The sequence below is a fragment of the Mesorhizobium sp. M1078 genome (assembly GCF_040318615.1).
Taxonomy (GTDB): domain Bacteria; phylum Pseudomonadota; class Alphaproteobacteria; order Rhizobiales; family Rhizobiaceae; genus Mesorhizobium.
In genome coordinates, this window is the sequence record NZ_JAMYMP010000017.1 from 56,456 (window position 1) to 106,639 (window position 50,184).

Genomic DNA, 50,184 nt, shown 5'->3' on the forward strand with positions numbered 1-50,184 from the left:
CACCCGCTGATCACCATCGAGCGCGAGGAAGTGCCGGGCCTGCCGCCGGCGGAGTGGGACCAGGCGATCATCGCCACGGGACCGCTGACCGCGCCGTCGCTCGCCCAGTCGATCGCCGAGGCAACCGGCGCCGATGCGCTGGCCTTCTTCGACGCGATTGCCCCGATCATCCATTTCGACACGATCGACATGGACATTTGCTGGTTCCAGTCGCGCTACGACAAGGTTGGGCCCGGCGGCACCGGCAAGGACTACATCAACTGCCCGATGGACAAGGACCAGTATCTCGCCTTCGTACAGGCGCTGGTCGACGGCCAGAAGACCGAATTCAAGCAGTGGGAAGGCACGCCCTATTTCGACGGCTGCTTGCCGATCGAGATCATGGCCGAGCGCGGCGTCGAGACGCTGCGCTACGGGCCGATGAAGCCGATGGGGCTGACCAATGCCCACAATCCGACGGTAAAAGCCTATGCCGTGGTGCAGCTGCGTCAGGACAATGCGCTGGGCACGCTCTACAACATGGTCGGTTTCCAGACCAAGCTGAAGCATGCCGAGCAGGTGCGCGTGTTCCGCACCATTCCGGGTCTGGAAAACGCCGAGTTCGCCCGTCTCGGCGGCCTGCACCGCAACACCTACATCAATTCGCCGACTTTGCTCGACGCCTCGCTGCAGCTGAAGTCGCGGCCGGGCCTGCGCTTTGCCGGCCAGATCACCGGCTGCGAGGGCTATGTCGAGAGCGCGGCGATCGGACTGCTCGCCGGCCGCTTCGCCGCCGCCGAGCGGCTCGGCCACGCGCCATCGCTGCCACCGCTCACCACCGCCTTCGGCGCCTTGCTCAACCACATCACCGGCGGCCACATCGTTTCCGACGACGAGCCGGGCAAACGCTCGTTCCAGCCGATGAACGTCAATTTCGGCCTGTTCCCGCCGGTGGAAGCACCGAAGACCGAAGGCAAACGCCTGCGCGGCAAGGACAAGACGGTGGCCAAGCGCCACGCGATCACCTCACGCGCGCGGGCAGATTGTCGGGAGTGGCTAGGGCTGCCGGCGCAAACATCGGAAGCTGCTGAATAGCCAAGTCTCAGACTCCTAACGCGATTGACGTTTACGTTAACTCGCTGGCCAACCCCGCGTTGCGCGCCTGAGCAACAGCCAATGCCGGCGCAGAGCCGAAAGCCGGGCTGCGCCACCAAGCGGCGAGCGGCCATTGGCCATCTTGCCGAGATAGGCGCTGGTCAGCGCCAGCGGCAGGAACGCCGGACGCAGCGTTTCCGGAAGTGCGGACGCCCCTTGCTCGAAAGCGCGGAGATGCTCCTGCGCCAATGCAATCATCGCAGCCACAGCGCGCTGAGCGCCGGGGCCGCCGTCGCCGCTGACGAACTCCTCCGGCGACGAGCCGGCCGCTGCAAGGATATCCGCCGGCACGAAGCATTGCCCGCGTCGGCGATGCAGCGGCAACAGCAGCAACAGGCCGGTCATCGCCTGGGCGCAGCCGGCCCTGCCCGCCAGTTCGGCAAAGCGCGGCGCCTGATTGGGATCGAGCACCATCGCCGCCAGCTGGATCAGCGCGGCCGCCGTCTCGCCGCAATATCCCTCGAGATCGGTGCGCGACGGCATCGGATCGTCATAGAGGTCGAAGATGCGGGCCTCGAGCATGTTGTCGAAGGCAGTTTTGGGCAGGCCATGGGCAGAAATCGTCGCCTTCAGCGCATCGGCGAGCGGGTTGCCTGTGGCTGCGGCTTCAGCAGCGATGACATCGCGCCACCATTGCAGCCTCACTTCGCCCGGCAATGCCTCGTGGATGCGGTCTCGGACAGACGCAATCTCGGCATTGAAGGCGTAAAGCGAAAACAGCGCCGCGCGCTTGTTGGCCGGTGCATAGAGTGCGCTGACATAGCGGTCATGGTCGCCGGCGCGCACCGTCTCCATGACGATGTCAGCTGTATCGGTCACGTCAGTCGACGGCGATCAGCGCCGCGGCCACGGCGCGGTCTTCGGCAAGCAGAACATTGTAGGTCCGCACCGCTGCCCCCGTCGACATCGGGTCGGAGCCAATGCCAGCCGCTTTCAGCGCCGCCCGAAGTGCTGTCGGCAAGGGCCGCAAATCCTTGCCTGTGCCAACCAGCAGGATCTCGACCTTGCCGGCCTCAGCCAGCAGCAGGTCGAAATCCGCCGCCGTCAGGACCAGCGGATCGGCCGGCTCCCAGCCATGGATGCCGGAGGGCAGGCAAAGAAGCGAGCCGCGATGCGACATGTCGGCGAAGCGGAAGCCGCCATTGCCGTAGGCTTCGATCGGCGCCCGTCCGGGGAAATGCGCCTCGCGGATGACGATGCCTTTTGCCACCAGCGCAGCCGTCAGGTCGCCACGGCCTTGCCGCCACCAACCGGCTTCTCCTCATCGGCGCTCGCTCCCTGCGGCCTGAGCCTGAACAGGATCAGCAAGGGTGCTGCGATGAAGATCGACGAATAGGTGCCGAAGACGACGCCGAACAGCATCGCCATGGTGAACGAGCGGATCACCTCGCCGCCGAACAACACCAGCGCCAGCAGCGCCAGGATGGTCGTCACCGAAGTCAGCGTCGTTCTCGACAGCGTCTCGTTGATGGCGTTGTTCAACAATTGCGGCAGCGGCATTCGTTTGTATTTTCGCAAATCTTCTCGAACACGGTCATAGACGACGATCGTATCGTTGAGCGAATAGCCGATAATGGTCAGGATCGCCGCTAGCGAAGACTGATTGAATTCGAGCCCGGTGATGACGAAGAAGCCCAGCGTCATCACCACATCGTGCACCGTCGCCACGATCGCGCCGACCGCGAACTGCCATTCGAAGCGGAACCAGACATAGACCAGGATGCCGATCAGCGCGATGATCATGGCAATCGTGCCTTGCTTGGCCAGCTCGCCCGAAACCGTCGGGCCCACCACCTCGACGCGGCGGAAATCGTAATTGTCCTGGAGCTCGCCGCGCACCTTGTCGATGACGGTCTGCTCGGCGTTCTCGCCGCCATCCTGGGTGCCGACGCGGATCAGCACGTCGTTCGGCGCGCCGAATTGCTGGACCTGCACTTCACCGATGTTTAGCTCCGACAGCCGGCTTCTGATATCGCCAATATCGGCGTCGCCTTGCTTGGACTGCACCTCGATGATCGAGCCGCCCTTGAAGTCGATGCCGTAGTTGATGTCGATGGTCAGGAATCCGATAACCGACGCGATCGACAGCAGGCTGGACAGTGCGAAGGTCCAGCGGCGGATGCCCATGAACGGGATTTTCGTGCCGGCCGGAACGAAGGTCACCGGCGCACGCGGCAATTCCTTCGGACGCGCACGGCGCAGCCAGATCGACACCAGCAGACGGGTGAAGGTGAAGGCGGTGAAGACCGTGGTCAAGATGCCGATGGCATAGGTGATGGCGAAGCCCTTGACCGGTCCGGTGCCGAGATAGAACAGCACGACCGTGGCAATCAGCGACGTCACGTTGGAATCCACGATGGTCGCCAACGCCTTGGTGAAACCTGTGTCGATCGATTGGATGACCGAACGGCCGGCCCGTCGCTCCTCGCGGATGCGCTCATAGATCAGCACGTTGGAATCGACCGCCATGCCGATGGTCAGCACGATACCGGCAATGCCGGGCAAGGTCAGCGTCGCGCCGAGCAGCGACAAGACCCCGACGATCATCGCCACGTGCACGGCGAGCGCAATGTTGGCGAGGAAGCCGAGAAGTCCGTACGCGACGAACATGAAGGCGACGACGAGAATGGAGCCGATGATGCCGGCGACCTTGCCGGCATGGATCGAATCCTGGCCGAGGCCCGGGCCCACCGTGCGTTCTTCGATCACGGTCAGCTTTGCCGGCAACGCACCGGCCCGCAGCAGCACGGCGAGGTCGTTGGCGCTTTCGGCGGTGAAATTGCCTGAAATCTGGCCGCTGCCGCCGAGGATCGGTTCGCGGATCACCGGCGCCGAAATCACCTGATTGTCGAGGATGATGGCGAACGGCTTGCCGACATTCTGCTGGGTCGCCTGGCCGAACCGTGTCGCACCGCGCGAGTTGAAGACGAACGAAACCACTGGCTCGTTGTTTCGGGAATCATAAGTTGCGGTGGCCTTGGCAAGATCCTCGCCGGACACGATGACGCGATTTTCCACCAGATACGGAACCGGCGGATCGTCCTGCGAATAAAGCACCGAGGAGCCTGCCGGCGGGCGGCCGTTCAGCGCATCCTGCACCGACATCGAGGTATCCACCATCTGGAAGGTCATCTTGGCGGTCTGGCCAATGATCTCCTTCAGCCTTTGCGGATCCTGCAGGCCCGGCACCTGGACGAGCACACGGTCGTCGCCCTGCCGCTGCACGATCGGCTCGGTGGTGCCGAGTTCGTTGACGCGACGCTCGACGACTTCGATCGACTGCGCCAATGCGGCTGAGGTGCGGTATTTGATGCCGGCGTCGGTGACGGTGAATTTGAGCAGCCCGGCTTCGGAATCATCCAGGGACATTTCCTGGATGGAGCCACCGGTGAACAGGCCGGCGGCGACCGGATCGGTCAGCGGCTTAAGCGCCGTCTTAGCGGCATCGATCTGGGTTGGATCGGTGATGCGCACTTGTACGGTCCTGCCGGTGCCGCCAAGGCCGGTATAGCCCACCTTGGCATCGCGCAGCAGCGTGCGGATCTCGTCGCGCGTCGTTTCCAGCTGCGCCTTGACGAGATCATTCTGGTCCATCTGCAAGAGGATGTGCGAACCGCCCTGCAGATCGAGACCAAGCGTCATCTGCCGCTTCGGCACCCAGTTGGGCAATTGCGCCAATGTGCTGGCCGGGAAGAGATTTGGCGCGGCAAGGATGAATGTGACGGCCACGGCGATCCAGATCAGGATCATCTTCAGGCGCGAAAAATACAGCATATGGCGTTGTCCGTCACGGCGTACTGGCGGATCGTTCCGCCGACAATTCGGTTATTTCTTGGCGTTCTTATTTGCCACCGGCTCGCCCTTAACCCGCACTTCGCCGATTGTCGAGCGCGCTGAGGTCAATTTGGCGCTGCCGCCGGCAGCGGTTTCGGCGTCAATCGCCTCTGTCGGTTCCCATTCTAATTCTGATCACCGCCGGGCGCTATCGTGCGCTACTCGACTATTTTCAATTGTGCAGGCATCGGTCCGGAACGCAAAAGCAAGGCCAGATCATCGGCGTTCTCCTTGGTGAGGTTGCCCGATATCTGGCCGCGGCCGTTAAGAATTGGCTCGCGGACGACTGGCACCGAAAGCACTTGGTTGTCGAGGATCATCGCAAATAGCTTGCCGACATTCTGCGAGGTCGCCTGCGCAACGCGTGCCGTTGCCCTGGAATCGAAGGTGAACGAAACCGCCGGCTCATTTGTGACGGAGTTGGGAGTCGCCTGAGCATTGACAATGTCGTCACTGGAAACGATCGTCCGGCTCTCAACCAGATAGGGAACCGGTGGATCGTCCTTCGAATAAACCACCACCGAGCCAGCGGGCGTCCGGCCATTGATCGCATCAGCGACCGGCATCGACTCATCAACCCACTGAAAAGTCAGCATTCCGGTTCGGGTGAGAATTCTCCTCAACCTTTGCAAATCCGCAACGCCCGAGGTCCGGACCAGCATACCGTCTTGGCCCTCTGGCTGAACTACTGGGTCGGCAACACCAAGATCACGCAGGCGATTCTTAATGACCACGATCGACTGCGCAAGCGCGATCGAAATCCGATACTTGATGCCTGTGTCTGTTACCGTGAACTTGAGCAACGCTGCTCCGGTATCATCCAGGATCATTTCCTGGACCGGACCCGCGCTGCCAAGGACAGGATCAGTCACCGCCTTCAATGCCATCTTGGCCGCGCCGACCTGAGCGGGGTCGGTGATATGCACCTGAACGGCCCGACCCGACTTAGCAAGAGCAGTATAGCCGATCCTTGCATCGCGCAACAGCGTCCTGATTTCGTCACGCGTCGCCTCCAACCGGCGATCGATCACATCGGTCGCGTCCAATCGAAGCAGCACGTCCGGGCCGGCAGCGTGAAGACTGGGCGCGTCGACGAGCATTGTGGCCATAGCAAGCCAGATCAGGATCATTTTCAGGCGCGAAAAATGGACCATACGCCGTCTTTTGTCAGAGCTCTGCCCGCGGATCGCTCCGCTTGGGAAACTGGCTTACTTCTTGGCGTTCTGGTTGGCCACCGGCTCGCCCTTGACCCGCACATCGGCGATCGTCGAGCGCAGCGCCGTCACCTTGGTGCCGCCGCCGAGGTCGATCTCAAGCTCATTGTCGTCGATCACCTTGGTCACCTTGCCGACGAAGCCGCCGCCGGTGATGACCGTGTCGCCCCGGCGCACAGCCGAGATCATCTCCTGGCGCTTCTTCAGCTGCGCGCGCTGCGGCCGGATGATGAGAAAATACATGATCACGAAGATCAGCACGAACGGCAGGATCATGCCGATGTCCCCGAACGGACCAAGTGGAGTTCCGGTAGCTTGGGCATATGCCGGTGTGACGAACATCAAGAACTCCTGGGATATGAACTGGGATACGAAAAAGGGCCACGAGACGGCCCCGCCAAATTTGGCCGGAATATAGTGGGTAAAGTTGCCAATGCAACTGCGAGGCCTGGCTTTCGGCTGCTTTTCCGGCCGGTTGACCCGTGTTAGAGCATGCTCCCGGAAAGCCGGCGTGGTTTTCGCAAAAGATCATGCTCAAACAAAAGCTTGGAAGCGGTTTTCATGCAGCTTCCACCAGGACGATTTCCGCCCCTACGCACGTTCGTGCAGAAACATAAAAGACGAGACATGACCGACAGCACCATCGAGGCCCTGAACCAAAAGCTCGACCGCCTGATCGAGGCGGTCACCCGCCTCGCCCCGCCGCCGGTGCCGCAGACCGATCTTGCCGTGGCCGATTGCTTCGTCTGGCAGGCCGACCCCGGCTATCTCGAGCCGGTGCGCAAGGTCAATCGCGTCGACATCGGCCTGATCCGCGGCGTCGACCGCGTGCGCGACATTCTGGTCGAAAACACCGAGCGCTTCGCCGCCGGCCACGCCGCCAACAACGTGTTGCTGTGGGGTGCGCGCGGCATGGGCAAATCCTCGCTGGTCAAGGCCGTGCATGCGCAGATCAACGCCCAGGCCAAATCCGACCTGCCGCTCAAACTGATCGAGATCCACCGCGAGGATATCGACACGCTGCCCAGGCTGATGGGCCTGCTGAAGGCGGCGCCGTTTCGCTTCATCCTGTTTTGCGACGACCTCTCCTTCGACCATGACGACACCTCCTACAAGTCGCTGAAGGCAGCCCTTGAAGGCGGCGTCGAGGGCCGCCCGGCCAATGTCATCTTCTACGCCACGTCGAACCGCCGGCACCTGTTGCCGCGCGACATGATCGACAATGAGCGCTCGACCGCCATCAACCCGTCCGAGGCGGTCGAGGAAAAGGTTTCGCTGTCCGACCGTTTCGGCCTGTGGCTCGGCTTCCACAAATGTTCGCAGGACGAATATCTCGACATGGTCAACAGCTATGCCAGCCATCACGGGCTCACTATCGACCCGGAGCAGCTGCGCGCCGACGCCCTGGAATGGGCAACGACGCGCGGCAGCCGCTCGGGCCGCGTCGCCTGGCAGTTCACCCAGGATCTGGCCGGCCGGCTCGGCAAGCCGCTGAACGACTGATTGATTTGCGTCAGGTCACTGAAAAAGCCCGCCCCTTGCGGAGCGGGCTGAGCCGGCGGGCCGGACTGGAGGTCAGACGGCCTGCAAAACGTTTATTGTTCTATTCGAGATAGCCAGAGGGGTCGACCGGGGCCGAGTTCTTGCGCACTTCGAAGTGCAGTTTCGGCGAGTCGGTGGTCCCGCTCATGCCCGACAGCGCGATTTCCTGGCCGCGCTTGACCTTCTGGCCGCGCTGCACCTCGATCGACCTGGCGTGACCATAGACGGTGACCAGCCCGTTTTCGTGGCGCACCAGAACCGTATTGCCGAATTCCTTGAGGCCGTCGCCGGCATAGATGACCACGCCGTTTTCGGCCGCCTTGACCGGCGTCCCCTCAGGCACGGCGATGTCGACACCATCCTTGCCGCCACCAAAATTGGAGATGACGCGGCCACGCACCGGCCAACGCATCTTGCCGATGCCGGTGGCATCGGGCGCAACAGCATCGTCGTCCTCGGCCTGCTGGATAACCTTGGCGTCCTTCTTCGGCGGCGTGTAGGTGGCGAGCGTCTCCGTCGGCTTTGCCGCCGGTTGGGTGGTCGCGGTCGTCACCGGATCAACTTTGGCCGGCTTGGCGCTGGCGACCGTTGCGGTGCCACCTGCCGGAACCTTCAGCGTCTGGCCGATCTTGAGCAGGCCGTCTTGCATGCCGTTCGCCTGCTTCAGCGCCACGATGCCAACGCCGGTCTTCCTGGCGATGGAGGACAGGCTGTCGCCCGACTGGACCGTGTAGGTGCCCGCGCCGGCTTTTGGCGCGGCCGAGGCAGTCTGCGCCGGCTTGTCGGTCTTCGGCTTGTTCGCTGCCGAAGCGTCAACCTGCGCGGCGGACTTGCCGTCCTTGAGTTTCGGCTGCTGCGGCAGTACGGCGATCTTCTCCGGCGCCGGCGCCTTGGGGCTGTTTGCCGGCTTGCCGTCGGCAACTTTCGGCTCGGTCCCCTTGCTCGAATAGGCATAGGCCGGGATGACCAGCTTCTGGCCGGTCTTCAGCCCCTTGGTGGCGCTCAAGCCGTTGACCTTCATGATGACGTCGGCCGGCACGTGATAGCGATGGGCGATGCCGGAAATGGTCTCGCCGTCCCTGACGACGATCTCCGTGGCGTGCGGCGTGCCGGCGGCAACTGGTTTCGGATCGGAGTCACCGGCATTCTTGAACGGCCTTGCCGGCTGCACGGTGCCGGTGGTCGTCCTGTCGACATGCGGTGCCGGCGCAAGTGCAGGCGCGGAAGCGGTGCGCATCGGAGCGGCTTTGGGCGCGCTTGGCGGCGGCAGCTGCTGGACGGTGACCGGCTCCAGGCTGGAGCGGCTGACCGACTGGTTATGGCTGCCATTGACAGGTGCTGCAGCGATCGGCTCGGGCGCCACATCGCCCGGATAGGGCTGCGCGGTGCTCTGCTTGTCGATGATGGCGCGCTGATTGTTGGTCGAGGAGGTGAAGACGTCGTCGACACCGTTGAACCGCGAGACCTGGGAGCTACACCCCGCTGCCATTCCGGCTAGCATGAGGACAGCGCAGCCCCGCGACAGAGTACGCCCGTTTGCCTTCATAACACTGAATTGCATCGCACTAACCCGCAGACCCGGTACACACTGGTCATGATTAAAGCGCGTTAATGTTACTGGCGGGTTAACCCCATAGAATCAGACGCGAATTTTCTTAAAACATTTTCGAATGCGCCGAAGCTGCGTTGATTCAGATCGGCCCGAGTCGAAAATGACAGGTTCTGAGAACCGGCCTACGCCGGCCGTAGCCTTCATAGAGCGGAGGCATTTATGACGGCTTCGGCCGGCGAAGGCCGGAGCGGAGCGTACTCAAACACGTGAGCACCGGAAGCGCAGGAAGCTGGCATTTGCAGGCCGGCCTCACCTGAATATCAGTTCACCTAAATAACCGCCGCGACGCTGCGCAGGATCGGCTGCAGGCGCACGGTGCCGATATCCTCGCGCTCGAAGCGGCTGCCGACCTTGGTCAGCTTGGCCAGCACCTGCTCGCCCTCCTCCGGCCCGATCGGGGCAATGACGATGCCGCCGCTCGACAATTGGTCGAGCAGGAAGCGCGGCAGGCTGTCGAAAGCCGCCCAGGCTACGATGCGGTCGAACGGCGCTTCGTTGGCAAGGCCGGTGGAACCATCGGCCTGGCGCACGATGACATTGCCGATGCCGAGCGCCTCGAAGCGTTGCCTGGCCTGCTCGGCCAGCGTCTTGTAGCGGTCGACGCTGACGATCCGAGCCGCGAGCCGCGACATCACCGCTGCCGTGTAGCCCGAGCCGGTGCCGATCTCGAGCACCCGGTTGCCGGGCTCTATTGCCAGGGCCGCAATCACCGCCGCCTGCAGATCGGCGCCCTCGATCGCCTCGCCGCATTCGATCGGCAGCATGCCGTCCGACCAGGCGATGGAATGGAACTGGCCGTTGAGGAAGCCGCGCCGCGGCGTCGCCTCGAAGGCTGCGATCAGCGCCTTCGGCACCGCGCCTTGGCCGCGCAGGCGCAGCAGGAAAGCGGCAAAACCCTCGCGATCGTCGAGCGGCAAGTTCATGCCAGAACCTTCTTCATGCGAACACCTTATTCAGACAGCGCCTTGGTCAGTTGGTCACGGATTTCATGCGCGGTGAGGTCAAGCTGCAGCGGCGTCACAGACACGAGCCGGTTGCGCAGAGCATGGAGATCGGTGCCCTGCTTGCCCTCGACCGGCTCGCGGCCGAAGCGCAGCCAGTAATAAGGCAGGCCGCGCCCGTCGCGGCGCTCGTCGACCCACAGGCTGTGCACCAGCTTGCCTTGCGACGTCACGACGGTGCCGGCGACCTCGTCAGGCAGACAGTTGGGAAAGTTGACGTTGAGCAGCACACCGTCCGGCAGCGGCATGGCGACGAGCTTTTTCAGCAGCGCCGGCGCCAGCGCTTCGGTGGTCTCGTAGGGAACGACGCGGTCCTCGCCGACATAGGAATAACCCTGGCTGAGTGCGATCGAGCGGATGCCGAGCAGCGCGCCTTCCATGGCGCCGGCGACGGTACCGGAATAGGTCACGTCGTCGGCGATGTTGGCGCCGGAATTGACGCCCGACAGGATCAGGTCCGGCGCGCCTGGCAGGATCTTCTTGACGCCCATGATGACGCAGTCGGTCGGCGTGCCGCGCACGGCGTAGTGTTTCTCGCCGATCTTGCGCAACCGGAGCGGCTCCGAGATCGACAGCGAATGCGCGTAGCCGGACTGGTCCTGCTCCGGCGCCACCACCCAGACATCGTCCGACAGCGTGCGGGCGATGCGTTCGAGCGACGCGAGGCCCTCCGCATGGATGCCGTCATCATTGGTCAGAAGAATGCGCATTATTTCGATTCGATCTTCGCCAGACCGCCCATATAAGGCCGCAGCACTTCAGGAATGGTTACGCTGCCATCCTCATTCTGGTAGTTTTCGATGACGGCAATCAGCGCACGGCCGACAGCGGTGCCCGAACCGTTCAGCGTGTGCACAAAGCGGTTGCCCTTGCCATCCCGGTCCTTGTAGCGGGCATCCATGCGCCTGGCCTGGAAGTCGCCGCACACTGAACAGGACGAGATCTCGCGATAGGCGTTCTGTCCCGGCAGCCAGACCTCGATGTCGTAGGTCTTGCGCGCGCCAAATCCCATGTCGCCCGTGCACAGGACCATGGTGCGGAACGGCAATTCCAGTCGCTTCAGCACCTCTTCGGCGCACTGCGTCATCCGCTCGTGCTCGGCGAGCGAAGACTCCTGGTCGGTGACCGAGACCAGCTCGACCTTGTAGAACTGGTGCTGGCGCAACATACCGCGCGTGTCGCGGCCGGCGGAGCCCGCTTCCGAGCGGAAGCACGGCGTCAGCGCCGTATAGCGCAGCGGCAGCTTTTCATGGGCCGTGATTTCTTCGCGCACCAGGTTGGTGAGCGGGACCTCGGCGGTTGGAATCAACCCGAGCCGGCCATCGCCATGCTGCACGAAGAACAGGTCGTCCTCGAATTTCGGCAGCTGGTTGGTCCCGAAAAGCACTTCGTCGCGCACCATCAGTGGCGGGATGACTTCTTCATAGCCATGCTCGGTCGTGTGCAGATCGAGCATGAACTGGCCGATGGCGCGCTCCATCCGCGCCAGCCCGCTCTTCAGCACGGTGAAGCGTGATCCCGACAGCTTTGCCGCCCGCTCGAAATCCATCATGCCGAGCGCTTCGCCGATCTCGAAATGCTCCTTCACCCAGTTCGGCCGAGTCGGCACCTCGCCGACGATATGCTTGACGACATTGTCGTGCTCGTCCTTGCCGACCGGCACGTCGTCGAGCGGCACATTCGGCAGCACCGCCAGCGCATCGTTCAGCGCCTTGTCGAGCTCGCGCTCGCGCGCCTCGCCATTCTGGATGAAGGTCTTGATATCGCCGACTTCGGCCTTGAGCTTTTCGGCAAGTGCCGTGTCGCCCGAACGCATGGCGTTGCCGATCTCCTTCGAGGCGGCGTTGCGGCGTTCCTGCTTGGTCTGCAGCTCGGTGACGTGCTCGCGCCGCGCTTCGTCCTTCTTGATCAGCTCATCGACCGTGGACTGCGCCTCGTCAGCCGACCACGAGCGCTTGGCCAGCGCCTCGACAAGGGCCTTCGGGTTGTCGCGAATCCATTTGATATCAAGCATGGTTGGTTCGTCCTCAGAATAAGGCTGAGGGGGTAAACCGCATCCTTCATCGATGCAAGATGAGGGTCAGCGGCTGTCGCGTTTTTCCGCTAACGCGGATACCCGAACGCGACAGCCTATGAACGAGCCTGCTTTGAGGACGCGTCCGCCGCCTTTTCGGCCACGGCTTCGGCGGCTTCCTGCTTCTCGCGCGCCAGCTTCTGCTTGACCTGATCGCGCTCGATCAGCCGGGCCGCCCAGATCGACACCTCGTAGAGCAGGATGGTCGGGATGGCCAAACCGATCTGGCTCATCGGATCAGGCGGCGTCAGCACCGCCGCGACGACGAAGGCGATGACGATCGCCCATTTGCGCTTCTCGGCCAGCGCCTTCGACGACAGCATGCCGACGCGCGTCATCAGGCTGGTCACCACCGGCAGCTGGAACACCAGGCCGAAGGAGAAGATCAGCGTCATGATCAGGCTGAGATATTCCGACACTTTCGGCAGCAGCGAAATCTGCACCTGGTCGTCGGTGCCGGCCTGCTGCATGGCGAGGAAGAACCACATCACCATCGGCGTGAAGAAGAAATAGACCAGCGACGCTCCCATCAGGAACAGGATCGGCGATGCGATAAGGAACGGCAGGAACGCGTTGCGTTCGTTCTTGTAGAGGCCTGGCGCGATGAATTTGTAGATCTGCGTGGCGATCAGCGGAAAGGCGATGACCATGCCGCCGAACATGGCGAGCTTGACCTGGGTGAAGAAGAATTCCTGCGGCGCCGTATAGATCAGCTCGACCTTGTGCGGATCGAGCCCGGCCCACTGCGTGGCCCACTTGAACGGAACGACCAAAAGATTGAACAGCTTCTTGGCAAAGAAGAAGCAGACGAGGAAGGCGACGAAGAAACCGCCGATCGACCAGATCAGCCGCCGGCGCAGTTCGATCAGATGCTCCATCAGCGGAGCCGACGACTTCTCGATCTCGTCCTTTTCGCTGTCCGTAATGCTCACTTGGCGGCCCCCGCCGTCTTCTTGGACGCGGGCTTCGTGGCCGGCGCAGGCTTCGGCTCAGCCTTTGCGACTGCCTTCGGTGCCGCAGCGGGCTTGGTGGCGGCTTTTCCGGGTGCAGCCTTGGCGGGCGCCGCTGACGGCTTGGCCGCAACCTTCGCCGCAGGCGCCGGCTTTGCCGGTGCTGCCTTGGCTGCCGTTGTTTTGGTTGCCGGGGCCTTTGATATCGCAGCCCCCTTGGCGCGCGCGTTTCGTGGCGCTGCTGTTGCTGCAGCCGGTGTCACCACGGCCTCGTCGGTCATCGCCGGAAGGATCGGCGCCGCCGGCGCTGTTTCCGGTCCGTTGAGACCCGGCATCACCGTCGCGCCGTTCTTGAGCGGCTCGGCCGCCTGTGGTGTTTCTGCCGCGGGCGTTGCGGGATCGACGGCGGGCTTCGGCTTCATCACCGCATCGACGCCGGAGCGAACCTCTGCTGCCGCCTGTTCGAACGGATTGAGCTGCTTGCGGATCTCGGCCGCCGGATTGAGGCCGCGCAGCGTATCGACCGACTTCTTGACGTCGTCGAGCTCGGCTTCCTTCAGCGCCTCGTTGAACTGCTTCTGGAAGTCGGAGGCCATGGCACGCAGCTTCGCCGTCGTGCGGCCGAAGGTGCGCAGCATATTGGGCAAATCCTTGGGTCCGACGACCACGATCATGACGATCGCGATCACCAGCATTTCGGTCCAGCCGACTTCAAACATGGCAATCAGTTCCGACTAGTGCTTGTCGCCCAAGAGTGCGAAGCGGCTTTTGGACACGACTTGCTCAAAAGCAACAACCTCGGGCTCAGCTCTTGCTGGCCTTTTCCTTCACTGCCGAAACGGTCTCGTCCGGGCGGTGCTCGACGGTGCGCTTGTCTTCGGCGGTATCGTCGTCGGCCATGCCCTTCTTGAAGCTCTTGATGCCCTTCGCCATGTCGCCCATCAGCTCGGGTATCTTGCCGCGGCCGAACACCAGCAGCACGATCACCAGCACGATCATCCAGTGCCAAATCGAAAATGAACCCATTGTAACTCTCTCTCGAATGTTTTCCCTGGCGATGATCTATGCGTTTTCGCGTTGGGATTCAAACACAACAGCGACAAAGTTTATGAAGGCGCGGCTTATGTCACGCATTTTCGGCAAAGCTGCCCGCTACCAATCGGCGCATCTACCGCAGCAATGCAGCTTTTTGACAGCGGCTTGCGGTCAATCTTCCGTGACGCGCGGCGTCAGCAGGCCGAGTTCCTCGAGATCGATGTCGGTCAACGCATCCTCGTCCTCGGTCAGCGCGTCCGGATCGGCCGGCGGCAACGGGATGGCGAAATTCGACGGCATGCGGCCGGAGAGCAGCCCTGCCCCCTTCAGTTCGTCCATCCCGGGAAGATCGCGGATCTCCTCCAGTGCGAAATGGTCGAGGAAAGTGTCTGTCGTGCCGTAGGTGACGGGACGGCCGGGCGTGCGGCGGCGGCCGCGCATGCGCACCCATTCCGTTTCGAGCAGCGTATCCAGCGTGCCCTTCGAGGTCTCGACGCCTCTGATGTCCTCGATCTCGGCGCGCGTCACCGGCTGGTGGTAGGCGATGATCGCCAGCACTTCGAGCGCGGCGCGCGACAGCTTGCGCTGCTGCACCGTGTCGCGGCTCATCAGGAAGGCGAGATCGCCGGCGGTACGGAACGCCCAGGCATCGCCGACCCGAACCAGATTGACGCCGCGCCGCGCATAGATCTGCTGCAGCTCAGCCATGGCAGCGGCAATGCTGATGCCATCGGGCAATCTGGCTGCGAGCTGCTTTTCGCTGACCGGCTCGGCGCTGGCGAACACGATCGCCTCGGCCATGCGTATGGCTTCGGCCATATGCAGCCGTTCGCCAGGATTCAGAAGCAGGGTATCAGTCGGGTCCTGGGCGATAATGCCCTCCTCGGTCTCTTCTTCGACCTTGAACGGAATGACCGAAGCGTTGGCGCGTTCGCTCATGATGCCACCTCGACTGCCTTGATTGGTTGCGCGCGGCCGCGCAGATAGAGCGGCGCGAACACCTGGTCCTGTCGCATCTCGATGCTGCCTTCGCGCACCAGTTCCAGCGACGCCGCGAACGAGCTGGCAATCGCGGTACGCCGTTCGTCCGGGCTGGTCAGGTAATTGATCAGATAGCTGTCCAGCGCCGTCCAGTCGCGCAGCGAGCCGATCAGCCGGGTCAGGATATCGCGCGCATCCTTGAGCGACCACACGCCACGCCGGGCAATTGTCACATTGGTGATCGCCTGTTTCTGGCGCTGCTGCGCATAGGCGGTGAGCAAATCGTAGAGCGAGGCCGAATAGGCGTTACGCTTCTCGACGATGACCATTTCAGGCATGCCGCGTGCAAACACGTCGCGGCCGAGCCGGTTGCGGTTGACCAGCCTTGCCGAGGCGTCGCGCATGGCCTCCAGACGCTTCAGCCGGAACTGCAGCACCGCGGCCAGTTCCTCGCCGCTTTCGCCTTCCTCGCCGGGCTGCTTGGGGATGAGGAGCTTCGACTTGAGGAAGGCCAGCCACGCCGCCATCACCAGGTAGTCGGCGGCAAGCTCAAGCCTTAGCGCCCTCGCCGTCTCGACGAAGGTCAGATATTGCTCGACCAGCGCCAAGATGGAAATCCGCGACAGATCGACCTTTTGGTTGCGGGCGAGATGCAGCAAGAGGTCGAGCGGACCTTCGAACCCGGCGACGTCGACGACCAGCGACGGGTCGCCGGTGACCCGTGAATCGTCGTTCTCGGCCCACAGACGGTCCATCGGTGCGGCCTTCGCAGCCTTGCTGTCCAATGTCTCCGCCACTTGTTCCTTTACCTCTGGTTAAAGCATGATGCCGAAAAGTGTGAAGCGGTTTTCGGACGACATCATGCTCTCTCTATCTAATTTAGAGACGGATTCAGATTTCAGGTCGAACAGACCTGAAATCATCCGTCTCTAGGCCACCGCATCGAAATAGGTGGCAAACTCGGCGCGTATCTCGGTTTCGTCGGCCCGGTCGCGATCCCTTATATAGGTCAGCGCCCGCTTGGCGCGCTCCAGCGACGTCCCTTCAAGTCCCGTGGTTCGCGATGCGATGCCCGCCATCTCCTCGAAAACGCCATTGCAGTGAAGGACCAGATCGCAGCCCGCCGCAAGGATCGAGGCCGCCTTTGTCGGGAAATCCCCAGAAAGTGCCTTCATCGAGGTGTCGTCGCTCATCAACAGCCCGTCGAAGCCGATCTCGCGGCGGATGATCTCGTCGATGACCTTGCCTGAGGTGGTCGCTGGGTTGTTCGGATCGATGGCGCTGTAGACGACATGCGCCGTCATCGCCATCGGCAGATGGCTAAGCTCGCGGAAAGGGGCGAAATCATGCCGCTGCAGGTCGCTCAGGGAGGCATCGACCACAGGCAGTTCGAAGTGCGTGTCGGCAAAGGCGCGTCCATGGCCCGGAATGTGCTTCATGACCGGCAGCACGCCGCCCGACATCAGCCCTTCCGCTGCCGCCCGGCCGAGTTCGATGACCGGGCGCGGTTCCTTGCCATAGGCGCGCGCGCCGATGACGTCGCTGGCGCCCTCGATCGGCACGTCCAGCACCGGCAGGCAATCGGCAGAGATACCGTAGCGCAACAGGTCGAAGGCGTGCAGCCGTGCCATCAGCCAGGCAGCCCGGGTGCCGGCATCATGGTCCTTGCGCCACAATGCGCCGAGCGCGCCGCCGGCGGGATAGTTCGGCGCCAGCGGCGGCCGCAGGCGCTGCACCCGGCCACCTTCCTGATCGATGAACACCAGCGCATCGGGGCGCCCGATACAGTCGCGCATTTCGGCGACCAGATCGCGGATCTGCTCCGTTTCGCCGATATTGCGCGCAAACAGGATGAAGCCCCACGGGCATTCATTGCGATAGAAACGGATTTCTTCGCGGGTCAGCGATTTCCCGGCACAGCCGAGGATCATGGATTTTGATTCGGTCATTCCGCCAGTTTAGGGCTTCGCGCCGGCAAAGGGAATCTCCCCGGACGGCAAGCGCCTCAACCTCTCGCCCATCCACATGAAAAAGCCGGCGCGACCCTTGGGAACGCGCCGGCTCTGATAATTGGATCCGGCCTTACCGCGACACGAAGCAGTTGCCGCCGGCAGCCTTGTAGCTGGTGCACAGATTGATCGCATCGTTGCGCGATTGCGCAGGCACCCGAACACGGTAGAAGGTGCCCTTGCCGGCGATCTCCGCCTTGACGATGTTGGCGGTGCGACCGGCGAGCACATTTCCATAGCGGCGCTGCAGGTCGGCGTAGTTGGCCTGGGCGCTTTCGACCGTCGGCTGCGAAGCGATCTGCATCGACCACGAACCGCCCGATGTCGAAGCCGTCGCCGGGATGGAGGCAACCTGGTCGGGCTTGACCTCGCCGACCACGTCGACCGGCTGGTCGGACGGGCGCTGCGGCGCCACGGCAACCGTCTGCGGCGTGTTGGCGGACTGGGTCTCAGCCTTCGGCGCAGCCGCCGGCTTCACCGGCTTGACCGGCTTGGCGGTCTCGGCACTTGCCTGGTCGCTATTTGCCTGATCGGCAGGCGCCACGGTGCCGGTCTGCTCGGCATCGGCCGAAGGGGCGACGTGCTGCGGCGCCGGGTCAAGCGGCTCAGTCGCCGCAACCTGCGGCGCGGCCGGCGTCGAGTCCTCGCGTGCCACCAACGAGCCGTCGGGCTTGACCACCATGGTCCGCACCTTGCGCGGGGCAACGGCGACCGTATCGGGGTTCTTCTCGGCTTCCTGCAGCACCTGAGCGATGCGGTCCTCGGATTTTGGCGCCGGCGCGACAGCCGCGTCGGGGTTGCCGGCAGCGTCGGGGTTGACGGCAGCTTCGGGGTTGCCGGCAGCGTCGGGGCCTGGGGCAGTGTCGTCGGGCGACAGATCGACGACGCGGCTTTCAGGCTCCTGCGCCTTCACATCGACCGGCTCTTCGGTGTTGGTGACCAGCTTCTCCTGAACCGGCTCGGCCGGCTTGGTGCCCTTGGCGACCGCATCATAAACCTTGTTGTCCTGGTTCGGCACCACGGCGCCGCCCGGATTTTCGGGCTTGACCTTGATCGGCCTGTTGTCGGCCTTGACAATGACCGGCGCATCGCTGCCGCCCTTGCCGCCGAACGACAAGGCGAAGGCGCCAAGGCCGCCGGCAATCGCAACCGCAGCAACGACCCCCGCGACCAGCAGCCCGCTCCTGCGCGGCCGTGCGGCTTCCTGCTCGGCGAGGCCCGGCACCGCCATTGCCTCGTCCAGATCCGGATCGTAGTCGAGTTCGTCGACCGCGAAATCGTCGGCCTGCGAAACCGGCTGGCTGCCGGGCAGATCGTCCATGTCGAAGCCGCCGGCGGCATCGGCGTGGTGAGCTTGCGTGGCTGCAAGCACTTCGGCTGGCCGCGCCGCATAGGCGCGCTGGTCGAGCTCGTGGCCCGAACTGAAGCTGGAACTGTAGGAATCGTCATCATAGCCGGCACTGCGTGCGGCAGTGGGCGGCGCCACTTCCACCGCGTTCATGTCGTTGAGCATGCCGGCGAATTCGGCGTCGATGTCGTCATAGGCGGCCGGCTCGTCTTGCTCGAAGCTGAGTTCTGGAATGTCGAGGTCGTCGGCAATCGCCACCACACGCTCCGGCACATCGACCGTCTCGACATCCGGCATCTCGTCATAGGCCTGAGGCGGCGCCTGGCGCGATGGCGTCGGCGCCACATAGGCAGCAGCGGCAACCGGCTGGTCGCGATAGCTTGGCGCTGCCGCCGGCGGCATGGACGGCTTTTCTGCAAAAGAAGCTTGCGGCTGCGCTGCAAAAGAAGGTTGCGGCTGCGCTGCAAAGGAAGGCTGGGCCGGGGTGGGAGTCACGCGGCTCCACGAACGCGCCGGCTCCGGCGGCGTCGAGCGCCAATCGCCAGCGACCGGTGCTGCCGTATCGTCATGACCGAGATCGATGCCCTTGGCCAGCGCCGCGTCGAAGGCGTGATCATCGAACTCGATCTCGGGCACATGGCCTTCAAGTTCGCCGGCAAGCAGATCGTCGAAATCGGCATCGTCCCCCTGGGCCTCCTGAGGAGCCGGCGCGTGTTCGTCCAGGTCCCAGTCGAGATTATCGACCGGAGCGACCGGCGTCGCGACGGACCGCTGCACCGGGGCAACCGGCTCATAAGTCCTGGCGGGCTCGATGGCGGCAGCCCTGGTGGGCTCGGTGACGACCGGAATCGGCGCGACTGGCGCCGGGCGTGGTGTGGTCATGGCGCCAAGCAGCGCGTTGAGTTCATCTTCCAACGTTCGTTCGTCAGCGACCGGAGCGGCCGGGGTCGCCATATTGGTAGGCGCCACATAGGCGGGTGCGACCTGAGCTGTCTGAACCGGAGCGGGTGCGGTCTCGGCCACCGGCTCGTGATCGGCAAGCGCATCATCGATGCTCAGATCGAAATCGTAGAATGCTTCGTGCGCAGTCTCATGAGAGGGGCTGGCCTCCACAGTCCAGGCCGGCGTCTCGTCCACTTCCGGCGCATCCATCTCAACCGGCGCGCTGACCTGCAGATCGCTCTCTTCCGGATCCTCGGCCTCAACAGGCTGAGCCTCGAAAGCCTGCGGCTCGAAATCCTCGGCCGCAAAATCCTGGGCCGCAAAGTCCATGTCGACATCGGCCATCGCGTCATCGAAATGACCCGCAAAATCCTCGTCGGCAACAGTGTGGTCGGCGACTCCGACGACCGGCGCCTCGGCTACTGGCGCGGCATACTGGTCCTGCGCCGGCGCAGGACCGTCCAGCGTCAGCTCGTCTTCCAGCGACATCGAGACGGCATTGTCGAAATCATCGTCGAACGCGACATCGTCGGCGGGCGCAGCAGCAACCTGGGCGACATCTGCGGCATGGGCGACGGTCGCATCGTCATCGAGCAGCAACCCCTGCTCGAGCGAAGCGGCAAGGTCGTCGTCCATCGGCAGGTCGTCTTCGAGCGGCGATACGTTTTCCAGCGAGCTGGCCACGGCATTGTCGAAATCATCGTCGAATGCAGCTTCGTCGAATGCGGGCTCGGCAAACGAAGGTTCGGCAAACGAGGGTTCAACGGGAGCAGCCGCAGCCTGCGGGGCAGCGCCGAAATCCAGATCGGCGGCATCGTCGAAGACGAAATCATATTCCAGCGAAGCAGCCAGCGCATCGTCCATCGCGGCATCGGTGGTTTCGAAAGCCGGCTCGCGAATCTCGGCAGCAGGTTCGTAGGGCTCAGCGGCAGGCTGGTGAACCTCGGGAGCTGGCTGGCTGGCCTCCATGGAACCGACTTCATCGCCGAATTCGCCCATCAACTCCTTCTCGAGGTCGATGTCGAAATCGCCCTCGTCCGCAGCCGTCTCGACGGCTGGCGCCTGCGGCTTGACCGGCTGGCGCGGATCGAAACCCATGATCCTGGTCAGTTCAGCGAACGGATCATCTTCGGCGATGTCGTTGTTGTCGGCTACTCTCAGCTGGGTTCTGTCTGCCATTATTGTTCCCGAACTCGCACTCATTCGGACGCCATGGACGTCGCGTAGGGTTGGCCCTTACCAGCGCAATGTGGGCAAATGGTGACAGGTGTTTTAGTTAAACCTAACGCATCTCAGTGGGCGCATCAGCCCCAATCAGCGTCAGGCCGGAGGTCAAAACATCCGAAACAGCCTGCACCAGCCCTAGTCTGGCATGAGTCAATTGTCGGTCGTTAACCTTAACAAAACGTAAGTCGGCATTCTCGGTGCCCCGATTCCAGTGTCCATGGAAGCTGGAAGCCAGATCGTAGAGGTAGAATGCCAGCCGGTGCGGCTCCAGCGCAAGGGCCGCAGATTCGACCAGCCGGGGATATTCAGCCAGCTTCCGGATCAGGCCGATCTCGCCCTCATCGGTGAGCGACGCCGAGGCCGCGGCCAGGCTGTTGCGGTCGAAATTGGCCTCGCCCAGTTGCTCGCTCGCCTGCCGGAACACCGAATGACAGCGCGCCGAAGCGTACTGCACGTAGAACACGGGATTGTCCTTGGACTGTTCGGTGACCTTGGCGAAATCGAAGTCGAGCGGCGCATCGCTCTTGCGGTAGAGCATCATGAAGCGGATCGCATCGCGGCCCACCTCCTCCACCGCTTCGCGCAAGGTCACGAAGTCGCCCGACCGCTTCGACATCCGAATCGGTTCGCCATCGCGAAACAGCTTCACCAGATTGCACAGCAGCACCGTGAGTTGCAGCTTCAGATCATCGCCTGCAATCGCCCGCGCCAGCGCTTCCAGCCGCTTGACGTAGCCGCCATGGTCGGCGCCCAGCACATAGATCAGGCCGACGAAACCGCGGTCGACCTTGTCCTTGAGATAGGCGACGTCGGCGGCGAAATAGGTGAACGAGCCGTCGGACTTGACCAGCGCCCGGTCCATGTCGTCGCCGACCGCCGTCGAGCGAAACAGCGTCTGCTCGCGGTCTTCCCAGTCGTCCGGCTTCTCGCCCTTGGGCGGCGGTAGCTTGCCCTTGTAGATATGGCCTTTCAGCGTCAGATCGTTGATCGCCGAGCGGATTTTTTTGGCATTGTCGGCATGCAGCGTGCGCTCGGAGAAGAAAACGTCGTGATGCACATTGAGCAACGCCAGATCCTCGCGGATCATCACCATCATGGCGTCGATCGTGCGGTCCTTGACGATTGCCAGCGACTCATCGTCGGGCATCTGCAAGAGCTTGCGGCCAAATTCGGCAGCCAGCGCCTGACCGACCGGCACAAGGTAATCGCCGGGATAGAGGCCGGCCGGTATCTCGCCAATGTCGTCGCCCAGCGCTTCGCGGTAGCGCAGGAAGGCCGAACGCCCGAGCACGTCGATCTGCGCGCCGGCGTCGTTGATGATGTATTCCTTGGTGACGTCATAGCCGGCGAAGGCCATCAGATTGGCGAGCGTGTCGCCGACAACCGCGCCCCGGCAATGGCCGACATGCATCGGCCCGGTCGGATTGGCCGAGACATATTCGACATTGGTCTTCTTGCCGCCACCAATGGTCGAGCGGCCGTAGTTTTGCCCCTCGCCGAGCACCGCGGTCAGATGTGCCTGCCAGAAAGCGTCCTTGAGCCGGAGATTGACGAAGCCGGGACCGGCGACGTCGGCTTCGGCAACATCGGCGTCGCTGCGCAGCACTTCCACCAGCCGCTCGGCCAGCGCCCGCGGGTTGTGCCCTGTCGGCTTGGCCAGTACCATCGCCGCATTGGTGGCGAGATCGCCATAGCTGGCGTCGCGCGGCGGCTCGACGGCGATGCGCGACAGGTCGGGCGAAACGCCATTACTGTCTTTCAAATCAAGCGCTTCGACGGCTTTTGTGATTCGCGCGCTGAAATCGGCGAAGATGTTCATGGGTCTTGCTCTGGCGGACTGTGCAGGGGAACCGGCTCATTGGCCGGCAAATCGCGCCCGCCCTAGCTTAAATCGGGCGTATGGTCAAACAGACGGCGGTGTTCCTTCAAGGCGTAGGTATCCGTCATCCCCGCCAGGAAATCGGCGACGCTGCGCGCCTTGATGCGGTCCTCCGCCCGGTCGAGCCCCTCCCGCCAGCCGTCCGGCATGGCGCGCGGATCGGCGAAATAGACATCGAACAGGTCGCGCACGATCTGCTCGGCCTGAGTGCGAACGCGCATCACCTCGTCATGCCGGTAGAGATGCTTGTAGAGAAAGGTCTTCAATTCCTTCTCGGTCGCCGCCACGTCAGCGGAAAAGGTCACCATCGTTTCGCCCGCCGCCCGCACCGCTTCGGCGCTGTCAGGCTTGATGCGCTCAAGATTGGCGGTGGTGGAAACAATGACATCCTCGACCATCATCGTGATCTGCCGGCGCATCAGCTCATGGCCGGTGCGCACATCGTCCAGGCCCGGATAGCGCGCGCGCACGCTTGCCAGGATCAATCCCGGCAGCGCCACCGTTTCCAGCATGTCCAAGGTCAGGAAGCCGGAGCGCAGGCCGTCGTCGATGTCATGGGTGTTGTAGGCGATATCGTCGGCGATCGCAGCACATTGCGCCTCGATGCCGGCGAAATGGTCGAGTTCGAGGTCGTGCAGCTCGGAATAGTCGCGGATCGCCTGCGGCACCGGGCCTTTGAGCCCTTTTCCCTTGGCATCTGTCAGCGGCCCATTGTGCTTGACCAGCCCTTCCAGCGTTTCCCAGGTCAGGTTTAGCCCGTCGAACTCGGCATAGCGCCGCTCCAGCCGCGTCACCACGCGCAGCGACTGCGCATTGTGGTCGAAGCCGCCCCATTGGGCCATCCGCTCTTTCAGCGCGTCCTCGCCGGTATGGCCGAACGGCGTGTGACCGAAATCGTGCACCAAGGCGACCGCCTCGGCCAGATCCTCGTCGCCGCGCAGCGCTCGCGCCAGAGCCCGCGCAATCTGCGCGACCTCGATCGAATGCGTCAGCCGGGTGCGATAGTGGTCGCCTTCATGGGCAACGAACACCTGCGTCTTGTGCTTCAGGCGGCGGAAGGCAGTCGAATGAATGATACGGTCGCGGTCGCGCTGGAATGGCGTGCGAGTCGGGCTCTCGACCTCGTCATAGAGCCGCCCGCGCGACCTGGCTGGGTCGCTGGCATAGGCCGCGCGCGGCCGATAGCCGAACCCAATGTCGCCAAGCTCATTTGTCATGGCTGATGCCGCCGCAGTTGACTTGCCCCTTCCCGCTTCATACCTATCATGTGAAACCGAAAGCAAGGTGACGCCCATGGGCGCTGATGCCAAGACTGCCATGAAAGTCGAGATGACCGAGTCCGCCGCCAGGCGGATCGCGAAAATCGTCTCTGGCGAGGCCGGCAAGACGGCGCTGCGCGTCTCCGTAGAGGGCGGCGGCTGCTCCGGCTTTTCCTACAAGTTCGACCTGGTCGATACGCGCAACGACGACGACGTCGCCATCGAAAAGGACGGCGCCACCGTGCTGATCGACGATTTGTCGCTGGTCTATATGGGCGGCTCGGTGATCGACTTCGTCGACGATCTGATGGGCCAATCGTTCCAGATCCGCAACCCCAATGCAGTCGCCTCCTGCGGCTGCGGCACCAGTTTCTCCATCTAGGCAGATGTCCGGCGTCGGCCCGGTCCGTCAGGTCGCACTGTCGGCCGGGCGCGATCTCGACGTGACGCTGGCCTTCTGGCGCGATGTGCTCGGCCTCAACGTTCACGCCCGCTACGATCCGCCGGGCATCGCCTTCATCATGGCCGGTGATATCAGGTTGCTGTTCACCGATGGCGTTCCGGCCGGCACCGTCTATCTCGATATAGCCGGGCTCGAAGCCTTCCACGCCGAGGCGAAAGCGTCCGGCGTTCCCTTCACCGCACCGCCGGCGCTCGTCCACAACGACACCGAAGGCACGTTCGGAACGGCGGGGGAAAGCGAGTGGATGGCCTTTCTAAAGGACCCGGCAGGCAATACGATCGGGCTTGTCGAACGTCTTTCGCCCGAACATCCCTGAGGCCGCCCATGAAAATCGTCACCTGGAACATAAACGGCATTCGCGCCCGCATCGGCAACCTCACCCACTGGCTGAGCGAAAGCCAGCCCGACATCGTCTGCCTGCAGGAGATCAAGTCGGTCGACGAGCAGTTCCCGCGCGCCGAGATCGAGGCGCTTGGCTACAACGTGGAAACCCATGGCCAGAAGGGCTTTAACGGCGTCGCCCTGCTGTCGAAGCTTCCCTTCGACGAGGTTATCAGGGGCCTGCCCGGTGATGACACCGACGAGCAGGCGCGCTTCATCGAGGGCGTGATCTCGACCGACCAGGGCGCGCTGCGCGTCGCCTCGCTCTATCTGCCCAACGGCAATCCCATCGATGACGAGAAGAAATTTCCCTACAAGCTGGCCTGGATGGAGCGGCTGCATCGCTGGGCCGAGCAGCGGCTGCTTCTGGAGGAGGCGCTGGTGCTGGCCGGCGACTACAATGTCATCCCCGAGCCGGTCGATGCGCGCTTCCCCGAGAACTGGCTTGGCGATGCGCTGTTCCAGCCGCAGACCCGGCAAGCCTTCCGGCGACTGAAGAATCTCGGCTTTACCGAGGCGGTGCGCGCCGTCACCGATGCGGCCGACGTCTACACCTTCTGGGACTACCAGGCCGGCGCCTGGCAGAAGAACAACGGCATCCGCATCGACCATCTGCTGTTGTCGCCCGAAGCGGCCAACCGCTTTTCCTCGGCCTCGATCGAAAAGCATGTGCGCGCCTGGGAAAAGCCTTCCGATCATGTGCCGGTGGCGATTGATCTGGCGCTGCTGCCGGCCTGATATCAGCCGAAACCCTGATATCGCCACAATCGCGCCATTCAGTCAGAGATCAGCATGGCGGCTGGGGTTCCATGGCACTACGATTCCTCCTTTGCCCGATCGGCCTAGCATTTGCCATAGCCTCCCCTGCAGCGGCACTTGCCGACCAGCAGTGCCTGGCCAATGGCAAGTCCTACCAGGTCGGCCAGGTCACCTGCCTGACGGTTTCAGACAAGAGCCATATGGCCCGCTGCGACCTGGTGCTCAACAACACCTCATGGACCAAGATCGGCGATACCTGTCCCGACAGCACGATTAAGCCGCATCTGCACGTCACGCCGATCTCGATGCCGGTGCACAGAGCGGTGCCGGCGGAACTCACCGAGAACTGATGGATGTGAGCTAATTTCCCCCTTGAGGGGGAGATTGGCAATTTCACTGGTCGCCGCCGCCCTTGGTCAGGATGTCGTCGGCAAGCGAAATCGCCGTGCGGCGGTCGGCTTCGCCGGCGGCGGCAAATGCCTCTTCCTGCATGCCGCGGATCCATGGCTGGTCGCTCGGCGAGGCGCGTTCGAGCGCGGCGGTCATCATGGCCAGCCCGCGCACGATCTTGCCGCTCTGGAACAGAAGATTGCCAAGAGTCGCCTGGGCGCCGGCATGGCCTTTTTCGGCGGCGAGCTGGAACCAGCGGCCGGCCTGCTTGACGCTGGCCTTGACGCCGCCCTCGCCCTTCAGGAACATCTGGCCCATCTCGAACTGGGCGTTCGGGTTGCGGTAATTGGCGGCCGCGCGCATGTAATATTCCTGCGCCGCGACCTCGTTTTCCTCGACCGGGCTGCCGGGGATGCCTGTCCGGAGATAGTCGCCCAGCGCCACCAGCGCGTCGGAGACATAGCTTTCCTCCGGCGATCCCGGCTCGACATCCTGATCGACGATCTCGGAGAAGAATTTGAAGGCCGCATAGTCGTCGCGCGTCACGCCGTCGCCTTCGGCGTACATGCGCGCGAGCTTCCAGGTGGCGCCGATCTGGCCGTTCTCGGCGGCGTATTTATAGGCCTCGACCGCCTGTTCCTTATGGCCGCTCTTGTAGGCGGAGAAGCCGAACTGGAACACGGCCCATGGGCTCGATTGCGGCTTCACGCCGGTCTTGTCGTCGAACACCTTGTCGTCGAAGGCCATGGCCTGGCCCACGGCGCCAAAGATCGCAACAGCGACCAGTGCCGGAAGGACAGACGACCTCAACAACTCAGATATCCGCATAGCAATGTGTTTCTTTGGCACCGCCCGGATGGGTGACCGCGCCGTGGCGGGCAGGCCCTACCGTCTGTGCGTATTTCCAGATCGCGCCCGACTGATAGTCGGTCGTGCGCGCCTTCCAGGCCTTCGCCCGCGTTGCCAGTTCGGCCTCGGACAGGTCGACCGCGATCGTGCCTTTGGTTGCATCGATCGAGATCACATCGCCGTCTTTCAAGAGCCCGATCGGGCCGCCAACGGCAGCTTCGGGCCCGACATGGCCGATGCAGAAACCGCGCGTTGCGCCCGAAAAGCGGCCGTCGGTGATGAGGGCTACCTTGCCGCCCATGCCCTGGCCGTAGAGAGCCGCCGTCGTCGACAGCATCTCGCGCATGCCCGGGCCGCCACGCGGACCTTCATAGCGGATGACGAGAACCTCGCCTTCCCGGTAGTTGCGGTGCGTGACCGCCTCGAAACATTCCTCTTCCGAATCGAAACAGCGTGCCGGGCCTGAGAATTTCAGCTCCGTCATGCCCGCGACCTTTACGATCGCACCTTCGGGGGCAAGGTTGCCCTTCAAGCCCACGACACCGCCGGTTTGGGTGATTGGTCGGTTGGCGGGACGGACCACATCCTGGCTATCATTCCAGACAACGTGCTCCATGTTTTCGGCCAAAGTGCGGCCAGTCACGGTCAGGCAGTCGCCATGCAGATAGCCATGGTCGAGCAGCGTCTTCATCAAGAGCGGAATGCCGCCGGCCTCGAACATGTCCTTGGCGACATATTTGCCGCCGGGCTTCAGGTCGGCGATGTAAGGCGTCTTCTCGAAAATCGCGGCGACGTCGAAAAGGTCGAACTTTATCCCGGCCTCGTGCGCAATGGCCGGCAGATGCAGCGCCGCATTGGTCGAGCCGCCGGTTGCCGAAACCACGGTCGCGGCATTCTCCAGCGCCTTCAGGGTGACGATGTCGCGCGGCCGGATGTTCTTGGCGATCAGCTCCATGATCTTTTCGCCGGAAGCGAAATTGAAGCGGTCGCGCATCTCGTAAGGCGCCGGCGCGCCGCAGGAGTACGGCAGCGCCAGGCCGATCGCCTCGGCGACGGTGGCCATGGTGTTGGCTGTGAACTGGGCCCCGCAGGAGCCGGCGGACGGACACGCCGCCTGCTCGATCTCGAGCAGTTCGGCATCGCTGACCGTGCCGACCGAATGCTGGCCGACTGCTTCGAACACGTCCTGCACAGTGATCTGGCGGCCGCGATAGGAGCCCGGCAGGATCGAGCCGCCATAGATGAAGATCGACGGCACGTTGAGCCGCACCATGGCCATCATCATACCGGGCAGCGACTTGTCGCAGCCGGCAAGGCCGACCAGCGCATCGTAGCAATGGCCCCGCATGGTGAGTTCGACCGAATCGGCAATGACATCGCGCGACACCAGCGACGACTTCATGCCCTGGTGCCCCATGGCGATGCCGTCGGTGACGGTGATGGTGCAGAATTCGCGCGGCGTGCCGTTTGCGGCCGCCACACCTTTCTTGACCACTTGCGCCTGGCGCATCAGCGAGATGTTGCAAGGCGCCGCCTCGTTCCAGCAGGAGGCAACGCCGACCAGCGGCTGCGCGATCTCGGCCGCAGACAGGCCCATGGCATAGAGATACGAACGGTGCGGCGCACGCGCCGGACCGACGGTCACATGGCGGCTAGGGAGCTTGGCCTTGGAAATGACTCTGGCGTCCATACTCTTCCTTGCCGCGGGCGGTGCGGCCTGCCCCATCGCCGAGCCTTCTGGCGCGTGTCCCGAGACAAATTCGAGGTGCGCCGGGTTTATGGCGGGAAATGGGCAATTTCTTCGGCCGGGGCCGCAGCGCGGGGGTTGGCCGGGAACTGTTGCCAAAACGTCACAATCGCGAGAGGCGAAAGTGATGAGACGGATTTGCAACGCCGGCGCGTGGCGGCACGGCTCAACACCGTGCCTCAAACGAAAAAGGCCGGGCAAGTGCCCGGCCTTTGTGTGAATTTTCAGAGGCTTAGAAGTTGATCTTGAGGCCGCCAGAAATGGCCGTGACCAGATCGTTGCCGAAATCATAGCTGACGTCAGTGCCGGCTTGGTAGCCGTTGTCGCCATTCACGACCCCTGAATGGCCGCTGGTCAGCACGCCGACCGCGCCGGCCAGACGCACTTCGATATTGCGCGAAGGCGTGTAGGCGACGCCGCCGCCCAACGTCCAGGTGTCGGTCTGCGAGCCGTAGCCGTGTGATGTGCCGCGATCCCAGGAAAGCTGGCCGGCCGCGCTCCACTCATCGTTGAACTTGTGGCCGATGCCGCCCGTAACCGTCCAGCCATCGCGATACATCAGGTCCAGCGAGGTAATCTGGCCTGAATGCAGAGCATCACCCGTAACGCATGCCGCAGCGGGAGTACCTACGACGCAAATCGGAACACTCTGCAGCAGGCTCCAGTTGACCCATTTGAGCGAACCGAAGGCGAGCCAGCCGGGCGCAATGCCTGACTGCAACTTCAATTCCACCGTATCCGGCATGTACTGCGTCGCACCATAGATCGGCAGCACGACAAGGCCAACATGCGTCAAGTCCAGCGTGCCTGAGATGTTGTCGAGCTTGACCCGCGAATTGTAGACGAGGCTGGCGCGCAGCGCGATTTCTGGGATTTCATAGGCAAGGCCGGCGCGCCAGCCCCAGCCCGTGCCCTTGAGATCAACACGGCCGGTTCCCTGGAAACCCGGTACCAGCGGCGACACCAGGTCTTCCTTGAAGCCATAGACTTCCTGGTAATAAACGCCGCCGATGAAGCGAACCTGGCCTTTGCCGGCATCCATCTTGTAAGAACAAGTGCCGGCGTAGTTGTTGCTCTTGATGTCGGTTTCCATGTTGGACTCGGCACCGGCCCACAGACCCGGATTTGTGTGCGCGCCCCACGGCTGCGAGTAGTCGAACATGCAGTCGACGCCCTTGACGACCTCGGCCTTGACGCCGATGCGCGGCACCCAGTAGCTCTTGCTGTCTTTCGCCGTGCTGCCCAGGAATGTAAGATCGCCGTCACTCGGATCGGTATCGACCGCGTTCTTGAGCTTGCGCTGTGGCATCACATAAGTCGCCTCGGCTTCCGTGGCGAACGGAGCTGGGTCAAACAGAAGGTCGATGTCGTAGCCACCGCGCTCGATGCCGCCGGCATGCGCGGAACCGATCAGGCCCAGCGAAAAACACCCCGCCCCCAGCAGTGTTTTCAAACGCAAATTGTTCATGGATGTCCTCCCCGAAATTCCAGTAGAACCAATTCGGGTTAACGGTGCAACAATGAATTGAAATAGCGTACATGTACGCACTTGCGGAACGCATTTCGGACAAAGTGGCGCGCCGCGCAAGCATGCCGGAAAATGGCCATTTGAGCGGCAATCGGCGCAAAAAATCATGAAAAACCGCTCTAAACAGTATAAAACCCGGCTGTTTTACCGGCATTAGGCCCCATTGTTACATTATGGCAACAATGGGGCGCAAACTTTCCGTTTACGTCAACATTAACGTTACGGAATGCCTGTTTTTCTGGCACAAGACCTGCCTTGACGCTGTTCCCAGGCACCGCGAATCCGGCGCTCAGCCGGCGTCGCGCACCCGGGTCAACGCCACCGAAAGCTTCTCCTGCTGATCACGGTATTCCGCGAGTTTTTCGCGCTCGGCCGCGACGATCTCTTCCGGCGCGCTGGCGACGAACCGTTCGTTCGACAGCTTCTTGTGCAGCCGCGCGATTTCCTCGGTCACCTTGGCCAGTTCCTTCTGCAGCCGCGCCGCCTCGGCGGACAGATCGATCAGGCTGCCGAGCGGCAGGCAGATCGTCGCCTCGTTGAGCACGATCTGGGCCGAGCCCTTGGGTGCGGCGTCCTGCAGCGAGATGTCGCCGACCCGCGCCAGCCGCTTGATGGCGGACGCATGGCGTTCCAGCCTCTGGTGAGTCTCGGCGCTGGCGCCGACCACCACCAGCGGCGCGATCGCCGCCGGCGGCACGTTCATTTCAGAGCGCACGGAGCGAATACCGGACACCAGATCGACCAGCCAGTTGATGTCGGCGGCTGCATCGGCGTCCTCGAAGTCGGGCGACGGCCAGGCGGCGTGGCACAGCAGCGTTGCGCGCGTCCTGCCCTCACCTGCCGTCTGCGCCCACAGCTCCTCCGTCATGAACGGCATCATGGGGTGAAGCAGCTTGTAGATCTCGTCGAGCACGAAGGCGACGCAGGCGCGGCTTTCGGCTTTGGCCGCCTCGTCAGTGCCCATGAACACCGGCTTGAGCAGTTCGAGATACCAGTCGCAAAACAGGTTCCAGACGAAGCGGTAGGCAGCCCCTGCCGCCTCGTTGAAGCGGTATGAGGTGATGCCCTCGGTGATCGCGTGCGACGCCCGGGTCAATTCGGTCAGAATCCAGCGGTTGACCGGCAACTTGGCGTCGTTCAGCCAAAAATCGTCATTGCGCGCGACCTCGTTCATCTCGGCAAAGCGTGTCGCGTTCCACAGCTTGGTACCGAAATTGCGGTAGCCGGCGATGCGCGCCGGATCGAGTTTCACGTCGCGCCCCTGCGCCGCCATCACCGTCAGCGTGAAGCGCAGTGCATCGGCGCCAAACTCGTCGATGAGGTCGAGCGGATCGATGACGTTGCCTTTCGACTTCGACATCTTCTGCCCGTTCTTATCGCGCACCAGCGCATGCACATAGACGGTGTGGAACGGCTCCTCGTGCATGAAATGCAGGCCCATCATCATCATCCGGGCGACCCAGAAGAAGATGATGTCGAAACCGGTCACCAGCACGTCGGTCTGGTAATAGGTCTTCAGCTCCGGCGTGTGATCCGGCCAGCCCAGTGTCGAGAACGGCCACAGTGCGGACGAGAACCAGGTGTCGAGCACATCCTCGTCGCGGCTCAGGATTTCGCCCGGCTTGAAGGTCTCGAGCTTGTCCTCGACCCAGGCCTTCCACGGGCCTTCCAGCGCCAGATAATATTCAATCGCGGCGCCCAGCGCCTCTTCGTCGGTCTTCTCGACGAAGACGCGGCCGTCCGGCCCGTACCAGGCCGGGATCTGATGACCCCACCACAGCTGGCGTGAAATACACCAGGGCTGAATGTTCTCCATCCAGTCAAAATAGGTCTTTTCCCAGTTCTTCGGCACGAAGTTGGTACGGCCTTCACGCACCGATGCGATCGCCGGCTTGGCGAGCTCGGCGGCGTTTGCATACCACTGCTCGGTCAGAAACGGCTCGATCGGCACGCCGCCGCGGTCGCCATGCGGCACGGTGTGGCGGTGCGGCTCGATCTTGTCGAGGAAGCCGCCGGTCTCCATCAGCTCGACGATTTTCTTGCGCGCGACGAAACGGTCGAGACCGTCGAGCTCGTCCCAGACGGCCTGACGCTCCGGCGTCACGTCGAGCCCGGCGAGAAAATCCTCATTATTCCTGAGCGTTATTGCCGCCTCGATGGTCAGGATGTTGATCGCCGGCAGCTTGTGGCGCTTGCCGACCTCGAAATCGTTGAAGTCGTGCGCCGGCGTGATCTTGACCGCGCCGGAACCCTTTTCCGGGTCGGAATACTCGTCAGCCACAACCGGGATTTTCCGGCCGACGATCGGCAGCACGACATTTTTCCCGACCAGATGCCGGTAGCGCTCGTCGTCCGGGTGCACGGCGACCGCCGTATCGCCAAGCATCGTCTCGGGCCGTGTCGTCGCCACGGTAATGAAGGTCGCCGAATTTTCCGGATCGAAAGTCTCGCCTTCGATTGGATAGCGGAAGTGCCAGAGATTGCCGTTAATCTCCTGGGGCTCGACCTCCAGGTCGGAGATCGCCGTCAACAGCTTCGGGTCCCAGTTCACAAGGCGCTTGTCCTTGTAGATCAGCCCTTCCTTGTAGAGGCTGACGAATACTTCGAGCACGGCCTTGGACAGGCCTTCATCCATGGTAAAACGTTCACGCGACCAGTCGGCCGAGGCGCCGAGCCGCTTCAGCTGGTTGAAGATGGCGCCGCCGGACTCGGCCTTCCACTCCCAGACCTTCTCGATGAACTGCTCGCGGGTGAGATCGCGGCGATGGATCTGTTTCTCCATCAGCTGGCGCTCGACCACCATCTGCGTGGCGATGCCGGCATGGTCCATGCCCGGCTGCCACAGCACGTTCTTGCCGCGCATGCGCTCAAAGCGCACGAGTATGTCCTGCAGCGTGTTGTTGAGTGCGTGGCCCATATGCAGCGAGCCGGTGACGTTGGGCGGCGGGATGACGATGGTAAAGGCCTCGGCCCCCTCTTCCGCACCTGCGCCGGCGCGAAATGCGTCCGCCTCTTCCCATATTTTGGCGATCTTGGGTTCGACGGTCTTGGCGTCGTAGGTCTTTTCAAGCATGGGAAAGTGGTCCGCGCGGTCGGGAGTTTTGCTGACCCGGTGTAAATCGGAAGGTTTTGGCCAAGTCAACCGCGAGGGCTGCCTCAGTCCTTCAACGCAGATAGGCGGGGCCCTGGTCATTTCAACGGGAAGGCCATGCCCGCACCTTCATCGTCAGCGATCCCGACGGTAACCTGATCGTGTTCGCGACATCGGCCGGAAGCTGACCTGCAGCGAAAGCTCCGCCCGAAGGCGGCGCTTTAATCCGGAACGGGCTGTGGTAATGCCTACTGCGCGCCGCGCGCGACGCGCTCGATTTCTTCGCGTACCAGGCGCTCGACCAGCGTCGGAAGGTTGTTGTCCAGCCAGTCCTGCAACATCGGCCGCAGCATCTCCTCGGCCATCTCGTCGAAGGTCTTCTTGCTGCGGCTGGCAAAGGCGTCGGAGAGCTCGCCGAAGGCCGCAGCGACCTGCCGTCCCGTATGTTCCGAAACGATCGCCGGCCGAACCGGAGTTGTATCGGCCGGGCGCGCGTGCTCGCTGCGCGAAGGATGAGGCTCGAAAGCCGGCTCGGCAGCGAGATCGTCTTCGAAAGCCTCGACCTCCGCGATTGCTGCCTGCCGATTTTCAGTCTCTGGCTGCCTGATCTCCGGCTGCCGTACTGTCTCAGCCGGTTTTGTCTGATTGCCAACGGCCGCGATTTCGCGGCGCCAATCGGTGACGATCGAGTCGGTGGTTTCCGCCTTTGCCCGCACTGCAGCTTCTGCCCTGACGGCGGGAGCTGGCTCACTGGCTATCTTGGCGCTTACTTCCGCCAATGTCATCGGAGCATGCGCGGGTGGCGCGGCGGTCGTGGCATTTGCCGCAATGGCAGGCTTCACTGGCGACGGCTCGGGGCGCGGCTCCAGCCGCGCAACCACCGGCTCGGCCAGTTGGGCCTGCACCTCGGCCAGCGTCACCGGCTTCTTGCTTTCGGTCGAGCTGTGCAATTCGCTGCGGAAGGCCTCGACATCCGAAACAGGCCCGGCGGCCGGCACAAGGTCCTGGCGCAACTCATCGGCGTCGCCCGGCAGCTTGCGGCCGGTGTCGCTGTCTTCGATGATCCTCCTGATGGAAGCCAGTATTTCTTCCATGGAAGGTTCGCGCTGTGCGCTGCTTGCCGTCGCCATCGTCACACCCGCCGCCGCCGCGCATGATCCCGAAAATCGATCTTCGATTTTCGAAGAGGATCAGGCGCAAAATCAAAGTTCTACAGCCTCCTTTGCGCATCCATCGGACGCGTGGCGCTGTAGTGACCCGTTCCTGGATTCCTGTCCGGCAAAGCCGGATACGAATCATGGCGACAGCGTAGCCGACGGATCGCCATCCGAGAATCCCCAATCTCGGAAGACGCCGGATTTCAACAATTTAGGCTACAAAAGACAAACGCCGCGCATCCTTGGGAAGCGCGGCGCTACGATACTTTCAATCTTGGCGGGATTTGAACCGCTCAGTCGCGATCAACGACCGTCCGGCGTACGCAGCCCGATCCATTTGTCCTTGACGGCTCTGTAGTGCTCTTCAGGCTTGTACTTCACCACATTCAACGCCAGGCGATCGGCCGACAGGCGGCCCATGGCCGACAGGATGGCGTAGCTCGCTACAACCACATCGCGCTCGGAGCTGGCGAGGTCGATCTTTGCCGAGATGACGGCGTTCTGGGCATTCAACACGTCGAGCGTGGTGCGCTGTCCGACATTGCGCTCCTCGATGACGCCGTTGAGCGCCAACTGTGCGGCCGCGATCACCTGCCGATTAGCGTCGACGCTTTCACGCGCTGCGATGTATTGCGTCCATGCCGAGGTCACGGCCTGGCGCACCGAGTCACGGCTGACATCCACCTCGATGCGAGCTTGGCTGAGCGATTCCTTCGACTGACGAACGAGTGCGGAGGTACGGCCGCCCGAATAGATCGGAACGGTCAGCGTCGCGCCAACGGTGGCGGCATTGGAATCGCCGTCCGAATCCCCCGCGCTAGGTACGGTATTTTGATAGACATGGGAAAGGCCGGCACTGGCAGTCAACTGCGGCAGCAACGCACCCTCCTGCGTCTTTACATCAAATCCGGCTGCATCGACGGAATGTAGGGCGGCCAGGATGGCCGGATGCTCGTTCGATGCAATGCCGATCGCCGCCTCGAGACTCCTCGGCAACAGCTTCGCCAACGGCGACGCGGCCTTGAGCTTGCCCGGCTCGTCACCGACGATCTGATGATAGGTTGCCGCACTGGCCAGAGCCTGCGCACGGGCGGCACTCAATTGCGCCACCGCGGCCGAACGCGACGCGTCGGCCTGCGCCACATCGGTGCGCGTGCCCTCGCCGACCTCGAAGCGCGAGCGTGCCGCGCGCGCCTGCTCGGTCAGGAACTGCAGATTCTGTTCGGTCAGCACCGCCACCTGGCGGTCGCGAATCACGTCCATATAGGCGCTCGCCGCGTTGAACAGCGTGTTCTCTTCGGTGTTGCGCAGGCCCTCGACCGAGGCCCTCACCTGTGCAGCGGCCGACGCGACCCTGTTCTTGGTCTGGAAGCCGTCGAACAGCGTCTGATCAATCCGAACGCCGAAGCTGCCGGTGGTCAATGCCAGGCTCGCGTTCCTGCCGTTCAGGTGCCTGGAGGTGTAATCGATATCAGCCGAACCAGTGATCACCGGGCGATAGCCCGACTTGGCGATCGCCACGCCCTCATCGGTGACGCGCACGCCGGCACGGGCCCAATTCAGCGAGGAATTGTTCTGGTAGGCCTTGGAAAGCGCGCCGAGAATGGTTTCCGCCGAGGCGGCTATCGGCGAAAGCGCTGTCGCGGAAATGAGGACAGTAACAAACAAACTCTTGGCTAAGGACGGCACTTTATATCCCTCATTCGTTTTGCACGGGAACCACGCCACGCCAGCCCATCCCTAGGGATCGGCCAGCGCCGCGTCGATGTATCGTTCCCCCGCTGACAGCCTCCCGAAACCCCGGTTAACTAATCAGCAACGATTGTTCAATCGCAAGCCAACATGACAGAGTCTTTGCTGCAAGGCAAAATCACTTAGAACTCGAAGGCATGAATGCGTTCAAATCCGGGTAGTGGCTTAATTGCCGCATTAAATGCCCGTCTTCCGGTTACAACCCCCCCTGCATTGAAAAAGAGCCGGGCTACGCCCGCATTGCCCTGCCCTTCCACAGCCACCAGCCGGCCGCCTTCGGCAAGCTGGTCAAGCAGCGCCGCAGGCACTTTCTCGACGCTGCCGCCGATGAGAATCACATTGTAGGGCGCCTTGGCGGCATGACCTTGCGGCAGTGGGCCGGTGACCACGGTGACGTTATCGCAGCCCTGCGCCGAAAGCGCCGCTTTGGCTGCTTCCGCCAGTGTGGTATCGCTTTCCAGCGCCACGACGGATTTGGCCAGCCTGGACAGCAGCGCCGCGGAATAACCGGTGCCGCAGCCGACATCGAGCACCGAATCGCCGGCGTCGATCTCGGCCAACTGCAAAAGCTTGGCCAGTGGCGACGGCTCCATGAGGTAGCGCGCACCGCTGCCATCGGGGCCGTCGGAGATGCGGATATCCTCGTCGATATAGGCGAGAGCCTGTTGGCCGGCCCCGACAAAGGCCTCGCGCGGCACGGCAAGCATGGCATCGAGCAATGCTGCGTCGGTCACATCGGTGGTGCGGACCTGGCCGTCGACCATCTTGACGCGAAGTTCGGAGAAATCAGCGCTCATGTCCCAACCAATCCGTCAAAAGCCAATGCGCTGAAATGCGCTTGTCGCGCCGACACTGCGGCGCATTCGACCGGAACTCAAGCCCCCGGCATGCGGGAGCTGAAGCGACTGGAGGCCTCGCCCGGAATCGAACCGGGGTGCAAGGATTTGCAGTCCTCTGTCCGGTGTTGATATCCAACGATCTTTTGCCTTCATGTCGCAGTTATGTCGCAGTCATGCCAGCAGCGCCGCCGCCACGTCGAGCTCTTTACCGTCATCCCCGCGCGGGAACAAGTGGCCGTAAACGTCCGCCGTCATCATCACCGACGAGTGCCCCATGCGCTCTTGCACCGCTTTCAGCGGCAGACCCAACCCGCCACTTTCTTTAGGATTTATACACCATGATGCATAAAAATGTCTTAATGCGTGAAGGCCTGTATATTTCGCCGACCCGTCCGCCGTCACCACGCCTGCCCGCTTCATTGCCGGAATCAAGCCCTTGTTGATGATGTTGGTATGCGAGCGCGGCTTGCCGTCCGGGTTCACAAAGACCAGACCGAGCGGATTTTCCTTCGGGCTGCGGCTGTAGGTTTTCAATCGCCATTCCTTGAGTCCGGTGTTCAGGATTGACGGGATAGGAATGGTGCGCGTGCCTGCCGCCGATTTCGGCGCACCTATCACCCCGAACTCGTCAGCCCGTTGGTGCACGGTGATTGTGGAGGCCTGTGGATCATAGTCCTGCCAGCGCAGCCCCCGGATCTCCGACGATCTCAAGCCTGTGAATATGGCCGTCAGCAGCAAGGGGCGCCAATGGTCGGTCAGCTCGGCAATCATGCGCTTGATTTCCTCTGGCGCCGGAACATCGACTCCAACCCGAATTTTGCCTTTCTGCCGCTTCTCTGTCCTGGCCTCCCTGCCCTTATGCGCCCGCCGCATGTCCCGAACCGGATTTCTAGTGGCCAGCTTGCGTTCGATGGCGTCGGTAAGGATGGAGGACAGGCTTGTGAGAACCTTCTTGACCATTGCAGTCGATCGGCCTTCGGCGCGCAGCGTATCCTGAAAGGCGCGTGGATCGACCTTCGACAACAACGTATCGCCGATAAAGGGTTCAATGTGGTGCTTCATGTGATGGCGGCGTTGGTTGATGGTGCTGCGCTCCAGCCCTTCGCCCTCGCCCGTGGCGATCCATAGCCCGCCCGCCTTCTTGATGCTCACCGTGTCGCGGTCCGCGACGTGGACGCCTTCGCGGACCTCGACGTCAGTCTTGCTGGCAAACGCATCGGCATCCTTCTTTTTCGCGAAGGTCTTTAGGCGCCGGACCCCCTTCGCGTCGAAATAGTCGGCGACCCAGGCCTCCTGCTCGACGCCCTTTGCATTTGTCCACTTCCGCTTGCGAATAGACATGCCCGAACCTCCTGCAAATTCCCGCCAACACCTTGACGTAGGGCGGAACGTATGTGAAGAACGTAGAACGTACTTGGTTGGAGTTACCGAATCGTGACGAACACTTTCTCTCTGGCAGACCTGACTGACATGACACACTCGAAGCGCCGGTCGGTCCAGCTTTGGGCCGAGGCCGGCGTTATCCTTGCGGATGAATCCACCGAACGCGCGGGCACTGGAACGCATCGGCGTTTCTCCAGAGACGAGGCGATCATCGCTTGTTTGGTCGCGGGCCTCACCCGCCACTTCCACATGCCCATAGGCGTCCTGCTGCAAGTTTCGGATGGCATTCGCCGAGAGCAGTTTCAATCGATGATCGATGGCGCGATGAAAAACGGGCGCCCCTGCTTTCTCGTAATTCGTCCGGAAGAAGTTGGGATCGGCCATTTTCAAATCAGCATAGTCTCTGGCGCTGACGATAAGAATGCCTTTGATGCGCTCACGAAGACACTGATACGCGCGCGCTCTGCCGCCCTGGCCGTGCTTCGCGTTAACGATCACCTAGCTCAACTCTGGAGTAAGTAGCCGCGTTTTTTGCGGCAATAAGTACGTAAAACGTACTTGGTTATCTCAACAGAAGGAACTAAAGCATGACGGTAAACTCGGAAAAGACAATGGCGCTCATTTGGGGCGCAGAGGCTATTGCCCGCGAACTCGGCACTAATCGCAGGCGTGCATTTCACTTGCTGGAAACAGACCAGATCCCGGCGAAAAAAAGTCGGCGGACGGTGGGTCGCAGAGCGCGGCGTGCTGATGGCGTTTTTCCAAAAGGAGAGGCAGCCTGATGACGAGCGGCATCGATCACGAGAACACGGCATTGATCGGCGAGGCCGCTCTATGGCTCGCCACCACGCCGAAGCAGAGCCGCCCACGTCCCGCAATCGTCGACGTGAAAGAGCGGCTCGGTTTGACCGCGCTGGAGGCAATCCAGGCCATCCGTGAGGCCGACCTCATCAAAGCGAGGGCGAGCTAATGGACCAGAAAATCGAAAAACCGGCGGCGTGTGCAACCACGCTCACCGGCTTCGAAGTCTCAAGCTTGGCAGCTTCTGAGAATTCGGATAGTGCCACACCGTCGTCTAAACGGCAAGCTCCAGCTACCAGCCAAGCTCGCTGGAAGGAAGCAAACCAAAAGGCTGTGTGGGCGCACTCCTGCCTCGCTGCTGCGATCCGGCGCGGCCTGGTGAAGCGACAGCCGTGCAAAGTCTGCGGCGATCCCAAGTCAGACGGGCATCACCCCGACTATGAGAAGCCAGCCGCTGTGATCTGGCTGTGTCGGTTGCATCATAAGCGAGCCCATCGGCGCGCGTTGCATCCGAAGAAGCAAGGCGGTGCCAAATGAGCGGGCGCCAGTTCACTAAGTTGGCGCCGGCCGTTTGGCGATCCCGTCGCTTCATCGGACTGCCGGACGAGGCAAAGGTCGGCTTCCTCTACTTGCTGCAATGCACACGTGACCAGCGCAGGGGTTTACGAACTCCCGCGCGGTTACGCCTGTGCCGATCTGTGCTGGACAGATGCAGCATACGAGAGCGTTCTCCGGGAGCTCTTGGAGGTGGGGTTGATCGATCATGATCCCGATGGCGACGTGATCTTGATCGAGCGCTGGTTCCGCCACAACCCGCCGACAAACGATGACCATGCCCTCGGCACGCGCCGACGGCTCCAGGCGATCGAAAGCGAAAAGCTGCGAGAGAAGGCGGTGGCAGCGTTCGATGAGGCCAACGAGGTCAGAATCCAGCGTGAGGCGCAGAAGGCAGCGGAGAAGGCAGCGAAGGCCGCAGGCAACTCGAAATCGGTCTCCCAGATGCTCGGCGACACGTCGCGGCTGATGGGCACCAGGATCGTGCGGGGGGCCAATGACACCCTGTCCTGACCCTGCCCACACCCTGTGTAGGGGTACTTTCACACCCTGTGACACCCTGTCCACACACCAAGACCAAGACCTTAGACCTAGACCAAGACCTTAGACCGGAGGAAATCGCGAAAGCCGAAACCGTCACGAAACGTCGCAAGGGGCTTTGGAGGGAAGAGGCGCCAAGACCGGATGTCGGCGCTCTTCCCATCAAGGCCAACGTCGCGGCGCTACAGCTGGGACTCGGGAAGCCTGTGGTCGGGAGGTTCGGAACGCACCGGCCCACCATATCGCATCGGCGGCGCCGCACCTATCAGATCGCTTATGGGTGGCTGCTGCTCAACAGGGCGAACGTCCGCATCGACCGCCTTCCGCATGAGCCAGGCAGGACACAGTTCGTTCAGTACAATTTTGAGATAGTCGACCATGCAACGGCAACGCGCGTTGCCGCCTGCCGGTTCCGCTGCCCGACTTGGCGCTCACATCCCGAGCGTTTGAGTGCTTCCGGCAGGTCGAGCCGCCTCAGCGAACAGCTCGGCCGCTGCCTGGACCTTGTCCGCTGCGTCTTCGACCCTGTCAAAGCGCATCAGCACACGACACTGGAGCATCGCCAGACGCGCCGCATGGTAAAGCTCGCTGCGCCTGTGACCGTCCGAGTCCAAGGGTTGAAACAGCATCGTCACGGCGAAACTCCTCCCTCCGATGCCCGGCTCCCGTCGAAGTCGAGAGGCCGGGCCGTCAGACTGCGATCAATAGTCGGTGTCATAATCGCTGTTGTCGTCCTGCTGGATGACGACGTGACGGCGGTGATGCATCGGACGGTTGATCGATCCGGTGACCACAACGTCGCTGGACCGGTGATGATGCCGGCGCCAAGCGCGCTCGCCATTGTCGTAAAACGCCTGCTCGCCATGATGGCGGCGATGGAGACGATGCCCGTTCCGATAGATGACCACACGGTCGTTATTGTTTTCGTCCCAATAATGGCGGTGGTGATGCCGCTGGGTCTGGATGACGATGCCTTCTTCTGCGGACGCGACCGCAGGGGCAGCCAAGCAAAGCGCCAATGCGCCCAAGATGATCGTCTTCATTTCGAGTTCTCCAAAAACCTAAAACGCCCTTCGATAAGGAAACTTTGCTTAACGACTTTGGTTCCGACAGCCATCGGGGCGTGCCCATGAGCGGTACGTCAGACGATCGTCTTGGAAGACGCCGAAAGCTCGGTCGTGAGCGCCAAGCCCGCCACAAGGAACGCAAGGAGTTGGGCGGCATCATTTTGCCTATCCAAGTCGATTTCCCGCTGATCAACCTGATGCTGGAGGCGGGCGCAGTAGACGAGGCAGGTAGCCGCAATCGAAAGCGGATCGGCAGAGTGATCATTCGAATAGCCGCTGACGCGTTATCATCAGCCGTTGCTTCCGGGCGTAGAGTCCCAATCGACAAGGAGTGACAGCATGCTCGCCAGAACGCCAAAAACATCTGAGACCGACTTCGCTAGTATTCTGAAGATTCCAGCTAAGCCAGCAGCTATTTCAGAAGCTGATGCAGCCTGGCAGCATGCCGTCTCCCAGCGAGAGGCAGGTCAGGCCCGACACATCGAAGCCACACGCCAACTCTATGCCCAGGTGCCAGGCCAACCGCCCGTGATCACCCTGCGTGAGGTGGAAGAGATCGGCTTGACCCTGGAGCCGCTCTTCAAAGCCGAGAAAGACGCAGCAGAAAAGCGTTCGTCACTTCGTGAGCGCTACGACCAGGATACGCATGCCTTCCTAGCCTCGGCATTGGACAGATTTTCCGATGCGGTGTCCGACAAGCTGGGTGAACTCGAAACCCTTCTCGGACTGGGAAGCGCTCTCCATGCCGCTTCTGTTGCCGCCGGTGTGAAGTTGCCTCGCCGGCTTCCGTCAGTTTGCGGAAACATCATCAACAGCTCGATCTATACGGCTCGCAACCTCGTCAGACACGCCGCGCTGGCGCCCGCACCTGTATGGACTCGGCAGGAGGCAAGCAAATGAACGCAGGATCGAGCAAAGCCATTCACGCGTTCGACGGCGCCATGACCTCGATCAATGCACCAGACGCGACTCGTTATGTCCCGCAGGAAGAAATGCGCAGGATGGAAGCCCGCGCCTTGATCGGCCGACATCAGCGCGGCGAGCGCCTCACACCAGACCAGGCAACGAAGGTGAATCGCGAGCAGGCACTTCAGTCTCTAGATGACCTACTCAAGAAGATCGACGAAGAGGCGAGCAACCCGATCATCGCTCTCAAAACTGCAGTTGCGCATATTCTTGGAGAGATGGCAGCCGAGGAAGCGGCCAGTATCTCAAGCGCTATGAGCTAGAGGAGCGCCTCAGCCTCGTTGAAGCCCGCGCGCTATCGACTGCGAAGATCATGTCGAAAGCGCGCGTGCGGGTGCCGGCCGGCAGACGACCTGCGAAGCCTTGATCATGGTCGTGTCCGACGCCACCAAGACGCTAATGGTCCGGGTGATGCTTCGGGTGGAGACGAGATCTGCCGCAAGCTTTCGAACAACGAGATGGACCTGATCATCTTCGAAGTCGATCGCTGGGTCAAAGCCCGCGAGCCAGTGCTGCACTGATGCCGGGGGGAGATCTCAAAAGCTGCATAGAAGCATCCATGCGACCGGTTCCCCAGCTTTATTTTGCCGAACGGTGCCCCCGTTTCCCCTCACCAACGATTGAGCCATGAAAAGACGCGGACCAAACCCACCTGCACACCTGTCTAACGAGGCCGCGAAGTGGTGGCGTAGCGTCGTCACCGATTTCGAATTGGAGGGGCACCATCTTCGGCTGCTGCAGCTCGCGGCCGAAGCGTGGGACCGTTCGCAGCAGGCCCGAGCCGTGATCGACAAGGAAGGAATCACGACCGTTGACGATCGCAAAAACGTCCGTGCTCACCCAGCGGTAGGCATCGAGAAAGACGCTCGGACGGGGTTCGCAAGGTTGGTCAGGGAACTGGACCTTGATGTTGAAGTGCCGCCAAGCCGCACTCGGCCGCCGGGCTTGCGCTCTAACCGGAGGGGTGTTTTCGATGCCGGTTAAACGTCGCAGGGCGAAGGGTAAGCCGTTGCGGATCACGCCCACGGCGATCGAGGCGTACAAGGCGCGCGATTATCTAGAACTGCACCGCGCGTTAGGTCTGTTTCCTTGGGAAATGTCGCCGATACCAGCTCGGTACGATGCGCTCGGCTGCGACCCGGACTGGGTGATGCCGGAGCAAACCCATAACCTGTTTGAACTGTCGTTTCAGCAGGCTCTCGAATTGCAACACGAGTTAGAGGCGGCCTGCAAATGATGCTCGCGGGCCGCGCAACCGATTTCGGAACTCTGGCGCACGGTCGGAATCTGATCCTGCCCGGCGCCTTTGCCAAGCTCATCGCGAACAGCTGGCAGCCGGAACTGTGTCTGGAGCATGAAGGCTAACCGCTTGGCCGATGGCTTCGGCTGTCCGAAGATCCGCACAGCCTGTTCGTGGTGGGCGAACTGGACGGTTCCGCCCGGGCGCAAGGCGTTATGGCGGGCATTGAATCAGGCGAACTGCCGGGGCTGTCCCTTGCCCGTTTCATTGGGTCGAAAGCGCGACGTGACGACGGCGTGAACGTTTGCCGGGAAGTCATCCATTGCCGCGAAATCAGCATCGTTACGGAGCCCGCAAATCCCGCTGCGCTGATCACTGAATTTTGCATTGGGAGTGTCTGACCATGGGCATTGGCAGATAAATGCTAGACCCATAGGGCACTGGGCAGGTTGGGATACGCCCTCATCATCGGCGCCGACCGTCCCTCAGGTACCAGACGTACAGACAACCCTGCCGACTTCGGCTTACGGCCGAACCCTGCCGGTCGTCTGGGGCAAGTGCCGGCTGCCTGCTGCCTACATATGGGTTCCGCCGATCCTGACCGTGACTTCAACCCATATCGAATATTGGGACACCATCACCTCGACCACGGCCAAGATGTCGGCTCGCCTCCGTTTTGCGCGCCCTCTCGTTCCAAACTCGACATGGACGATGCGTAAGCTCTACGCCAAAGGCAAAGCGATTTGCGATGCCACAAGCGGGTATCGGATCAGGCTTGAAATTTCGGGCATACGACGGGAAAAGCACCCAGCCGCGCGACCCGACCATGGTGAAGGAAGAAGGCGAAACCAACGTCTCCGCTCACAGGGGCTACCTCGATATCGTGGTCACCGACTTTGATATTGCCGGTCTGGGTGCCCCGCCTGTTTTCGAGGCAGAGTGGATTCAAGACGGCGCTCCGACCCATGAGTATGACACCTTCACCACGTTCTCCGGATCTATATTCTTCGACAATCTGATTCCGGTGTGGGCCGACCTCAAGGCCTACGGCTTCAATTACAGCGACATCGCCCTCTATTTGATCCCGGCCGCCCGGCAATATTTCACGTTCGACCTGCCGCACGATGCCTATTCGTACTACGGCTGCTTTCGCTTACAGTCGGTCGCTTGATCGGTTGGTCTATCTCGCAAGCTTGCCGGCGTTGGAGGTTGGGAGCCCGTCCTTATCGATGGCAGCACGGGCGCCATTGTCGCTACCTCCAGCAATTCCGCAACGTCGTCTACAGTGACCGGCGGCTGCCTCGGCGGATGTCGGCGTGGGATCATCGCTCCTCGTCGGCTTTTCCAGCAATCAACAGATATTCGCCTTCCACCTCACGGCAGAGGCGGTTGAACGCGGCTATCAGTCGATCGCCAGCTTTGGCGGCTATTCGGACATCCAATGCGTTACCCCAGGCGAAAGCCGTGGCAGCGAGGCTGATTTTTACTTTTGCGCGGACATCGATCTGGTGAAAGTCACGCTCACGTCGCTCGGCACGTTCAAGAGTTCGACCGTCCTGGCCTCCTTCTCTGATGCCTTGCGCTATGCCATCCGTGACGACGATGGTGATCTTGTCGTCTGGACAGATACCGCCACGCTAAAGCGTATCAATGGCACAACGGGAGCGGTCGAATATACGAAAACCGTTCCCTACCAAATTCAAGCAATAAGCTCGCGAGCGTTGGGCGCGCCGGACCTTCAGCGCCTCACCGAGGAACTGTATTTCACGACGGGCGGCGTGTCGTACTTCACCGACCTGAAAACCGGTCTCACCCGTTCTATTTCCGGGGCCGATCCTTCACCCGCGCTGTTCTCCTACGATGGCGAGGATCAGGTTATTTTGACCGTTGACGGCTCTGGCCAACCGAGGCGCGGTCGCATCATTTCCGGTGATGGCGAGAAGCGCCTGCTCTCCGACTTCCTTAGGGACTTAATGGTCCACGGCGGCGGCTACGATCCATCTGAGATCGCCGTTGAAAATGTTGACGACCTGATTGATGGCGCCGTTGTCGATGTCACAGCAAGCGTTAGAGAGATCGCCCGCTCGATTTGCGAGCCGTATTCGATAGCCATGTTCGAACGCTGAAGGAAAAAGAAAAATGTTCCGCATGATGATGTTCAATTCTTTCCGGTTCATGCCGCCCCCTCCCACCGGCCTGGTCGTTACCTACAGGGGCACATTCAGCGCTCTCGCCACCCCAGCCGATCCGCATACCTTCACCGTCGACGTGGGTGCAGCCGGCACCAAAATCGTGGTCCTGGTGTGCCACGGCCTGCGTCAGAACACCGTGCCAAGGACGCTATCATCTGTTTCCGTTGATTGCACTACGGGCACCATCGCTGTGCAGGCCGGGACTAATGATGGTGCTGACCAAGCGATCCAGCTTGGTATCGGCCAAAGGGAGATCACCACTGGCGGGACCATCACTTGCATCGCCGACTGGAGTCAAAACCTTCATTCGTCGGCGGTCGATGTCTATACGATCACCGGCCACACATCGAGCACGTCCGTCAATGCCAAATCGGCGACCGGCAACGAGCCGACGTTTAGCAATCTGACAGTAAGCGCTAACGGCTGCGTGATTGCCGGTGCGACTGGCGTCAATCCCGAAGGCTCGATCACCTTTACCGGCGTCACCAAAGACCATGAGGAGCTTATCACGGCGCAGCCGTGAACCAGCAGGTCGCCTGCGGCAGCATCTCAGGACTTGGTGCGACCAGCACCTACAACGTCGCCATGAGTTCGTCCGGCGCCAACGAGATCGTCGCGGCTGTATCGTTCGTCTAACCGGCGATTGCCATTCCAAGGCCAACACCTGGTGTCGCTGGCCGGCAAGTTGGGAGCGGTTCCGGACAGGAATGACTGCCCGCCGTTATGTGCCCAAGGCGTGGAAGACCGGCGATGCCGCCGCCACGATCAACGTCGCCGCGGCGGCGCTTAGGCGAGCTGAAGCTGCTGGCCGACTGTTTTCTCGCGTAGCGTCAACACCAACAGACGCGTAGCTGCGAACGGTGCCATGACGATAAACGTGGTGGCGATGCTGGCGAGGACCGACAAAACGCAGATCGAGCTTTGGGCGTAGCAAACGGATTCCATGACGTACCCCTTCCTGCCTATAAGTTCCCGACAAGGCGGTTGCATGATGAGCCTGCTTCGGGAGGAATACAAGAACGCGCTAATAAACGATGTCGAGATGAGGTGGAGCGCCTTAACCAGCCAGCGCCATTCCGAAGCCAACACCTAGGCCGATTGCGAGGCCAAGGAACAGCTTGGCGGCAAGATCGAGGGACAGGGCGCCACACGTCCTGGCGAGGCTCCGTGAGGGCGCTGGCGATATCATCGAAGATCGCGTCCATGTTTCAACGTAGATCGAAACGCAGATTCTGTGAATCCCCTGTTTGTTCCGTCAAAGTCTAACGATCAGGCGAGCGCCCTGGAAAGCACGTGCAGTAACGGTTGATTCAACCATTGCTGGTATAAGTGTGGGGTGGGTGGCGGCTCCGACAGTTCGGGGTGGAACTCAATGCCAAGCCGCCTACGCAGCCAAGGTTGGGGTTTGACCGCGCCGTCCTATTCTGGGACAGCGCGGTCAACGATTCGTTAAAACGCTCCGGAACTAATTAAGCACGCGCTAATTGACTCGCGGTCTCGGGAGTCAGTGCATGCGTGAAGTTCATTCCTCCGATGATGGAGCCGATTCTGGCGGGACAAGCCTCCCGAGGGCATTGGACAGCGTCACGTACCGGCCGCCGTCTTCGTCTTCCCTCTTCCTAGAGATCCGCCATTCGTTGGGCGAGTGGGTTGTTCTCATCATAGGCAGGAACGGTGAAACGTATTCCCGAGCATTCGAAAATGAGGCAGATGCCGTCGCTTTCGCTGGCGATCAGTCTTCTCGTCTAGGATTGGAAGCTCCCCCGAAGCGAGCAACTTGACCGCCCTTCTCTGAAGATCCGAAAGCGCGGATCTGAATCCCCTTGGAACATCGTCGGCCTCGAAACACTTCGGGCGGTCGCACTGTTCCCATATCAGTGTCTCCCAAAACTGCCCACTACCTCAACGGTTGGTGGGCTTTTTTGTACATTAGCGGAACCTGAAATTTGGGGGCTTGTTGATAGAACGGCAGCGAGTGGGTGAGCGCTGCTGGTCGAGGTCCCGCAAGACTCGGCCGGGCTCGCATCACCTGCCCCGGTCGGTGCGAGCCCACCGTCGAGCGACCAACAAGCGAACTTCCCTGTGTCGGTCTCTATTTGATACTAGGAGACGGTGGTTTCACCATCACGCGCAATTGCATCTGGTCGATCGTTGCGACGATGGCAGCAGCCAGCGCTTCCGCCTCATCCATGAGCCCCGGCCCATAGAGACCGTTCACCGCTTCCTCGCTGGGCAGCACGCCGGGCGGACAGTGATCCTCGATAGTGCGCCGGATGAGCGTCGGCGCTGCCCGGCATTCGTCGGCTTCGATCTTCATAACCATTGAAACATTCACTTTAGCTAAAATGTTCCGGAACCGATTTCAGGTTGGCGGCTTGAGACGGTGAGGGAAGAACACTAGTTATGCCCATCAGACGAAAAGCGGTGGATGCCGGGATTTTTAAGCCTGCCGAATTGGCCTTGCTAGGGCGCGTTTTCGAGCAGCTTAAACTCGTCGACGACCAATCACCCGATGCGCAGGGCCGGTTGGCCTCTCGGATCATTGCCAACTACATGGCCGGGATAAAAGATGAGGCCGAACTTCTCTCGCTTTCGAAGCAGCCGTTAGGGCGGTAAGGTCGGGAAAGCTAGAGCTTCACCAGCCGCACAACATCAAGCGCGACCGTCACCACCGGGCCATTACCGTTACGGCGTCCTTCTCGACCCGTGTGACGCTGCCGATCAGTTCGATGGTCTGACCTTTGACCACCTTCGTGGTGCTATCCCGAACGGAATGCGGAAATCCGTAGGTCGGTATCGACACGCTGATCCTGTCGTCAGTGACGCGTCGAATAATGGTGGCGTCGATCGCCACCTCATCGCCGATCTTGATACCACTAGCCATGCACTGAGGCTGGTGCGGCCGTCTCAGCGGTCAAGTAGTGGAACCTAATATGCGCTTTGAACTTATCGGCTGATGAGCACACGCGGCATCAACTTTCTCGATCGGTGGATGGCAGAGCACCTGCCCAACGCGATGACTGATGATCCAGGGGCGGTTAGCGACCTCGCTGACGAAATGATGAAATCTGCGGAGCGTGAGGGAATCGGTGCCGACGAGATCAACGAGGAGGTCGGCAGCGTCTATGATGTGATCTTCGAGGCGATGCACTGCCATATCGAGGACCAAGGCGCGGACGGGGCGCCAAGCGTCTATGCGGGGCTCTCCCTGATGGCGCTGGCGATATCATCGAAGATCGCTTCCATGGCAAGATTCTGGATCGAACCGGGTTCGATGTGGATCCTCCGCTGTTTGAGCTTGGGCTTCATCAGAATGAAGGGCGACATGGTTCATCCGAATGTAGAAATTTGCGTCGGGGGGAGGTGAGAATGAGGCTACCAGGAAATGTGTTGGTTGGGAGATCGCCGAGGTGCTGTGCGGTCCGCGAAAGCGATCAATGAGGTTGAATGCGCAGAGCGTGCCGCCAAGACAGCCAGGTTGAAATCGCTACGCTTGTCTCAGATCTTGCCAGAGGCCGACCCGCACATTTCGTTCAACGAGGAACTCGACTGCTCGGTGCTTGTCGCGGTGCTGGCTCGCGAACTGCATAATTATCCAAAGCGGCCCGAATCCCATTCTCCCGATTGAAGGAAACCAAAAGCCTCGGCGCAGGGGCAGCTAGGGGGATGGGTGATCCAGGAGCCGAATAGTCGGATCGCGGCGGCGTTCAGAGTTGACGCGATCGACACCTTCAGCGGTGATGGCGATCGTCCCATTTTCCACTCTGACGATCCAACCTTTCGCCTTTAGATACCAGATGTGGAACTCGAGATGTTCTCGCGGACAGTCTGACAAGCGCTCCAGCTCTACATCTCCGATGCCAGGATCGCTGACGTCGTGCCGGCGTTTCGCATAAAGCAGCGAAAGCAGTTTGGCTTGAATCTCGAAATCTCGCTCGAAGCCTTTATTGTTGCTGGCTTCCTGGGTCAACTCTCGACGAAGGCCGGCATGGTCTCTATACGCGACGTCATATTGCGCCCGCTTGACCGGATCTTTGAGCGTATTATGGGCTTCCACAATTTCGCTGAAGCGGGCTTCATCGCCAGTCTTCTGATTGTCCGGATGATAGCGCATCGCAAAGTAACGGAATACGCGCTCTAGAGTTTCCGAGTTGGCGTTTGGGCTGATCTCCAGCGTTTCGTACAAGTCGACGAACATCAAGAAGTCCCCACCAGCAAGGTATTTTTGCGAATACGCAATTTCCCCCACCTTCAGCATCGCCCCAGTCGGGGCCAAACGCAAGCCGCTTGAACTCGCGAGCCGACCTTTGGCACCAGCTAGGTGTTTAGTCCCAAGGTTGGATGGGTTGGATCGAGCCTGAATCGTTCGGGCTCTTTTGTCCAGATTTTGCAGATGTATTCAAAGGGCGTGAGGCCCTTGAGGGTCTTCAGTCGACGGCCGAA

General features: G+C 61.8%; 54 protein-coding genes and 2 pseudogenes (1 of these 56 running past the window's edge). 23 read left to right on the plus strand and 33 right to left on the minus strand.

Annotated elements, in window-relative coordinates; genetic code table 11:
- A protein-coding gene (gene trmFO / locus NKH38_RS21460; protein ID WP_352536917.1) for a methylenetetrahydrofolate--tRNA-(uracil(54)-C(5))-methyltransferase (FADH(2)-oxidizing) TrmFO crosses the window boundary here: on the plus strand, window positions 1-1,074 show its 3' portion. Its footprint begins 339 nt before the window's first position; only the last 1,074 of its 1,413 coding nucleotides appear in the window; its start codon lies off the left edge, out of view; the stop codon is at window positions 1,072-1,074.
- Between the two features lie 36 nt (window positions 1,075-1,110).
- Here the strand turns inward: trmFO and NKH38_RS21465 are convergent, their stop codons facing one another.
- From NKH38_RS21465 to yajC, 5 genes are all read right to left on the minus strand, one after another.
- On the minus strand, window positions 1,111-1,929 hold the full coding sequence (locus NKH38_RS21465) for a phytoene/squalene synthase family protein (RefSeq protein ID WP_023751547.1): 819 nt from the start codon (window positions 1,927-1,929) through the stop codon (window positions 1,111-1,113).
- A gap of 25 nt (window positions 1,930-1,954) precedes the next feature.
- Window positions 1,955-2,344, minus strand: coding sequence for an Mth938-like domain-containing protein (locus NKH38_RS21470; RefSeq protein ID WP_027050345.1), 390 nt, complete (start codon window positions 2,342-2,344; stop codon window positions 1,955-1,957).
- Window positions 2,345-2,355: 11 nt separating this feature from the next.
- On the minus strand, window positions 2,356-4,908 hold the full coding sequence (gene secDF / locus NKH38_RS21475; protein ID WP_027050344.1) for a protein translocase subunit SecDF: 2,553 nt from the start codon (window positions 4,906-4,908) through the stop codon (window positions 2,356-2,358).
- Between the two features lie 218 nt (window positions 4,909-5,126).
- Window positions 5,127-6,122, minus strand: coding sequence for a SecDF P1 head subdomain-containing protein (locus NKH38_RS21480; RefSeq protein WP_023729955.1), 996 nt, complete (start codon window positions 6,120-6,122; stop codon window positions 5,127-5,129).
- Between the two features lie 54 nt (window positions 6,123-6,176).
- Window positions 6,177-6,524 (minus strand): preprotein translocase subunit YajC, encoded by a 348-nt coding sequence (gene yajC / locus NKH38_RS21485; protein WP_023667680.1) that lies wholly within the window; start codon window positions 6,522-6,524, stop codon window positions 6,177-6,179.
- Window positions 6,525-6,809: 285 nt separating this feature from the next.
- Here yajC and NKH38_RS21490 point away from each other — a divergent pair, with 285 nt between their 5' ends.
- Window positions 6,810-7,685, plus strand: coding sequence for an ATP-binding protein (locus NKH38_RS21490; protein ID WP_023706000.1), 876 nt, complete (start codon window positions 6,810-6,812; stop codon window positions 7,683-7,685).
- 100 nt (window positions 7,686-7,785) lie between these two features.
- Here NKH38_RS21490 and NKH38_RS21495 read toward each other — a convergent pair whose 3' ends face one another.
- The 13 genes from NKH38_RS21495 to NKH38_RS21555 form a co-directional block, all read right to left on the minus strand.
- The gene (locus NKH38_RS21495) at window positions 7,786-9,285 is read right to left on the minus strand and encodes a peptidoglycan DD-metalloendopeptidase family protein (protein WP_352763287.1); all 1,500 of its coding nucleotides are present in this window, start codon (window positions 9,283-9,285) and stop codon (window positions 7,786-7,788) included.
- A 320-nt stretch (window positions 9,286-9,605) separates the two neighbouring features.
- Window positions 9,606-10,259: a protein-L-isoaspartate(D-aspartate) O-methyltransferase gene (locus NKH38_RS21500; RefSeq protein WP_023681647.1), complete on the minus strand. Its 654-nt coding sequence runs from the start codon at window positions 10,257-10,259 to the stop codon at window positions 9,606-9,608.
- Between the two features lie 26 nt (window positions 10,260-10,285).
- Window positions 10,286-11,047, minus strand: a complete 762-nt coding sequence (surE, locus tag NKH38_RS21505) for a 5'/3'-nucleotidase SurE (protein ID WP_023710683.1) — start codon at window positions 11,045-11,047, stop codon at window positions 10,286-10,288.
- The gene (gene serS / locus NKH38_RS21510; protein ID WP_023825717.1) at window positions 11,047-12,351 is read right to left on the minus strand and encodes a serine--tRNA ligase; all 1,305 of its coding nucleotides are present in this window, start codon (window positions 12,349-12,351) and stop codon (window positions 11,047-11,049) included. The genes surE and serS overlap by 1 nt, the downstream gene beginning before the upstream one ends.
- A gap of 116 nt (window positions 12,352-12,467) precedes the next feature.
- Window positions 12,468-13,343 (minus strand): twin-arginine translocase subunit TatC, encoded by an 876-nt coding sequence (gene tatC, locus NKH38_RS21515; RefSeq protein ID WP_023667686.1) that lies wholly within the window; start codon window positions 13,341-13,343, stop codon window positions 12,468-12,470.
- Window positions 13,340-14,080 carry a Sec-independent protein translocase protein TatB gene (gene tatB / locus NKH38_RS21520; protein ID WP_023825718.1) on the minus strand — a complete coding sequence of 247 codons (741 nt, stop codon included), beginning with the start codon at window positions 14,078-14,080 and terminating at the stop codon, window positions 13,340-13,342. Before tatB ends, tatC begins: the two co-directional genes overlap by 4 nt.
- 85 nt (window positions 14,081-14,165) lie before the next feature.
- Window positions 14,166-14,387 (minus strand): twin-arginine translocase TatA/TatE family subunit, encoded by a 222-nt coding sequence (locus NKH38_RS21525; protein WP_023681650.1) that lies wholly within the window; start codon window positions 14,385-14,387, stop codon window positions 14,166-14,168.
- A 180-nt stretch (window positions 14,388-14,567) separates the two neighbouring features.
- Window positions 14,568-15,335 carry an SMC-Scp complex subunit ScpB gene (gene scpB / locus NKH38_RS21530; protein WP_023667689.1) on the minus strand — a complete coding sequence of 256 codons (768 nt, stop codon included), beginning with the start codon at window positions 15,333-15,335 and terminating at the stop codon, window positions 14,568-14,570.
- Window positions 15,332-16,132, minus strand: coding sequence for a segregation and condensation protein A (locus NKH38_RS21535; protein ID WP_023667690.1), 801 nt, complete (start codon window positions 16,130-16,132; stop codon window positions 15,332-15,334). Before NKH38_RS21535 ends, scpB begins: the two co-directional genes overlap by 4 nt.
- Before the next feature lie 174 nt (window positions 16,133-16,306).
- Window positions 16,307-17,326: a beta-N-acetylhexosaminidase gene (nagZ, locus tag NKH38_RS21540; RefSeq protein WP_023681654.1), complete on the minus strand. Its 1,020-nt coding sequence runs from the start codon at window positions 17,324-17,326 to the stop codon at window positions 16,307-16,309.
- Between the two features lie 133 nt (window positions 17,327-17,459).
- The gene (locus tag NKH38_RS21545) at window positions 17,460-20,855 is read right to left on the minus strand and encodes an SPOR domain-containing protein (RefSeq protein ID WP_352763294.1); all 3,396 of its coding nucleotides are present in this window, start codon (window positions 20,853-20,855) and stop codon (window positions 17,460-17,462) included.
- A 103-nt stretch (window positions 20,856-20,958) separates the two neighbouring features.
- The gene (gene argS / locus NKH38_RS21550; RefSeq protein ID WP_352763297.1) at window positions 20,959-22,722 is read right to left on the minus strand and encodes an arginine--tRNA ligase; all 1,764 of its coding nucleotides are present in this window, start codon (window positions 22,720-22,722) and stop codon (window positions 20,959-20,961) included.
- A gap of 62 nt (window positions 22,723-22,784) precedes the next feature.
- Window positions 22,785-23,999: a deoxyguanosinetriphosphate triphosphohydrolase gene (locus tag NKH38_RS21555; RefSeq protein WP_352763299.1), complete on the minus strand. Its 1,215-nt coding sequence runs from the start codon at window positions 23,997-23,999 to the stop codon at window positions 22,785-22,787.
- 76 nt (window positions 24,000-24,075) lie between these two features.
- On the opposite strand from NKH38_RS21555, the gene erpA reads away from it, so the two are divergent.
- From erpA to NKH38_RS21575, 4 genes are all read left to right on the plus strand, one after another.
- The gene (erpA, locus tag NKH38_RS21560) at window positions 24,076-24,423 is read left to right on the plus strand and encodes an iron-sulfur cluster insertion protein ErpA (protein WP_027050337.1); all 348 of its coding nucleotides are present in this window, start codon (window positions 24,076-24,078) and stop codon (window positions 24,421-24,423) included.
- A gap of 4 nt (window positions 24,424-24,427) precedes the next feature.
- On the plus strand, window positions 24,428-24,820 hold the full coding sequence (locus NKH38_RS21565) for a VOC family protein (RefSeq protein WP_023667697.1): 393 nt from the start codon (window positions 24,428-24,430) through the stop codon (window positions 24,818-24,820).
- A gap of 8 nt (window positions 24,821-24,828) precedes the next feature.
- Window positions 24,829-25,623 carry an exodeoxyribonuclease III gene (xth, locus tag NKH38_RS21570; RefSeq protein WP_352763301.1) on the plus strand — a complete coding sequence of 265 codons (795 nt, stop codon included), beginning with the start codon at window positions 24,829-24,831 and terminating at the stop codon, window positions 25,621-25,623.
- Between the two features lie 71 nt (window positions 25,624-25,694).
- Complete coding sequence (locus NKH38_RS21575; RefSeq protein ID WP_352763303.1) at window positions 25,695-25,994, plus strand: hypothetical protein; 300 nt, start codon at window positions 25,695-25,697, stop codon at window positions 25,992-25,994.
- A gap of 43 nt (window positions 25,995-26,037) precedes the next feature.
- Here the strand turns inward: NKH38_RS21575 and NKH38_RS21580 are convergent, their stop codons facing one another.
- The 5 genes from NKH38_RS21580 to NKH38_RS21600 form a co-directional block, all read right to left on the minus strand.
- Window positions 26,038-26,862, minus strand: coding sequence for a tetratricopeptide repeat protein (locus tag NKH38_RS21580; protein WP_023667701.1), 825 nt, complete (start codon window positions 26,860-26,862; stop codon window positions 26,038-26,040).
- Window positions 26,849-28,573 (minus strand): dihydroxy-acid dehydratase, encoded by a 1,725-nt coding sequence (ilvD, locus tag NKH38_RS21585; RefSeq protein ID WP_023729966.1) that lies wholly within the window; start codon window positions 28,571-28,573, stop codon window positions 26,849-26,851. Before ilvD ends, NKH38_RS21580 begins: the two co-directional genes overlap by 14 nt.
- A gap of 289 nt (window positions 28,574-28,862) precedes the next feature.
- A complete protein-coding gene (locus tag NKH38_RS21590; protein ID WP_023729967.1) occupies window positions 28,863-30,098 on the minus strand; it encodes an OmpP1/FadL family transporter in 1,236 nt (411 codons plus the stop codon).
- 349 nt (window positions 30,099-30,447) lie between these two features.
- On the minus strand, window positions 30,448-33,231 hold the full coding sequence (locus tag NKH38_RS21595) for a valine--tRNA ligase (protein WP_352763307.1): 2,784 nt from the start codon (window positions 33,229-33,231) through the stop codon (window positions 30,448-30,450).
- Window positions 33,232-33,497: 266 nt separating this feature from the next.
- Window positions 33,498-34,379 carry a PopZ family protein gene (locus NKH38_RS21600; RefSeq protein ID WP_352763309.1) on the minus strand — a complete coding sequence of 294 codons (882 nt, stop codon included), beginning with the start codon at window positions 34,377-34,379 and terminating at the stop codon, window positions 33,498-33,500.
- Here NKH38_RS21600 and NKH38_RS21605 point away from each other — a divergent pair.
- On the plus strand, window positions 34,321-34,764 hold the full coding sequence (locus NKH38_RS21605; protein WP_198022176.1) for a hypothetical protein: 444 nt from the start codon (window positions 34,321-34,323) through the stop codon (window positions 34,762-34,764). The genes NKH38_RS21600 and NKH38_RS21605 overlap by 59 nt on opposite strands.
- Here the strand turns inward: NKH38_RS21605 and NKH38_RS21610 are convergent.
- The 3 genes from NKH38_RS21610 to NKH38_RS21620 all read right to left on the minus strand — a co-directional run bounded on the left by NKH38_RS21610 (window position 34,710) and on the right by NKH38_RS21620 (window position 38,338).
- Window positions 34,710-36,095, minus strand: coding sequence for a TolC family outer membrane protein (locus NKH38_RS21610; protein ID WP_352763324.1), 1,386 nt, complete (start codon window positions 36,093-36,095; stop codon window positions 34,710-34,712). The two genes, NKH38_RS21605 and NKH38_RS21610, sit on opposite strands and share 55 nt — an antisense overlap.
- A 185-nt stretch (window positions 36,096-36,280) precedes the next feature.
- Window positions 36,281-36,955: a protein-L-isoaspartate O-methyltransferase family protein gene (locus tag NKH38_RS21615; protein WP_023725673.1), complete on the minus strand. Its 675-nt coding sequence runs from the start codon at window positions 36,953-36,955 to the stop codon at window positions 36,281-36,283.
- A gap of 213 nt (window positions 36,956-37,168) precedes the next feature.
- Window positions 37,169-38,338: a tyrosine-type recombinase/integrase gene (locus NKH38_RS21620; protein WP_023729973.1), complete on the minus strand. Its 1,170-nt coding sequence runs from the start codon at window positions 38,336-38,338 to the stop codon at window positions 37,169-37,171.
- A 93-nt stretch (window positions 38,339-38,431) separates the two neighbouring features.
- Here NKH38_RS21620 and NKH38_RS21625 point away from each other — a divergent pair, with 93 nt between their 5' ends.
- The 4 genes from NKH38_RS21625 to NKH38_RS21640 all read left to right on the plus strand — a co-directional run bounded on the left by NKH38_RS21625 (window position 38,432) and on the right by NKH38_RS21640 (window position 40,249).
- Window positions 38,432-38,902 carry a hypothetical protein gene (locus NKH38_RS21625; RefSeq protein WP_023729974.1) on the plus strand — a complete coding sequence of 157 codons (471 nt, stop codon included), beginning with the start codon at window positions 38,432-38,434 and terminating at the stop codon, window positions 38,900-38,902.
- Window positions 38,903-39,161: 259 nt separating this feature from the next.
- A complete protein-coding gene (locus NKH38_RS21630; RefSeq protein WP_032999409.1) occupies window positions 39,162-39,350 on the plus strand; it encodes a hypothetical protein in 189 nt (62 codons plus the stop codon).
- Window positions 39,350-39,718 (plus strand): hypothetical protein, encoded by a 369-nt coding sequence (locus NKH38_RS21635; RefSeq protein WP_023729976.1) that lies wholly within the window; start codon window positions 39,350-39,352, stop codon window positions 39,716-39,718. Before NKH38_RS21630 ends, NKH38_RS21635 begins: the two co-directional genes overlap by 1 nt.
- A gap of 108 nt (window positions 39,719-39,826) precedes the next feature.
- Window positions 39,827-40,249, plus strand: coding sequence for a hypothetical protein (locus NKH38_RS21640; protein WP_352763311.1), 423 nt, complete (start codon window positions 39,827-39,829; stop codon window positions 40,247-40,249).
- 458 nt (window positions 40,250-40,707) lie between these two features.
- Here NKH38_RS21640 and NKH38_RS21645 read toward each other — a convergent pair whose 3' ends face one another.
- Both NKH38_RS21645 and NKH38_RS21650 read right to left on the minus strand, forming a co-directional pair.
- Window positions 40,708-40,911, minus strand: a complete 204-nt coding sequence (locus NKH38_RS21645) for a hypothetical protein (protein ID WP_023729979.1) — start codon at window positions 40,909-40,911, stop codon at window positions 40,708-40,710.
- Between the two features lie 66 nt (window positions 40,912-40,977).
- Window positions 40,978-41,319: a hypothetical protein gene (locus NKH38_RS21650; protein ID WP_023729980.1), complete on the minus strand. Its 342-nt coding sequence runs from the start codon at window positions 41,317-41,319 to the stop codon at window positions 40,978-40,980.
- An 86-nt stretch (window positions 41,320-41,405) separates the two neighbouring features.
- On the opposite strand from NKH38_RS21650, the gene NKH38_RS21655 reads away from it, so the two are divergent.
- From NKH38_RS21655 to NKH38_RS21700, 10 genes and pseudogenes are all read left to right on the plus strand, one after another.
- Window positions 41,406-41,678: a hypothetical protein gene (locus tag NKH38_RS21655; protein WP_031238602.1), complete on the plus strand. Its 273-nt coding sequence runs from the start codon at window positions 41,406-41,408 to the stop codon at window positions 41,676-41,678.
- A 4-nt stretch (window positions 41,679-41,682) separates the two neighbouring features.
- The gene (locus NKH38_RS21660; RefSeq protein WP_352763313.1) at window positions 41,683-42,243 is read left to right on the plus strand and encodes a hypothetical protein; all 561 of its coding nucleotides are present in this window, start codon (window positions 41,683-41,685) and stop codon (window positions 42,241-42,243) included.
- On the plus strand, window positions 42,240-42,572 hold the full coding sequence (locus NKH38_RS21665) for a hypothetical protein (RefSeq protein ID WP_023729983.1): 333 nt from the start codon (window positions 42,240-42,242) through the stop codon (window positions 42,570-42,572). The genes NKH38_RS21660 and NKH38_RS21665 overlap by 4 nt, the downstream gene beginning before the upstream one ends.
- Window positions 42,573-42,936: 364 nt before the next feature.
- The gene (locus NKH38_RS21670) at window positions 42,937-43,293 is read left to right on the plus strand and encodes a P27 family phage terminase small subunit (RefSeq protein WP_023729985.1); all 357 of its coding nucleotides are present in this window, start codon (window positions 42,937-42,939) and stop codon (window positions 43,291-43,293) included.
- Window positions 43,283-43,546 (plus strand): hypothetical protein, encoded by a 264-nt coding sequence (locus NKH38_RS21675; protein WP_023729986.1) that lies wholly within the window; start codon window positions 43,283-43,285, stop codon window positions 43,544-43,546. The genes NKH38_RS21670 and NKH38_RS21675 overlap by 11 nt, the downstream gene beginning before the upstream one ends.
- The gene (locus NKH38_RS21680) at window positions 43,543-43,674 is read left to right on the plus strand and encodes a hypothetical protein (protein ID WP_280806612.1); all 132 of its coding nucleotides are present in this window, start codon (window positions 43,543-43,545) and stop codon (window positions 43,672-43,674) included. Before NKH38_RS21675 ends, NKH38_RS21680 begins: the two co-directional genes overlap by 4 nt.
- Before the next feature lie 12 nt (window positions 43,675-43,686).
- Window positions 43,687-43,950: pseudogene (locus NKH38_RS21685) on the plus strand (HK97 family phage prohead protease); the annotation flags it as partial.
- A gap of 374 nt (window positions 43,951-44,324) precedes the next feature.
- Window positions 44,325-44,720, plus strand: coding sequence for a hypothetical protein (locus tag NKH38_RS21690; RefSeq protein WP_352763316.1), 396 nt, complete (start codon window positions 44,325-44,327; stop codon window positions 44,718-44,720).
- A gap of 145 nt (window positions 44,721-44,865) precedes the next feature.
- Window positions 44,866-45,675: a hypothetical protein gene (locus tag NKH38_RS21695; RefSeq protein WP_023729989.1), complete on the plus strand. Its 810-nt coding sequence runs from the start codon at window positions 44,866-44,868 to the stop codon at window positions 45,673-45,675.
- Between the two features lie 13 nt (window positions 45,676-45,688).
- Window positions 45,689-46,264, plus strand: a complete 576-nt coding sequence (locus tag NKH38_RS21700; RefSeq protein ID WP_352763318.1) for a hypothetical protein — start codon at window positions 45,689-45,691, stop codon at window positions 46,262-46,264.
- Between the two features lie 263 nt (window positions 46,265-46,527).
- On the opposite strand, the gene NKH38_RS21705 is transcribed toward NKH38_RS21700, so the two are convergent.
- Both NKH38_RS21705 and NKH38_RS21710 read right to left on the minus strand, forming a co-directional pair.
- Entirely contained in the window at window positions 46,528-46,686 is a 159-nt protein-coding gene (locus NKH38_RS21705) for a hypothetical protein (RefSeq protein WP_198020023.1), read from the minus strand.
- A gap of 1,147 nt (window positions 46,687-47,833) precedes the next feature.
- Complete coding sequence (locus NKH38_RS21710; protein ID WP_023729993.1) at window positions 47,834-48,058, minus strand: hypothetical protein; 225 nt, start codon at window positions 48,056-48,058, stop codon at window positions 47,834-47,836.
- 86 nt (window positions 48,059-48,144) lie between these two features.
- On the opposite strand from NKH38_RS21710, the gene NKH38_RS21715 reads away from it, so the two are divergent.
- Window positions 48,145-48,357: a hypothetical protein gene (locus tag NKH38_RS21715; RefSeq protein ID WP_023713651.1), complete on the plus strand. Its 213-nt coding sequence runs from the start codon at window positions 48,145-48,147 to the stop codon at window positions 48,355-48,357.
- A gap of 49 nt (window positions 48,358-48,406) precedes the next feature.
- Here the strand turns inward: NKH38_RS21715 and NKH38_RS21720 are convergent, their stop codons facing one another.
- Entirely contained in the window at window positions 48,407-48,625 is a 219-nt protein-coding gene (locus tag NKH38_RS21720) for a hypothetical protein (protein ID WP_348529825.1), read from the minus strand.
- 72 nt (window positions 48,626-48,697) lie between these two features.
- Between NKH38_RS21720 and NKH38_RS21725 the strand changes: the two genes are divergently transcribed.
- Window positions 48,698-49,108, plus strand: coding sequence for a DUF768 domain-containing protein (locus NKH38_RS21725; RefSeq protein ID WP_352763320.1), 411 nt, complete (start codon window positions 48,698-48,700; stop codon window positions 49,106-49,108).
- 291 nt (window positions 49,109-49,399) lie between these two features.
- Here the strand turns inward: NKH38_RS21725 and NKH38_RS21730 are convergent, their stop codons facing one another.
- Window positions 49,400-49,939 (minus strand): J domain-containing protein, encoded by a 540-nt coding sequence (locus NKH38_RS21730; RefSeq protein WP_023729996.1) that lies wholly within the window; start codon window positions 49,937-49,939, stop codon window positions 49,400-49,402.
- Window positions 49,940-50,058: 119 nt separating this feature from the next.
- Window positions 50,059-50,184, minus strand: a pseudogene (locus NKH38_RS21735) (IS481 family transposase); the annotation flags it as partial.

Bases quoted from the DNA above. Each gene is read 5' to 3' on its own strand.
- NKH38_RS21490 (WP_023706000.1), top strand. From the start codon at position 6,810: ATGACCGACAGCACCATCGAGGCCCTGAACCAAAAGCTCGACCGCCTG.
- NKH38_RS21535 (WP_023667690.1), bottom strand. From the start codon at position 16,132: ATGGACCGTCTGTGGGCCGAGAACGACGATTCACGGGTCACCGGCGAC.
- NKH38_RS21580 (WP_023667701.1), bottom strand. From the start codon at position 26,862: ATGCGGATATCTGAGTTGTTGAGGTCGTCTGTCCTTCCGGCACTGGTC.
- NKH38_RS21525 (WP_023681650.1), bottom strand. From the start codon at position 14,387: ATGGGTTCATTTTCGATTTGGCACTGGATGATCGTGCTGGTGATCGTG.
- NKH38_RS21670 (WP_023729985.1), top strand. From the start codon at position 42,937: ATGAAAAGACGCGGACCAAACCCACCTGCACACCTGTCTAACGAGGCC.
- NKH38_RS21590 (WP_023729967.1), bottom strand. From the start codon at position 30,098: ATGAACAATTTGCGTTTGAAAACACTGCTGGGGGCGGGGTGTTTTTCG.
- NKH38_RS21675 (WP_023729986.1), top strand. From the start codon at position 43,283: ATGCCGGTTAAACGTCGCAGGGCGAAGGGTAAGCCGTTGCGGATCACG.
- NKH38_RS21650 (WP_023729980.1), bottom strand. From the start codon at position 41,319: ATGAAGACGATCATCTTGGGCGCATTGGCGCTTTGCTTGGCTGCCCCT.
- NKH38_RS21465 (WP_023751547.1), bottom strand. From the start codon at position 1,929: ATGGAGACGGTGCGCGCCGGCGACCATGACCGCTATGTCAGCGCACTC.
- NKH38_RS21620 (WP_023729973.1), bottom strand. From the start codon at position 38,338: ATGTCTATTCGCAAGCGGAAGTGGACAAATGCAAAGGGCGTCGAGCAG.
- NKH38_RS21615 (WP_023725673.1), bottom strand. From the start codon at position 36,955: ATGAGCGCTGATTTCTCCGAACTTCGCGTCAAGATGGTCGACGGCCAG.
- NKH38_RS21565 (WP_023667697.1), top strand. From the start codon at position 24,428: ATGTCCGGCGTCGGCCCGGTCCGTCAGGTCGCACTGTCGGCCGGGCGC.
- surE (WP_023710683.1), bottom strand. From the start codon at position 11,047: ATGCGCATTCTTCTGACCAATGATGACGGCATCCATGCGGAGGGCCTC.
- NKH38_RS21575 (WP_352763303.1), top strand. From the start codon at position 25,695: ATGGCACTACGATTCCTCCTTTGCCCGATCGGCCTAGCATTTGCCATA.
- NKH38_RS21715 (WP_023713651.1), top strand. From the start codon at position 48,145: ATGCCCATCAGACGAAAAGCGGTGGATGCCGGGATTTTTAAGCCTGCC.
- NKH38_RS21665 (WP_023729983.1), top strand. From the start codon at position 42,240: ATGAACGCAGGATCGAGCAAAGCCATTCACGCGTTCGACGGCGCCATG.
- NKH38_RS21595 (WP_352763307.1), bottom strand. From the start codon at position 33,231: ATGCTTGAAAAGACCTACGACGCCAAGACCGTCGAACCCAAGATCGCC.
- yajC (WP_023667680.1), bottom strand. From the start codon at position 6,524: ATGTTCGTCACACCGGCATATGCCCAAGCTACCGGAACTCCACTTGGT.
- xth (WP_352763301.1), top strand. From the start codon at position 24,829: ATGAAAATCGTCACCTGGAACATAAACGGCATTCGCGCCCGCATCGGC.
- NKH38_RS21660 (WP_352763313.1), top strand. From the start codon at position 41,683: ATGCTCGCCAGAACGCCAAAAACATCTGAGACCGACTTCGCTAGTATT.
- serS (WP_023825717.1), bottom strand. From the start codon at position 12,351: ATGCTTGATATCAAATGGATTCGCGACAACCCGAAGGCCCTTGTCGAG.
- erpA (WP_027050337.1), top strand. From the start codon at position 24,076: ATGGGCGCTGATGCCAAGACTGCCATGAAAGTCGAGATGACCGAGTCC.
- NKH38_RS21605 (WP_198022176.1), top strand. From the start codon at position 34,321: ATGGAAGCCAGTATTTCTTCCATGGAAGGTTCGCGCTGTGCGCTGCTT.
- NKH38_RS21480 (WP_023729955.1), bottom strand. From the start codon at position 6,122: ATGGTCCATTTTTCGCGCCTGAAAATGATCCTGATCTGGCTTGCTATG.
- NKH38_RS21710 (WP_023729993.1), bottom strand. From the start codon at position 48,058: ATGAAGATCGAAGCCGACGAATGCCGGGCAGCGCCGACGCTCATCCGG.
- NKH38_RS21545 (WP_352763294.1), bottom strand. From the start codon at position 20,855: ATGGCAGACAGAACCCAGCTGAGAGTAGCCGACAACAACGACATCGCC.
- NKH38_RS21495 (WP_352763287.1), bottom strand. From the start codon at position 9,285: ATGCAATTCAGTGTTATGAAGGCAAACGGGCGTACTCTGTCGCGGGGC.
- ilvD (WP_023729966.1), bottom strand. From the start codon at position 28,573: ATGGACGCCAGAGTCATTTCCAAGGCCAAGCTCCCTAGCCGCCATGTG.
- nagZ (WP_023681654.1), bottom strand. From the start codon at position 17,326: ATGACCGAATCAAAATCCATGATCCTCGGCTGTGCCGGGAAATCGCTG.
- NKH38_RS21730 (WP_023729996.1), bottom strand. From the start codon at position 49,939: ATGTTCGTCGACTTGTACGAAACGCTGGAGATCAGCCCAAACGCCAAC.
- argS (WP_352763297.1), bottom strand. From the start codon at position 22,722: ATGAACATCTTCGCCGATTTCAGCGCGCGAATCACAAAAGCCGTCGAA.
- NKH38_RS21720 (WP_348529825.1), bottom strand. From the start codon at position 48,625: ATGGCTAGTGGTATCAAGATCGGCGATGAGGTGGCGATCGACGCCACC.
- NKH38_RS21705 (WP_198020023.1), bottom strand. From the start codon at position 46,686: ATGGAATCCGTTTGCTACGCCCAAAGCTCGATCTGCGTTTTGTCGGTC.
- scpB (WP_023667689.1), bottom strand. From the start codon at position 15,335: ATGAGCGAACGCGCCAACGCTTCGGTCATTCCGTTCAAGGTCGAAGAA.
- NKH38_RS21680 (WP_280806612.1), top strand. From the start codon at position 43,543: ATGATGCTCGCGGGCCGCGCAACCGATTTCGGAACTCTGGCGCACGGT.
- NKH38_RS21725 (WP_352763320.1), top strand. From the start codon at position 48,698: ATGAGCACACGCGGCATCAACTTTCTCGATCGGTGGATGGCAGAGCAC.
- tatB (WP_023825718.1), bottom strand. From the start codon at position 14,080: ATGTTTGAAGTCGGCTGGACCGAAATGCTGGTGATCGCGATCGTCATG.
- NKH38_RS21700 (WP_352763318.1), top strand. From the start codon at position 45,689: ATGTTCCGCATGATGATGTTCAATTCTTTCCGGTTCATGCCGCCCCCT.
- NKH38_RS21635 (WP_023729976.1), top strand. From the start codon at position 39,350: ATGGACCAGAAAATCGAAAAACCGGCGGCGTGTGCAACCACGCTCACC.
- NKH38_RS21630 (WP_032999409.1), top strand. From the start codon at position 39,162: ATGACGAGCGGCATCGATCACGAGAACACGGCATTGATCGGCGAGGCC.
- NKH38_RS21655 (WP_031238602.1), top strand. From the start codon at position 41,406: ATGAGCGGTACGTCAGACGATCGTCTTGGAAGACGCCGAAAGCTCGGT.
- NKH38_RS21500 (WP_023681647.1), bottom strand. From the start codon at position 10,259: ATGAACTTGCCGCTCGACGATCGCGAGGGTTTTGCCGCTTTCCTGCTG.
- NKH38_RS21600 (WP_352763309.1), bottom strand. From the start codon at position 34,379: ATGGCGACGGCAAGCAGCGCACAGCGCGAACCTTCCATGGAAGAAATA.
- secDF (WP_027050344.1), bottom strand. From the start codon at position 4,908: ATGCTGTATTTTTCGCGCCTGAAGATGATCCTGATCTGGATCGCCGTG.
- NKH38_RS21555 (WP_352763299.1), bottom strand. From the start codon at position 23,999: ATGACAAATGAGCTTGGCGACATTGGGTTCGGCTATCGGCCGCGCGCG.